The 56,817-nt window shown below is 59.9% G+C and carries 56 protein-coding genes (1 of these 56 only partly in view); 19 read left to right on the top strand and 37 right to left on the bottom strand.

Features of this window, described 5'->3' with window-relative positions; all coding sequences use genetic code 11:
* On the bottom strand, positions 1-18 hold the 5' end (the start) of the coding sequence (locus CVS29_RS16450; RefSeq protein WP_110107484.1) for an SPFH domain-containing protein. 1,419 nt of this gene lie to the left of the window's left edge; 18 of the gene's 1,437 nt are visible here — the first part of the coding sequence; the start codon lies at positions 16-18; its stop codon lies beyond the left edge, outside the window.
* Between the two features lie 299 nt (positions 19-317).
* Here CVS29_RS16450 and kynA point away from each other — a divergent pair, with 299 nt between their 5' ends.
* The 3 genes from kynA (at position 318) to CVS29_RS16435 (ending at position 3,379) form a co-directional block, all read left to right on the top strand.
* Complete coding sequence (gene kynA, locus CVS29_RS16445) at positions 318-1,187, top strand: tryptophan 2,3-dioxygenase (protein ID WP_110107482.1); 870 nt, start codon at positions 318-320, stop codon at positions 1,185-1,187.
* 84 nt (positions 1,188-1,271) lie between these two features.
* Complete coding sequence (locus CVS29_RS16440) at positions 1,272-2,510, top strand: kynureninase (protein ID WP_110107480.1); 1,239 nt, start codon at positions 1,272-1,274, stop codon at positions 2,508-2,510.
* A complete protein-coding gene (locus CVS29_RS16435; RefSeq protein ID WP_110107478.1) occupies positions 2,507-3,379 on the top strand; it encodes a PaaX family transcriptional regulator in 873 nt (290 codons plus the stop codon). Before CVS29_RS16440 ends, CVS29_RS16435 begins: the two co-directional genes overlap by 4 nt.
* Here the strand turns inward: CVS29_RS16435 and CVS29_RS16430 are convergent.
* From CVS29_RS16430 to CVS29_RS16390, 10 genes are all read right to left on the bottom strand, one after another.
* Complete coding sequence (locus CVS29_RS16430; protein WP_110107476.1) at positions 3,289-4,047, bottom strand: alpha/beta hydrolase family protein; 759 nt, start codon at positions 4,045-4,047, stop codon at positions 3,289-3,291. The two genes, CVS29_RS16435 and CVS29_RS16430, sit on opposite strands and share 91 nt — an antisense overlap.
* A 121-nt stretch (positions 4,048-4,168) precedes the next feature.
* Positions 4,169-4,678, bottom strand: coding sequence for a hypothetical protein (locus tag CVS29_RS16425; RefSeq protein WP_146213092.1), 510 nt, complete (start codon positions 4,676-4,678; stop codon positions 4,169-4,171).
* A gap of 324 nt (positions 4,679-5,002) precedes the next feature.
* Positions 5,003-5,587, bottom strand: coding sequence for a 16S rRNA (guanine(966)-N(2))-methyltransferase RsmD (gene rsmD, locus CVS29_RS16420; RefSeq protein ID WP_110107474.1), 585 nt, complete (start codon positions 5,585-5,587; stop codon positions 5,003-5,005).
* Between the two features lie 27 nt (positions 5,588-5,614).
* Entirely contained in the window at positions 5,615-7,855 is a 2,241-nt protein-coding gene (locus CVS29_RS16415; protein WP_110107472.1) for an ATP-dependent DNA helicase RecG, read from the bottom strand.
* Positions 7,842-8,780 (bottom strand): DAK2 domain-containing protein, encoded by a 939-nt coding sequence (locus CVS29_RS16410; protein ID WP_110107525.1) that lies wholly within the window; start codon positions 8,778-8,780, stop codon positions 7,842-7,844. Before CVS29_RS16410 ends, CVS29_RS16415 begins: the two co-directional genes overlap by 14 nt.
* Positions 8,781-8,820: 40 nt before the next feature.
* Positions 8,821-9,837, bottom strand: coding sequence for a thiamine-phosphate kinase (locus tag CVS29_RS16405; protein WP_110107470.1), 1,017 nt, complete (start codon positions 9,835-9,837; stop codon positions 8,821-8,823).
* Between the two features lie 63 nt (positions 9,838-9,900).
* Entirely contained in the window at positions 9,901-10,266 is a 366-nt protein-coding gene (locus CVS29_RS16400) for a PIN domain-containing protein (RefSeq protein ID WP_146213091.1), read from the bottom strand.
* Entirely contained in the window at positions 10,242-10,415 is a 174-nt protein-coding gene (locus CVS29_RS18540) for a hypothetical protein (RefSeq protein WP_170121015.1), read from the bottom strand. Before CVS29_RS18540 ends, CVS29_RS16400 begins: the two co-directional genes overlap by 25 nt.
* A complete protein-coding gene (locus CVS29_RS16395; RefSeq protein WP_110107467.1) occupies positions 10,412-11,200 on the bottom strand; it encodes an ImmA/IrrE family metallo-endopeptidase in 789 nt (262 codons plus the stop codon). The genes CVS29_RS18540 and CVS29_RS16395 overlap by 4 nt, the downstream gene beginning before the upstream one ends.
* A gap of 12 nt (positions 11,201-11,212) precedes the next feature.
* A complete protein-coding gene (locus CVS29_RS16390) occupies positions 11,213-11,551 on the bottom strand; it encodes a helix-turn-helix domain-containing protein (RefSeq protein WP_170121014.1) in 339 nt (112 codons plus the stop codon).
* A 164-nt stretch (positions 11,552-11,715) separates the two neighbouring features.
* Here CVS29_RS16390 and CVS29_RS16385 point away from each other — a divergent pair, with 164 nt between their 5' ends.
* The 3 genes from CVS29_RS16385 to CVS29_RS19290 all read left to right on the top strand — a co-directional run bounded on the left by CVS29_RS16385 (position 11,716) and on the right by CVS29_RS19290 (position 13,230).
* The gene (locus CVS29_RS16385) at positions 11,716-12,114 is read left to right on the top strand and encodes a VOC family protein (RefSeq protein ID WP_211315164.1); all 399 of its coding nucleotides are present in this window, start codon (positions 11,716-11,718) and stop codon (positions 12,112-12,114) included.
* 33 nt (positions 12,115-12,147) lie between these two features.
* On the top strand, positions 12,148-12,663 hold the full coding sequence (locus CVS29_RS16380; RefSeq protein ID WP_110107463.1) for a hypothetical protein: 516 nt from the start codon (positions 12,148-12,150) through the stop codon (positions 12,661-12,663).
* 108 nt (positions 12,664-12,771) lie between these two features.
* Complete coding sequence (locus tag CVS29_RS19290; protein WP_110107461.1) at positions 12,772-13,230, top strand: LD-carboxypeptidase; 459 nt, start codon at positions 12,772-12,774, stop codon at positions 13,228-13,230.
* Positions 13,231-13,753: 523 nt separating this feature from the next.
* Here the strand turns inward: CVS29_RS19290 and CVS29_RS16370 are convergent.
* The 4 genes from CVS29_RS16370 to CVS29_RS16355 are packed head-to-tail and all read right to left on the bottom strand — an operon-like array spanning position 13,754 to position 18,179.
* Entirely contained in the window at positions 13,754-14,911 is a 1,158-nt protein-coding gene (locus CVS29_RS16370; RefSeq protein WP_110107459.1) for a glycoside hydrolase family 27 protein, read from the bottom strand.
* A 35-nt stretch (positions 14,912-14,946) separates the two neighbouring features.
* Entirely contained in the window at positions 14,947-16,311 is a 1,365-nt protein-coding gene (locus CVS29_RS16365; RefSeq protein ID WP_110107457.1) for an ABC transporter substrate-binding protein, read from the bottom strand.
* Positions 16,312-16,320: 9 nt separating this feature from the next.
* Positions 16,321-17,235, bottom strand: coding sequence for a carbohydrate ABC transporter permease (locus CVS29_RS16360; protein ID WP_110107455.1), 915 nt, complete (start codon positions 17,233-17,235; stop codon positions 16,321-16,323).
* Complete coding sequence (locus tag CVS29_RS16355; RefSeq protein WP_245932298.1) at positions 17,235-18,179, bottom strand: carbohydrate ABC transporter permease; 945 nt, start codon at positions 18,177-18,179, stop codon at positions 17,235-17,237. Before CVS29_RS16355 ends, CVS29_RS16360 begins: the two co-directional genes overlap by 1 nt.
* 91 nt (positions 18,180-18,270) lie before the next feature.
* On the opposite strand from CVS29_RS16355, the gene CVS29_RS16350 reads away from it, so the two are divergent.
* Both CVS29_RS16350 and CVS29_RS16345 read left to right on the top strand, forming a co-directional pair.
* Complete coding sequence (locus CVS29_RS16350; protein ID WP_110107451.1) at positions 18,271-19,386, top strand: ROK family protein; 1,116 nt, start codon at positions 18,271-18,273, stop codon at positions 19,384-19,386.
* A 181-nt stretch (positions 19,387-19,567) separates the two neighbouring features.
* Complete coding sequence (locus CVS29_RS16345) at positions 19,568-20,332, top strand: C1 family peptidase (protein ID WP_110107449.1); 765 nt, start codon at positions 19,568-19,570, stop codon at positions 20,330-20,332.
* A gap of 122 nt (positions 20,333-20,454) precedes the next feature.
* Here the strand turns inward: CVS29_RS16345 and CVS29_RS16340 are convergent, their stop codons facing one another.
* The 6 genes from CVS29_RS16340 to CVS29_RS16315 all read right to left on the bottom strand — a co-directional run bounded on the left by CVS29_RS16340 (position 20,455) and on the right by CVS29_RS16315 (position 27,519).
* Entirely contained in the window at positions 20,455-21,129 is a 675-nt protein-coding gene (locus CVS29_RS16340; protein WP_110107447.1) for a GntR family transcriptional regulator, read from the bottom strand.
* 53 nt (positions 21,130-21,182) lie between these two features.
* A complete protein-coding gene (locus CVS29_RS16335) occupies positions 21,183-22,925 on the bottom strand; it encodes an ATP-binding protein (RefSeq protein WP_110107446.1) in 1,743 nt (580 codons plus the stop codon).
* Positions 22,922-24,550, bottom strand: coding sequence for a 5-oxoprolinase subunit B/C family protein (locus CVS29_RS16330; RefSeq protein WP_110107444.1), 1,629 nt, complete (start codon positions 24,548-24,550; stop codon positions 22,922-22,924). The genes CVS29_RS16335 and CVS29_RS16330 overlap by 4 nt, the downstream gene beginning before the upstream one ends.
* A complete protein-coding gene (locus tag CVS29_RS16325; protein ID WP_110107443.1) occupies positions 24,547-25,305 on the bottom strand; it encodes a LamB/YcsF family protein in 759 nt (252 codons plus the stop codon). The genes CVS29_RS16330 and CVS29_RS16325 overlap by 4 nt, the downstream gene beginning before the upstream one ends.
* A 121-nt stretch (positions 25,306-25,426) precedes the next feature.
* Complete coding sequence (locus tag CVS29_RS16320) at positions 25,427-26,242, bottom strand: putative hydro-lyase (protein ID WP_110107441.1); 816 nt, start codon at positions 26,240-26,242, stop codon at positions 25,427-25,429.
* Positions 26,243-26,301: 59 nt separating this feature from the next.
* Entirely contained in the window at positions 26,302-27,519 is a 1,218-nt protein-coding gene (locus tag CVS29_RS16315; RefSeq protein WP_245932297.1) for an NRAMP family divalent metal transporter, read from the bottom strand.
* 231 nt (positions 27,520-27,750) lie between these two features.
* On the opposite strand from CVS29_RS16315, the gene CVS29_RS16310 reads away from it, so the two are divergent.
* Entirely contained in the window at positions 27,751-28,539 is a 789-nt protein-coding gene (locus CVS29_RS16310; protein WP_110107439.1) for a GNAT family N-acetyltransferase, read from the top strand.
* 15 nt (positions 28,540-28,554) lie between these two features.
* Here CVS29_RS16310 and CVS29_RS16305 read toward each other — a convergent pair whose 3' ends face one another.
* Positions 28,555-29,055 carry a hypothetical protein gene (locus CVS29_RS16305; protein ID WP_110107438.1) on the bottom strand — a complete coding sequence of 167 codons (501 nt, stop codon included), beginning with the start codon at positions 29,053-29,055 and terminating at the stop codon, positions 28,555-28,557.
* A 455-nt stretch (positions 29,056-29,510) separates the two neighbouring features.
* Here CVS29_RS16305 and CVS29_RS18535 point away from each other — a divergent pair, with 455 nt between their 5' ends.
* Positions 29,511-29,663, top strand: coding sequence for a hypothetical protein (locus CVS29_RS18535; RefSeq protein ID WP_170121012.1), 153 nt, complete (start codon positions 29,511-29,513; stop codon positions 29,661-29,663).
* A 92-nt stretch (positions 29,664-29,755) separates the two neighbouring features.
* Here the strand turns inward: CVS29_RS18535 and hutU are convergent, their stop codons facing one another.
* Positions 29,756-31,435 carry a urocanate hydratase gene (gene hutU, locus CVS29_RS16300; protein ID WP_110107436.1) on the bottom strand — a complete coding sequence of 560 codons (1,680 nt, stop codon included), beginning with the start codon at positions 31,433-31,435 and terminating at the stop codon, positions 29,756-29,758.
* 399 nt (positions 31,436-31,834) lie between these two features.
* The gene (locus CVS29_RS16295; RefSeq protein WP_245932300.1) at positions 31,835-33,010 is read right to left on the bottom strand and encodes an acyl-CoA dehydrogenase family protein; all 1,176 of its coding nucleotides are present in this window, start codon (positions 33,008-33,010) and stop codon (positions 31,835-31,837) included.
* A 344-nt stretch (positions 33,011-33,354) separates the two neighbouring features.
* On the opposite strand from CVS29_RS16295, the gene CVS29_RS16290 reads away from it, so the two are divergent.
* Both CVS29_RS16290 and CVS29_RS16285 read left to right on the top strand, forming a co-directional pair.
* Entirely contained in the window at positions 33,355-34,803 is a 1,449-nt protein-coding gene (locus CVS29_RS16290) for a purine-cytosine permease family protein (protein ID WP_110107432.1), read from the top strand.
* A gap of 47 nt (positions 34,804-34,850) precedes the next feature.
* The gene (locus CVS29_RS16285) at positions 34,851-35,939 is read left to right on the top strand and encodes a histidinol-phosphate transaminase (RefSeq protein ID WP_110107430.1); all 1,089 of its coding nucleotides are present in this window, start codon (positions 34,851-34,853) and stop codon (positions 35,937-35,939) included.
* Between the two features lie 65 nt (positions 35,940-36,004).
* Here CVS29_RS16285 and CVS29_RS16280 read toward each other — a convergent pair whose 3' ends face one another.
* The 3 genes from CVS29_RS16280 to CVS29_RS16270 all read right to left on the bottom strand — a co-directional run bounded on the left by CVS29_RS16280 (position 36,005) and on the right by CVS29_RS16270 (position 39,254).
* A complete protein-coding gene (locus CVS29_RS16280) occupies positions 36,005-37,738 on the bottom strand; it encodes an ABC1 kinase family protein (RefSeq protein WP_110107428.1) in 1,734 nt (577 codons plus the stop codon).
* A gap of 5 nt (positions 37,739-37,743) precedes the next feature.
* Positions 37,744-38,283 carry a PadR family transcriptional regulator gene (locus CVS29_RS16275; protein WP_110107426.1) on the bottom strand — a complete coding sequence of 180 codons (540 nt, stop codon included), beginning with the start codon at positions 38,281-38,283 and terminating at the stop codon, positions 37,744-37,746.
* 131 nt (positions 38,284-38,414) lie between these two features.
* Positions 38,415-39,254, bottom strand: a complete 840-nt coding sequence (locus CVS29_RS16270; RefSeq protein WP_211315163.1) for an IclR family transcriptional regulator — start codon at positions 39,252-39,254, stop codon at positions 38,415-38,417.
* A 143-nt stretch (positions 39,255-39,397) separates the two neighbouring features.
* On the opposite strand from CVS29_RS16270, the gene CVS29_RS16265 reads away from it, so the two are divergent.
* Positions 39,398-40,579: a CaiB/BaiF CoA transferase family protein gene (locus tag CVS29_RS16265; protein ID WP_110107422.1), complete on the top strand. Its 1,182-nt coding sequence runs from the start codon at positions 39,398-39,400 to the stop codon at positions 40,577-40,579.
* Positions 40,580-40,673: 94 nt separating this feature from the next.
* The gene (locus CVS29_RS16260) at positions 40,674-41,156 is read left to right on the top strand and encodes a DUF3515 domain-containing protein (protein ID WP_110107420.1); all 483 of its coding nucleotides are present in this window, start codon (positions 40,674-40,676) and stop codon (positions 41,154-41,156) included.
* 277 nt (positions 41,157-41,433) lie between these two features.
* On the opposite strand, the gene CVS29_RS16255 is transcribed toward CVS29_RS16260, so the two are convergent.
* The 6 genes from CVS29_RS16255 to CVS29_RS16230 form a co-directional block, all read right to left on the bottom strand.
* On the bottom strand, positions 41,434-41,610 hold the full coding sequence (locus tag CVS29_RS16255; protein ID WP_110107419.1) for an LCP family glycopolymer transferase: 177 nt from the start codon (positions 41,608-41,610) through the stop codon (positions 41,434-41,436).
* 409 nt (positions 41,611-42,019) lie between these two features.
* Positions 42,020-43,168: a methyltransferase gene (locus tag CVS29_RS16250; RefSeq protein ID WP_110107417.1), complete on the bottom strand. Its 1,149-nt coding sequence runs from the start codon at positions 43,166-43,168 to the stop codon at positions 42,020-42,022.
* Between the two features lie 75 nt (positions 43,169-43,243).
* Positions 43,244-45,151: a hypothetical protein gene (locus CVS29_RS16245; protein ID WP_146213090.1), complete on the bottom strand. Its 1,908-nt coding sequence runs from the start codon at positions 45,149-45,151 to the stop codon at positions 43,244-43,246.
* 5 nt (positions 45,152-45,156) lie between these two features.
* Positions 45,157-46,158, bottom strand: a complete 1,002-nt coding sequence (locus tag CVS29_RS16240; protein ID WP_110107413.1) for a hypothetical protein — start codon at positions 46,156-46,158, stop codon at positions 45,157-45,159.
* On the bottom strand, positions 46,139-47,323 hold the full coding sequence (locus CVS29_RS16235; RefSeq protein WP_146213089.1) for a sensor histidine kinase: 1,185 nt from the start codon (positions 47,321-47,323) through the stop codon (positions 46,139-46,141). The genes CVS29_RS16240 and CVS29_RS16235 overlap by 20 nt, the downstream gene beginning before the upstream one ends.
* Before the next feature lie 85 nt (positions 47,324-47,408).
* Entirely contained in the window at positions 47,409-48,074 is a 666-nt protein-coding gene (locus tag CVS29_RS16230; protein ID WP_245932295.1) for a response regulator transcription factor, read from the bottom strand.
* Positions 48,075-48,432: 358 nt separating this feature from the next.
* On the opposite strand from CVS29_RS16230, the gene CVS29_RS16225 reads away from it, so the two are divergent.
* The 4 genes from CVS29_RS16225 (at position 48,433) to CVS29_RS16210 (ending at position 51,109) form a co-directional block, all read left to right on the top strand.
* A complete protein-coding gene (locus tag CVS29_RS16225) occupies positions 48,433-49,236 on the top strand; it encodes a hypothetical protein (protein WP_110107409.1) in 804 nt (267 codons plus the stop codon).
* Positions 49,237-49,242: 6 nt separating this feature from the next.
* A complete protein-coding gene (locus CVS29_RS16220; RefSeq protein WP_110107407.1) occupies positions 49,243-49,971 on the top strand; it encodes a class F sortase in 729 nt (242 codons plus the stop codon).
* Positions 49,972-50,044: 73 nt separating this feature from the next.
* A complete protein-coding gene (locus CVS29_RS16215; protein ID WP_110107405.1) occupies positions 50,045-50,452 on the top strand; it encodes a cupredoxin domain-containing protein in 408 nt (135 codons plus the stop codon).
* 108 nt (positions 50,453-50,560) lie between these two features.
* Positions 50,561-51,109 carry a hypothetical protein gene (locus tag CVS29_RS16210; protein ID WP_146213088.1) on the top strand — a complete coding sequence of 183 codons (549 nt, stop codon included), beginning with the start codon at positions 50,561-50,563 and terminating at the stop codon, positions 51,107-51,109.
* A gap of 34 nt (positions 51,110-51,143) precedes the next feature.
* Here the strand turns inward: CVS29_RS16210 and CVS29_RS16205 are convergent, their stop codons facing one another.
* Genes CVS29_RS16205 through murA form a run of 4 tightly spaced genes read right to left on the bottom strand, consistent with a single transcriptional unit; the run spans position 51,144 to position 55,473 of the window.
* Positions 51,144-52,280, bottom strand: a complete 1,137-nt coding sequence (locus tag CVS29_RS16205; RefSeq protein ID WP_245932294.1) for a D-alanine--D-alanine ligase family protein — start codon at positions 52,278-52,280, stop codon at positions 51,144-51,146.
* 3 nt (positions 52,281-52,283) lie between these two features.
* Positions 52,284-53,321 (bottom strand): NAD(P)H-dependent glycerol-3-phosphate dehydrogenase, encoded by a 1,038-nt coding sequence (locus CVS29_RS16200; protein ID WP_110107402.1) that lies wholly within the window; start codon positions 53,319-53,321, stop codon positions 52,284-52,286.
* Positions 53,318-54,118 (bottom strand): lysophospholipid acyltransferase family protein, encoded by an 801-nt coding sequence (locus CVS29_RS16195; protein ID WP_110107515.1) that lies wholly within the window; start codon positions 54,116-54,118, stop codon positions 53,318-53,320. The genes CVS29_RS16200 and CVS29_RS16195 overlap by 4 nt, the downstream gene beginning before the upstream one ends.
* A gap of 17 nt (positions 54,119-54,135) precedes the next feature.
* The gene (murA, locus tag CVS29_RS16190; protein ID WP_110107400.1) at positions 54,136-55,473 is read right to left on the bottom strand and encodes a UDP-N-acetylglucosamine 1-carboxyvinyltransferase; all 1,338 of its coding nucleotides are present in this window, start codon (positions 55,471-55,473) and stop codon (positions 54,136-54,138) included.
* Between the two features lie 414 nt (positions 55,474-55,887).
* Here murA and CVS29_RS18265 point away from each other — a divergent pair.
* Positions 55,888-56,817: hypothetical protein (locus CVS29_RS18265; RefSeq protein ID WP_146213087.1), on the top strand; the 930-nt coding region annotated here is incomplete at its 3' end.

The raw sequence follows: 56,817 nt of genomic DNA, 5'->3' as shown, positions 1-56,817 counted from the left end.
TGGGATCAGATATTGCATGAGCTGCATCCTTTCAAGAGAAGGAACGGTCGCAGCGGTACCCCTTGTCCCACTAGGGAGGATCTCACGGCCTCAAGATGAAGTTGTGGTCAAACAGTGGCGGGCAACATCTGGTGCCAAGAAAGTTTCCCACTCTCAAAAATACTCGCCATTCCTTGGCGCTGGCAGTGTGCCGCCCATCGTATTTATGCCAGTGCTGGCCGGGGCCTCACCATTCTTCTCAAAACACCTCACCACCCACATTCCGATTCACTATTTCAGCTTCTTGACGCTCGTCATCATAGTGATACAGTCTTTAGATGAGCTGCCCCCACGCACAGACCCCCGAAGGCGTCCGCGAGATAGAAGGCACTATCCGCACGGACTTCAACGCCACCATGTCTTACGGTAGCTACCTTGATCTGGATGCCCTGCTCTCGGCCCAGCACCCTGTGAGCTCCCCGGAACACCACGATGAGTTGCTGTTCATCATCCAGCACCAGACCAGCGAACTGTGGCTCAAGCTTGTCCTGCACGAACTCATTGAGTGCCGGCGTTTGATGGACAATAACGAGATCGGCAAAGCCCTGAAGTGTCTGGCCCGGGTCAAACATATCCAGAAGACACTCACCGAGCAGTGGTCGGTTCTGGCCACCCTCACTCCCCGTGAGTACGCACAATTCCGCGGTTCGCTGGGCTCATCCTCCGGCTTCCAGTCCTTCCAGTACCGGGCAGTGGAGTTCATCTTGGGCAATAAACACCGCGGCATGCTCAAGGTCTTTGAGTCTGATCCGGAGGCCCACAAACTCCTCTCCACCGTCCTGGCGGAACCCACCGTCTACGACGCCTTCCTGCACGCACTGGCTCGTAGCGGCTACGCCATCCCGGAGCACATTCTTCAACGAGACGTCAGCGAAGCATGGGTATTTCAGGAAGCGCTGGTGCCCGTATTCAAACAAATCTATGAGTCGGACACTACGCAGTGGAGTTTCTACCAAGCTTGTGAGGACTTGGTGGACCTTGAGGACAACTTCCAAGCCTGGCGATTCCGCCACATGAGCGTGGTCAAACGGACCATTGGCTTCAAGCCCGGCACCGGCGGGTCCTCCGGAGTGGATTTCCTCAAGCGCGCCCTGGACCTGACGTTTTTCCCCGAACTCTTCGCGGTTCGCACAGAAATCGGCAAATAGCGTCACAGTTTCCTCATCACACTTTCTCCACTTCTGACTTCCATTCCTCTTTGCACTGATTCCCCTCCTCCCCTAGGACACCCGATGATCAAGAGCACGGAACTTTCCCCTCCCACCAGCGCACAGCTAGATGCCAAGGACAGGCTGGCACCCTACCGCGATTACTTTGTTGAGCCCGAAGGTGGCTCTGTCATTGCCTACCTGGACGGAAATTCACTGGGCCGGCCGCTGCGTGTCACGGCCGCTAATCTTGCTGCTTTTGTCCAGGGAGAGTGGGGCACTTCTCTCATTAGATCCTGGGATGAGAAGTGGATGGATGAGCCCACCGCTGTGGGCGACCGGCTGGGCGAGGTTGTTCTGGGCGCAGCACCCGGACAGAGTTTTATAGGGGATTCAACATCCGTATTGCTCTATAAGCTGTTGCGCGCAGGGCTGGACGGGCAGCCGGGCCGAAATCAGATCGTCATTGATCGCGATAACTTCCCTACCGACCGATTTATAGTTGAAGGGATCGCCGCCGAACTTGACGCGGAGATTGTTTGGATCGATCCAGATCCCCTGACCGGTGTCACTGCCGAGGATGTTGGCGCCGTCATTGGGCCGCGCACTGCCGTGGTGCTGCTCAGCCATGTTGCCTACCGTTCGGGTTTCCTGGCCGATGCTCCAACTATCACCAGCATGGTCAAAGCCGCTGGCGGGTTGATGATGTGGGATATTAGCCATTCCATTGGCGCTGTCCCCTTGGAACTTGACGCATGGGGAGTGGACCTTGCCGTGGGTTGCACCTATAAGTACCTCAACGGCGGCCCCGGCGCACCCGCGCTGGCCTACGTCAACAGCTCGCTGCTCTCCTCGCTGCGGCAGCCTATCTGGGGCTGGATGGGTGCGGCAGATCCCTTCGGGATGTCAGCCAACTTTGAGCCTGCTGCCACTGTGCGACGGTTCATTACCGGCACTCCCCCCATCCTGGCCATGCAGCCGCTCAAGGACATGACCGAGCTCATTGCCGAGGTCGGCATGGATGCCATACGCGAGAAATCAATAGCACTGACCGAGCATGCACTGGCCTTGGCCGAGGAACTGTTGGTGCCACTCGGTGCCGAAATTGCCAGTCCTCGAGACCCTGACCGCCGCGGATCTCATGTGAGCGTGAACCATCCGCTCTTCGGCGAAGTCACAGCCCGCCTGTGGGAGCAGGGAGTGATTCCAGACTTCCGCCCACCGCACGGATTACGCATTGGCCTCTCCCCGCTCAGTACCAGTTTTGCCGAGGTTCAGGCCGGGATCCAAGCAATCAGGGAAGTCTTGGTATCACTGACGTGACGGCGGTCCTCGATGACATGGATTCAAGGCCGGGAAGCACCGCTTCCCTCTTGCGCACAGTCATCGGCTTGTACCTCAGGGACGCAGGGGGATGGATGTCAACCACGTCCATCCTTGAGTTGATGAACGCGCTGCAGATTCCAGCAACCCTGACCCGGACTGCCTTAACACGCCTGCGAAAAAAGGGCGTGGTAGTTGCCGCCGAACGGAGCGGGGTGGCTGGGTATGAGGTGGATTCACGCGCGGCACGCATGCTGGAGCGAGGCGACAGGCGCATCCATAACCCCCGCTCCATGGATGCGCAGGACCCGTGGTGCCTGCTCTCCTTTTCCCTCCCAGAGTCCGAACGCGAACGCCGGCATCAATTGCGCCGGCAATTGCATTGGATTGGGTGCGGGATGGTCTCCCCAGGCCTGTGGATAGCTCCGGAGTATCTTCGTCAGGAAATCCAAGAGATCCTCGAATCTTTGGATCTGGGCGAGCGGGCGGTGCTATTCACCACCTCGCGCCCGCAGGTAACCGGAAATCTACGCGAGGTAGTTGCCACATGGTGGGACTTGGACGCGGTTGCAACCCTGCACCGAGACTTTATCAAGTTCCACGAACACGTCGCTACAGAGGAGGTGGGCGCCGATGCTGAGGCGTTTGCCACCTATGTCACCATGATTGACCTGTGGCGCAAGATCCCTTATCTCGACCCGGGATTGCCAGAAGAGTGCCTCCCCTCCGATTGGCCGGGCGGGCAGGGCATTGGACTATTCCAACGGATCAGCAATTCTCATGCCTTGGCCAGCAAGTCCTTCGTCTGTTCCATCCACCGCACAGTGCCATCCCAATGTGCCGCAGCCGGGTCTATGGCAGCCCTATGATCCAGACCTGGAATCTTCTGGAAATCTATATCATCGCCAGCGGCCACAGCCGCTTGGACAAAGTCTTCCGAGTGACCTTCCGGGACCCACACATCAACATCCCCGTGTACCACGAGGATGGGCCGTTCAAGAGGCAGCTGGCTGATCGGTGAGGCCAAGCCGTACGCGTCCGGCATGTCAGCATAGTGAGCGCCCATGAAGCCGAGCGCGGCATTGTCATCCAACTCTTCGGCGTCGACGCGCCGCACGTCAGTCACTGGCGCCAGCGCCACCACGGCATCTACAAGGTGAGCGGCAAGAAGCGCCAGTTGACCGCCCGCCGAATGGCCTATGCTGACCACCGCACCCGCGGCGCACCACTGAGGGCGTTCATCCTTGGCGCACTGGATGCCAGCGTGGACGTCCTGGAGCGTTACTGGCCAGCCGCCACCATTGCCAACACTTCGATATTCGAGGTTCGCCACAGCCCAGCCGCGAGCCAGTAGATCGTAGGCCAGGGGACGCATGAGCGTGGTGTCCCATAATGAGCGCCAATAACCGCCGTGAATAAGGATGGCGTATCCCTTGGGCGTTTCAACCGGTGGCGCCCAAAGTTCCACGAATTGCGGGCCAGCGTCCCCGTACCTAACAATTTCCGGCTCAACATCAGCTGCAAGGGGATCTGTCATGCTCACCTCATATCTCTTAGCTGTTCCGGGCAGGAGCCCTTCTGTGCTCCATTGTCTCAGTGCTCCATTATCTCAGTGTTGCATTACAACTCTGGCTTCACCCGCTGCGGCCACATCAGTGTTACTTGGTGTTCTTCTCAACAAACAAGCACTCGGCCGGCTTGTGGTTGGTGGAGCTCTGGCTGGAGACGTTGACACCATCGATGCTGATGGAGCACGAAATTTCGCCGGTGGCACCGGAAGCATACTTGCCAAGGACTAGAACCTTGGTGAAAGCGGCACCGGCAGGCAGGGTTACTTCCTGATCGAATGGCAGCTTTTGGCTGGTCATCTCACCACCGCTTTCCTTCCCATCGTCGGTGACTACAAGAGCCTTGACCAGGGCATCGCTCTTGGCGCCCTCAACATGCATGGTTACTGTGCGTCCTTGTGCTCCAGCCTTCTCGCTGGCCGTGGCGGACGGGGTGGCCGCGGTGGAGGCGGGAGTTTGAACGTCAACGGCCGCCTCAGCGCCACCTTGGGTGGAGGAAGTGCTGTTTGAGGTCTCTGTGGTTGCTCCCGGGGTGCTCGTGGAGCAGCCGGCAAGAGAGAGCCCCAGCAGGAGAAGAGAAGCTCCAGCAAGTGTGCTCATGGAGTATTTTTTTGCTGTGTTGTGCGTAGTGGTCATGTCTTCATGATTGCCCACCTGCATCGGCTAACAAATTCACCAGAACACCAAATTGGGCGGTTTCTCTCATAATTGAGCGCATTCGCCGGTTCCTCCCACGCCCTAGCGCGAGCAGCGAATCTGGCTGCTGCCTGCCACCGCCGGGAGGGCACTTACGCTTGAACACGGGCAACACGCCGTCAGCAGGCCGCCCCGAGCGTCCGGGCCGGAGGACATTTTTCAGCACAAAAGAGCCGCATGTCAAAGCTCACACATTTCTAATGTTCCCTTCCAGCCGGCAGCAGGCTTTCAGTCTCCAGCAGCGGCGGGTTCGGCGAACCAAAGCCGTGTTTCGCCATACTTTTTCTCAGCGAAGCGCTCCAGGCCAGCTGGCCAGGCAGGTTCAGGTGTCCTCGCTGAACGCTCCACCACCACCACGGCGAAAGGACTCAGACGTGGTGCCAGCAACTCCAGTACCAGGGACAGCTCCGTCTCGGTCAGCGGATAGGGCGGGTCCATGAAGACAAGGCCCCACGGATCCGCACCGGCTTCAACGCCCCGGTCAAGGAACAATTCCACCTTGGCGCGTTGAACTTTGACAATCTTGGAGCCTATGACCTTATTAGCCAGTTCAGCATTGCGCTGACACACGGCTGCGGCCTTGTCATTGAACTCGATGAGTTCAACAGATGCGGCCCCACGGCTGGCACTTTCCACCCCGAGCGATCCAGACCCGGCGTACAGATCCAAGACCCGGGTGCCAGCGAGCATGTTCATGGATTCCAGCCGCGAAAACAAGGCTTCCTTGACCCGGTCCGTGGTGGGCCGTGTTCCTTCTCCTGGTACTGAGACCAGTGGGCTGCCACCGGCGGCTCCGGCAACGATCCGGCTCATGCCAGGGCCCGCACTGCGCCAGTATTTCTAACCACGTTCAAGGAAAGCCTCACTTTTTTGCGTCAAATACATTTCAATTTCCAGTTTCAGTGCAGGATGGAATTCCAGCTCCGGGTCCGCGGTGACAATGGCAGTGGCATCTTCTCTAGCCCGCCCAATCAAGTCCTCGTCCCGCACCACGCTCAGTATCCGCAGCCCGCTGACTCCCCCGGATTGTCTGGCTCCCAGAATGTCGCCTTCGCGGCGCATCTGCAAATCTTGCTGGGCCAGCACAAAACCATCAATCGTGGCGGCCACTGCCTCCAGCCGTTTGCGACTTGGATGATCATGCTCAAGCCCCGTCACTAACAGGGCCGTGCCGGCGTGCTCACCGCGCCCCACCCTCCCCCGGAGCTGGTGCAGTTGAGACATGCCAAAGCGGTCCGCATCCAAGATGACCATGAGCGTTGCATTGCGCACATCAACCCCCACCTCAATCACCGTGGTGGCCACCAAAACGTTGATCTCCCCCGCGGTGAAAGCCGCCATGGTGTCTTGTTTCTCACCACTGTCCAGGCGCCCATGCAACATTTCAATGCGCTGGCCGGCCAACGCGGGAACTGTCCGCAAATATTGTAAGACGCCCAGTACCCCAGCCATGGGGCGGGTGTCGGATGCGTTGTTCTCCAATGACTCCAGCAACGTCCCAGCCGAGTCTTCATCCCCGATCTTGGGGCACACCACATAGACTTGCCGGCCGGCGTCGATCTCTTCACGGGCACGCTGCCACACCCGGGCCTCCCAGCCCGGGTGCTCGGCCAAGGGTGCCACATGCGTGAGAATGGGTGTTCGCCCGGCCGGCAACTCGGTCAATTCGGAGACTTCAAGATCCCCAAACACTGTCATGGCAACGGTGCGCGGAATGGGCGTGGCCGTCATGACCAGCAGGTGCGGAGGTTTGAGCGCTTTGGCCCGCAGCGCGTCACGCTGCTCCACACCGAAACGGTGCTGCTCATCAACCACAATCAGGCCCAGATCAGCAAATTGCACCGTGTCAGATAAAAGCGCATGCGTGCCAATAACAATGCCTGCTTCACCGGTTGCAGCCGCCAGCAAGGCCTTCTTCTTGGCGGCGGCAGGCATGGATCCCGTCAGCAAGGTTACTTGTGTGGCGTTCGGCCCTCCCAGCAGGGTCCCCGCACCGAAGGGCCCCAAGAGCGCCGTAATGGAGTTCATATGTTGGGCGGCCAGTACTTCGGTGGGAGCCAAAAACGCCGCCTGCCCACCTGCGTCCACCACCTGCAGCATGGCACGCAACGCAATCAGTGTCTTGCCAGAGCCCACTTCTCCTTGTAACAACCGGTGCATGGGGTGTCCGGCCGCAATTTCCTGGGAGATCAATGACCCGATCTCCACCTGACCGCCGGTCAGGGTGTACGGAAGTTGCGCGTCGAAGGCGTCCAGCAAGCCGCCCTGGACGGCAGCGCGTCCGGTGGCGTCCTGACGCATGGCTTCAAGACGCCGCTGAGCCAGGGCTGTTTGCAAGGCCAAGGCCTCCTGAAAGCGAAAACGATGGCGGGCCAGGGGCCACATATCCATATCGGCCGGCCGGTGTATTTGTTCGTAGGCCTCCGCCAAGGGCAAAAGCTGCTCGCGGGCGGCAATGTGCTTGGGTACGGGGTCTGGAACTTTTTCAAGGTCAAGGGCCGGCAGTATCGCTTTGATGATGTCTTCGGTTTTCCAACTGGGAAACTTTGCCGTGGCGGGGTAGACGGGCACGGGTTTGGCGGAGTGCAGTTCCGCCTCATGCTCTGCCAATTCATCATCCGGTAAAAGAACATAACCGGGGTTGGTCAGGACCTGTTTTCCGCCATAGAACCCCACTTTTCCGGAGAACATGGCCAGCACACCGGGTTGCAGTTCTTTTTTGGCTTTGAAACCGTTGAAAAAGCTAATGACCAAGGAGGCCGGGCGTCCGGAGTTATCCGTGATGACAACATCGCTGATGGTGCCCTTGCGCGTCTGCATATACCGCGTGGTGAGGGCTACCACGCGGGCCAAGATGGTGACCTCCTCGCCGATCTGTAGGAGGTCCAGATCGGTCAAGTCCCCGCGGGCAAGGTACCGGCGCGGGAATTGGTGCAGCATCTGCCCGACTGTCAGAATCTCCAGATTCTTAGCTACCGACTTAGCCGAGGGCGTGCCGATCAGTCTGGAGAGTTCAAGGCCTAAATCCGTATAGCCTTGAGCCGGGTTGGGGAAAGCTGAGCTGAGGTCAGAGAAGCTCATGGGAGTCCTCGGCAGCCGTGGCGGATAACGCTGAAATACTCACATTGCTTGGATCACCCACAGCTCGGATGGCTTCCAGCGCCATGGGCGCCGAGGGCACGTGGACATGCAACCGCCACGGGTAGGCGCCCGTGGGATCAGCCTGTTCAGAAACAGCACTCATGATGACGGAATCACCCATGCCATCAAGTTCCAAGCGCAACCCGGCCGCGGCCAGCGGTGTCAAGGAGATGGTGCACATGACTTCAACACCCTCCTGCTCCGGCATGGAAAGGGCAATGTTGGGATCCTGTACTTTGTAGCCGGAGAGCCCGTCCAGTAAGTCTTCTTGCAAGGGTTCCCCCACAATCACCGAACGCAGGCAGTCAAGGATCAACAGCAACCCCACACCGCCGGCATCCACTACTCGAGCCTCGCTGAGCACAACCAGCTGGGATTCAGTGAGCACCACAGCTTCGCGGGCAGCACTAACAGCACTCTCAATGGTGTGCGCCAACGTTTGGTTGGATTCATCGCCGTTCATGGCTGATTCCACGGAGGCCGCACCCCGGGCAGCCGCTTCCAACACCGAAAGAATGGTACCCGGCATGGGCTCACTCAACGCGCTCCAAGCCCTCAATTGAGCGCGGTGCAAGGCGGAGGCCAGAAGCGGGCCGTTGAGGCGCTGCGCATCAAAAAGTGGTTCCGCCATGGCTGCCAGCGAGACGGCGAAGAGCGTTCCAGAATTGCCCCTGGCTTGTTCCATGGCGGCCCGTCCGGCGGCGGCCATGGTGGTGCCCACGTCAGATGGTTCCAGCTCCGCCAGTCCCTGAGCGGCTGCACGGACCGTCAGGTACAAGTTGGTGCCCGTGTCCGCATCCGCCACCGGGTAGATATTGATGGCGTTGAGCCTGTCACTGTGATTGGCCAATGTTTGTTCGGCCATGGCCAGCCAGCGGCGGACTACGGGTGCAGTTGCGGTGATCTTAGACTGCAAAATGATCCCATCCCAGGGCGCCTGCTTCGGCGCCTTCAAAATTCTGTCCGTCCACGGTCACAGCACTTTTTGCGGCGTCCACAGACACTACTGAGCCTATCCTAACGAAGCCTTCCGGGAGGATCTGACTGGCCGGGAATGTGGATACAAGGCTGTGGTCTTCCCCGCCGGTCAGCACCCACTGCAGCGGATTTTCCTTAAGTTCGACGGCGGTTTCCATCAGTTTTTCTGCCTGGGCCGCCAGCATGGAGGAATCAAAGTCGAGGCGGACCTTGCTAGCGGCCGCGATCCGTCCGGCGTCACGCAGCAGTCCGTCAGAGATGTCCATCATGGCGGTGGCCCCGGATTTGGCGGCCACGGGCCCTGCAGCCAGGGGCGGGACCGGACGCGCGAAGAGCGCAGCGGCTTGTGCCATGGCGGGTGTGTGCGCGGACGGGGGAATTGAACTCTCGCACAGGGCCCAGCCGGCGGCTGAGAAGCCCATGTTTCCACACACGGCCACCTGGTCACCTACCTGGGCGCCACTGCGCAGGACCGGATCCAGCCCATTAAGGGAGCCCGTCACAGCCACGGTGATCACCAGTTCACTGCCTCCGGATAAGTCCCCACCAGCTACCGAACACTGGGGTGCCCCGAGCGCAACTATGGCGGCGCTGAGGCCGTTGGCGAAGTCCTCAACCCAGCCCACCGGCGTCGTACTTGGCAGGGTGAGGCTGACCACCATGGCGGTGGCAATGGCGCCCATGGCGTTGATGTCGGAGAGGTTTTGGGCGGCGGCCTTCCAGCCGACGTCGAACCCGGAGGAGGTGCTGCCGTTGGGCCAGAGGAGGCGGAAGTCCTTGTCCTGGACCTGGGTGTCGATGGAGATGACGGTGCGTCCGTCCGGGGCGGCGATGATGGCGGCGTCATCCCCAGGGCCCAGCAAGGTGGTGGTGCCGGCGTGCAGGCGCGGGAAGATGCGGGCCAGAAGCTCGGATTCGGAGAGTTGCGCCACGGTGAGGTTCATGGATTAACCGTATCGGAAGGGTGTGACATTGGTGGACCCGGTGCGAGCTGGGAGGGCCCAGGGCTAACCAGATGGTGAAGTGAATTCGTGTACCAGCTCTCTTCGGGCAAACGGCAGCAGTCCGTCGTCCTGGGTGCATACGAACCCATAAAGTTGCTTCAACTCTGCTTTGGTCGTGATGAAGTTCCGTTGGACGCACTCCTGAAAGAACTCGACGGTGGTAAATGTGTCGATGCCTGCTTTTTCGGCAAGCTTGATGGCGTCCTGGTCGTCGATCATGGCTACAACATCTCTGCCCTGGGCAAGAAGCAGTCGAGCATGGGCAACCAGCACCATCTCACCACGATGCTTACCGGTCAGGCTCATGCCGGGTGGCGCATTGCGTTTCAGCCAGTCCCAGTGAGTTATGAAGTCACTGACGGTGCCCACATGAGAATTTTCCCGGTCATGTTCTTCAGACAGTTCAGGTAGAGGTTGGTGGTGTCCTTCCTGCCCATGAAGTTTAAGACCGGCCCGGCGTCAAGGACGATCAACTCGCTCTGATGATGTTCCGTACCCGCCGCGCCAGGGAGCATCACTTGTTTCTCCCGAATCTCCTTGGCCGCGGATTCACTTGTTTGGGCCGGATGCCGTTGGATTCGAACTCGTCCCGCAACGTTGCCACGTCCATGTTTCGAATGGTTGCGATGGCTTCAAGGCCCACAAGGTTGTTCTCGTAGGCTCTGACGGCTTCGGCAACTATGCGCATGGGTGGTTGCTGCGTTGCCGATTTCACCCGGGATGCCCGGTGCTCGTCGGACCACCCAAAGCGGGCGGCCAGTCCGGGCACGCTCAGGCTGCGCCAAGCTTCCTTTTGTCCGCTGGCAAGCCATCCACCCCTTTCCAATTGGATGAGCAGCAATGCAGGTGAGACAGCGAAGTATCTTACGGCTTTGGATATGTCAGCTTCTGTCAGCTGGCCCTTGGCTAATGCTTGACCTTCAAGGTAGGCCTCGAGGCCTTTGGCGGGGACCAGCAAGTGTTGGGCAAAGGCGTCGGCGCGAGTTTCTTGAGGAGTTCTTACCTGGCACTGAATCAATCCGCCGTCTGCGTAGTCTCCGAGTTCAATGTGCCCCAGTTCGTGCGCCAGCGTGGCCCGCTGCCGTTCAGGAGATTGGCTGCAGGCCGCTGAAATGATGCGCTGGCCTGTGTGGGGATCGTGCACAACCATTCCGTCCATCCCCGGTTCCATGGGAACGATGGCCACATCGATGCCCACATAGCTCTCAAGCAGGTCGTTGAGATCGCTAATTGGCGCGTCACCCAGTTGATACTTCTCGCGAAATCTGTCTGCCGCATGGGCAGCAACCGCTTCATTGTCCATGGTCGTGGCCCCTCAAGAGGACTCAATCGGTTGTAGGACGCCCCTCAGATAGGTGTCCATTTCAAGCAAATAGAAAAGGAAGTCCTTCGCGGTGCTGGGATCAGGCACTGCGGTGGAGTTTGTCCGGGCCGCCCACTGGATGCGGTCGCGAACTTCATGATGTTCAACCAGGCTTGATTCGGGGCAGCCAAGAGCCTCTGCAATAGCCGTCAGCTCGTAGGGCTTCACCGGACGCCGCCCGGATTCAATCCGGTTGATTGTGGACTGCGATATTTCAGTCAGACTTTCAAGTCCCCGCTGCGTCAATCCGGCCTTCTCACGATAGTGCCGGATTCGGTCACTCGTGCGCATTGCCTTGCACCTTATTCCCTCTGGTGTTGGTGAATGGAATCGATGGAAGCTCATCCTGAATCAAGATGCACCGCTGTGATTCAATTCTAGACCGCCCATCGCAGCCGGGCAACCTCAGGGATAGGCTCGGAGCAAGATCGTCCGATCCTACTGAGGAGGCCGACATGCCAACATTCGGTATGCCGTCGCACATTGATTTTTCCGTCAGCGATGCAGAAGCCAGCGCGGACTGGTACGTCAGGGTTCTCGGTTTGAAACGGCTGCGGCGGGTGGACTTGGGTAACCGGATCATGATTGTGCTGGTGCACCAGGCCACGGGGCTGATCATCGGGCTGAACCAGCACAGTGAGGTCCCCGTGGGCCGTTTCGACGACAGGAGCGTGGGCCTGGATCATGTGGGTTTCAGCGTCACCGAACGCTCCGACTTGGATGCCTGGCAGAAGCAGCTGGCTGCTCTGGACGTGGTTCACTCCCCCGCCGAGGACACGGCCAACGGTGCCGCACTGGTCTTCCGCGACCCGGATAACATCCAGCTCGAACTCTGGTGGTCCAAGCCGCACTGAGGCTCCCACTCAATAAAAGGGCAGGAAGAACCCATGAACCCCGGCTCAAGCGAACTCTTCGGCACCGAGCAGCCCTCGCAACAGCTGGTGCTGTCCCGCAAACTTCAGCTGCTGCTCGATGCCAGCATCGTGCAAAAAGGCAGCCTCGTAACCTTCAACGAGATTGCGGCGGCGTGCACTGCCCGTGGGGTGCACCTGTCCAGGGCCCGATGGTTTTATATGAAGGACGCAACCGGGCGCGTCGTTACAAACCCTCGGCTGCTGACGGCGCTGTCGGAACACTTCGCTGTCAGCCCCGACTACCTGCTCGGTATTGCGGGTGCCCAAACGCCTCCACTAATCACGGGGAACATGGATTTCATCAGGGCGCTCCGGGCGTCCCGTGTGCACAGATATGCAGCACGGGCGTTGGGTGGGCTGCTGCCCGGCACTTTGCAGCAGATTTCTCAGGTTCTGGCCCGTGACATGGCGCGCAGCCCACAGGGGGCTGCCGCTGGCAGGCTCGGTCCCAAACAGCACCTGCCGACGCCGTTCCTTGGCGACAGCTGAGCCTTGACCTCTCATCGTGTCTGCCGACTCGAGCCCGTGCAAGTTCTCTGTCGCTCCCGGTGTCGTCTCACCTTCCTCAAGCCGGTCGTCCCAGGCTGCTCTTAGCGCGTGCGAGTAGAGTTGTTGGAGATTCGATGCCTTCGGTTACTTAGGCCAGCAGACATCGTTGGAGTGACGGCGGGGTCGATTGGAATCAGTAAAAAACTTCAGGGACGCCTCGACTTTGCGGTCCAACAACTGCGTGATCGTGGGTTCGTAGTCCAAGTCGCTGATTGCCTGGACGGCGCCACTCACATCCGTGCCCCGGTGGAGCAACAGGCCCAAGATCTGATGCGGTTATTTTTGGACCCCATGGTCAAAGCCGTTGTTCCGCCATGGGGAGGGAGAGCGCCATCGACGTCATTCCCCATCTTGAATTCGATGCGCTCGCTCTCGCCGAACCATCCTTGTTCGTGGGGTAGTCCGATATTTCAACTCTGCTCACCCCCGTTACGCTCCGGACAGGTAAGGCAACTCTCCATGGGAACAACCTCATGGACACTCCCTATGGCGTCCCAGAATCACTGATGTCATGGATTGCGATTGCCTCGTTACCGGCAGGGACCACCTTTTGCCAGTCCTCACCGGGTAGTCACCGAGTCAACGACTGGAACGATTGGGAAAACACGCCAGAGGTATCCCACCCTGTGTGGAACGGCAACGGCCCTTGGGAACGACTCGACCCAGGCCGGACAGAGGTGAATGTTAGCGGCCGCATCCCGCCACAACTCCCGATCGTCAACGGTGCCCAAGACCACTGAACAAAACTGACAGAAAGCAAGTCGCTCGTGTTGGCTCGCGGCGGCCAGGCCGAGGCGATCTGCAACTTCTGGATCGTTCAGCGCGTTTGTTCCGGTAGACAAGATCTAGCCTGCGGCACGGGCAACGCCGGCGGGTGCCGAACGAAGGGTAAGTTCGTCTCCACCGTCTGGCGGATCAGTTAGATGGGAGCAACATTACTTATGCGCGAAAATGCCGCCTGGCCCGGGAGCCTGGGCCCCGCAGACAAAGCGGCATTTCCGGTCGTGCATTTTTCTTGGCCGCGTTTGGCTTAGTCCCGGTGGCTGACTGCCAGGCATCCGTGAGGGGGAATCTCCCACAGAGTTCCTTCTGTGAGAGGTGCAGGGCTGCCGCTGCGCAGCGGCAGCACTTGTGCACCGGCTGCGATGGGGCTGATGGTGACCTGGCCCAAGCGCAGTTCTCCGTCCTGATGGGTGAGGTGGATGGTGTTCTCGGTCTTGTTCACCACCAGCCAGGCCTCGCCGTCGCTGAGCGGGCGAGCCCACACGTCTACGTCCTGCACTGGCTGGGTCCGGCTTGCGGCCTTGCCAAGGGGATCCTGGTCGATTCCCAGCAGGTGCGGGTTCGTGAGTAGCTCCCGGACCCCATCGCTCATGGTGCGGGGGTCATGACCGGCCATCAGGGGCGCGGCGAGGTAGCACCACAGAGCAAAGTGGGTTTCCTCCTCTACCTTGTTCAGGCCAGGGTTACCAGCCTGAAGCATGTCCGGGTCATTCCAGTGGTGGGGGCCGGCGAACTCGGTGATCAGTGCCTGGGTGTCTGCGATTGACATGATGGAGGCCCAGTTCCGCTCGATGTCTACCGTGGTGCGCCACATGTGCCCATAATCCCCGGCCCAGGTCCACGGTTCGGTGCGACCGTATTCAGAGATCGAATAGATAATCTTCCGGCCCGTGCCTTCCAATGCCAGAGCCATCCGTTCAAACGCGTCAGGGTAGCGCAGTCCGGTGCCGTCCTCATCGGCTTCGCACCAGTCATACTTGAGAAAGTCCACGCCCCAGCCCGCGAAAGTCTGGGCGTCCAGCTCTTCCCGGTTGAAGGAGCCTAGGTCCCGGCCCGGGTAGCGGTCGTAGATCATGGCACAGGTCTTGCGTCCAGGTGAGGCGTAGAGGCCGAACTTGAATCCGCGGGCCTTCAATTCCTGCCCCAGGGCAGCCATGCCGGATGGGAACCGGGTCGGGTGAGAACGCAGACGTCCGTCGGCGCCACGGGTGTGGGCCTGCCAGCAATCGTCGATGACAAAGGTGTCAAAGCCTGCCGCCTGCATGCCACTGGCAACCAGCGCATCGGCAACCTCAATTAGCTTTTGTTCGCTGATGTCATGGCAGCGGAAACAATTCCAGCTGTTCCAGCCCATGGGCGGCACCGGGGCAATCAAGGGCTTACCGGAGTATTGGAGATCCGTCATTGCGACGTCAATGGTATTGATGGTGATGTCCTTGGCTATTTTCCGAACAGGGAGTTGATCTGCTGCTGTGCTTCCGCCAAAGCAGGCTGCGCCTGCTTTGTTCCGCGGATAATGGCATCGATTGCGTCACCGGCGATCTTATTGACTTCAGTAGCATGTTCCGTGATGGGGTAGAGGACCGTGCCATTCTTTTCATCGGCGGTTTCAATGAAGGCCGACGGATCGATGGGAGTGGTGCTCTTATTTTTGAATGCTTCCACCGCCGTGGCATCAGCTTCGGTGATGGCGGGGAACACGACGGCCTTGCTCGCCACGGCGTTCTGGCATTCTGGTGACCCCAAGTACAGCGCCAGCTTCTCGGCCTGCTCAGGATGCTTGGTGCCGGCGTAGACAGAGTCACCCAGGCCGTTCAGCAGTGACTTGCGTCCCTCAGGCCCCACGGGCAGCTTGGCAAACTTGATGTCCTTGTTTGCTTCCGTAAAAGCATTCATCTGCCAAGACCCGTTGGTGTTCATGGCTACCTGACCGGAAGAGAGAAGCTGCACCGGGCCGAGCTTTCCGAGCTTCTCCGGCGGCAGCATGTAACCCTTTTCAACCACTGAACGGAACCATGTCAACGTGTCAGCCAATTCAGGAGAGTCGTAGTGGTACTGCGTGCCAAACGGGTTTTTTTCGGTATAGGTGAACCCGTTGCTCGCCGCAAAGTTCCCCCACCAAGTCTGGCCGAACCCGTCTCCTGGTTCATAGGCCAACAGACCGTAGGTCTTAATGTTCTTCTTATCGAAATCAGCACTGAGCCCGTTGTTGCCATTCTTGTCCAAGGTCAACTCAGCGATTACTTGCTCAAACGTTCCACCGTCCTTGGGATTCCAGCTGAGATCATTCAGGCTGGCCGGGTCTATGTTGGCGTCCTTCAGCTTCTGGCTGTCGTAAGCCAAGGCGATGGTGTCAAAATCCTTCGGCAATGCATAACGTTTGCCGTCCTTGACCCAATTCTCGGCGAGGCCCGCACGGTATTGACCCATATCCACCTTGGCCGCATCGACGGCCGGCTGGAGGTCCAGAAGCTGGTTGTTGGCAGCAAGTTCGGGGTACCGAGACACGTGGTTGGTGAACACGTCGGGGGCTGTTCCTGAGGACAGTTCCGTGGTGAGGTTCGTCCAGTACTGGTCCCAGGCTGTCTGAGTGACTTTCACCGAGATGCCAGGGTTTTCCTTGACAAAGGCATCCACACAGCTTTGGTAGGCGGGCAGTTGTTTGTCGTCCCATAGTGCGTAGTTCAAGTTGACGGTTCCGTCTGCGGATCCGCTGTCTCCGGAGCTGCAGCCAACTGCCATGAAGGCAGTGGTGGCGCCCATGGCCGTCAAAACGAGCAGACTGCTCAGTTGCTTCTTTTTCATTGTATTTCCTTACTTGATTCCGTTGAATTGAATTGCGCCCACAAGTTTTTTTCCAAAAATCAGCAAGAGTGCCAGCACAGGTAAAACAGTCAGGACGCTTCCAGCCATGAGACCGGACCAGTCGATTGCGCCGTTGGGTGATTGTGCGAGGAACCTGCTCAAACCCACGGTGAGTACCGTGCTGGAGTCGCTCCTTCCGATCAGCAACGGCCAGAGGTAGTCGTTCCACTGCTGGACGGCGGTGATGATCCCTAAAGTCAAAATCGGTCCTTTGACCATGGGCGCCACGATCCTGCTGAATAGCGTCCAGTGGTTTGCCCCGTCAATGATTGCTGCTTCCTCAATTTCCCTAGGTACGGACAGAAAGAACTGGCGCATGAAGAACACAGCGAAGGGTGTCATCAGCAAAGTTGGGAGCACCAGCCCTGCCATGGTGCTGACAAGGCCTAGGTTCTTCATCAGGAGGAAGTTGGGGAGCATGGTGAAAATCGGCGGGATCATCAACGCTGTCAGGAAGATCCCAAAGATGAAGTTCCGCAACGGGAAACGGAGCCTGGCGAAGGCATAGGCAGCCATGGTGCAGCACACCACCTGGCCTAGAGTCGTTAGTGCCGTGTAAACCACGGAGTTGACAAAAAATTGCGCAAATGGCAATGTTGCCCCGCTGCCGCCCTCGGCGGCAGCGGATGATCCGAAGCCAAGAATTCTCAGGAAGTTATCAATTGTCACCGGTGCTGTGAGCCCCGAAAGCGGACCTTGGAACAGCTGGTCGTTCACGCTCAGGGAGCTCTTGAGGGTCCAGAGCAGTGGGGCGATCACCAGGACTGCCCAAATGATAAGGAATATCCAGCCAATGAGTTTGAGAAGGTTCAGTTTCCCGGGCTCAGCTTTGGCCACGTGCTTGATGTTCAGATTGGTAGTCATTAGCTGAGGTCCGATTCGTTGCCGCGGGAGAGTTTGAACTGCAAAAGGGTGAGGACAGCGAGAATCGCCAACACCACCACAGCCATCGCACTTGCGTACCCCAGGTCGAAGTTGGTAAACGCCTTTTGGAAAATATAGTAATAAAGGACGTTGGTGCTGTTCAGTGGCCCTCCTTCAGTTGCCACCGCGATGGTGTCAAAGATCTGCACCGAACCAACCATGCAAATGATGAGTACCAGTGTCAGGATGGGCCGAAGCAATGGAACTGTGATGGAACGGAACATTCGCCATTCTCCGGCCCCGTCCAGTGCGGCGGCCTCGTACAGGCCTCCTGGGATACTTTCCATTCCGGCAAGAAGCAGAATGGCTACATAGCCGGTGTACCGCCAGGTATTGACCATGGCCACCGTAGTGATTGCGCTTTCAGGGGCAGCAAAGAAGGGAAGCTGAGCCCAGCCCAGAGAATCGAAAATCCCGTTGACCAGACCCAGGGATGGGTCAAGCAACCACATCCACAACAAAGCAGCTGTAACACCGGGGACGAGCCAGGGCAGCAGCACAAAGGATCGCCAAAACGCGGCCTTGGCCACGCGATGCAACATGAAGGCCAAGGCGAGCGCAAAAAGCGTTTGGGTCACAATGTTGATCACAACGTAGAGAAACGTCACGCCAAGTGCATTCAAGAACAGCGGATCGCTGAACGCCTTGGTGTAGTTGTCGATTCCAATAAAGGATCCGCTCTGAAGCGTGGTGGTGTTCGTGAAGCTCAGTATGAGTCCACGCACAGTGGGGTAGAAGTAGAAGATCGCGAATCCTAGGCCGGCTGGCAGGAGGAAAAGCGCAGCAGCACGACCTTGGCCCGTTCGTTTCCGCCGTTTGGATGGCGAAATTTCGCCAGCACCACGTGGTGATGATCTGGCAAGGTGCATGGTTGTGTTCGTCAATGAACATCCTCAGGTGCTAGTTAAGTAAGTTACTTAATGATCTGCATTTACAGTAAGGTTGCATTACATCAATGTCAAGGATGGAATCTGAATGGAAGAGAAACGGCGACCGGTCGTCGCGGGACGGACCTTGCAACGCCAAATCAACGCCAAATCTGCACTAAACCGTATGCGCCATGATGCGGTCACCATCAGTGACATCATCAGCGAACTGCATCTCTCACGCCCCGCGGCGGGCGACATCGTCGCAGAACTGGTTGAGGACGGCTGGGCAGTGGAGTCGACCCCGGACAGCCCCTCGCTGATGGGGCGTCCAGCCAAGACTTACCAGTTCAATACCAATCAGGGATTCATCATGGGCGTGGACGTTGGCGCACACACCTTGCGGATCCAAATTTGCAATCTCAACGGGCAGCCACTGGCCGAACATGAAGCCTCACTTGCCCCGACTCAGAGCAGGGACGAAAGGCTCGAGACGACCTTTCGTGAAATCGACACGCTACTGCAAGGAATGGATATTCCACCGGCAGCGATTTGGTCAATCGGGGTCGCCAGCCCCGGGGTCCTGCGTGAAGGAACCGTCACATTCTACGGTGGTCCAGACATGCCTGGCTGGGTTGGCACCGACCTCGCCGCCGCCTTTGAACAAAAGTATGACACCGCGGTCCAGGTCGAGGGCGACAGCGCTTTGGGCGCCCTCGGTGAGGTCTGGCAGTCAAACAGCCCGGTCGATGAGGATCTCGTCTTCATCCTCGCCGGCTATCGCGTCGGCCTTGGCATAGTCATGGACGGACGTCTAGTGCGAGGATACCGGGGAGCCGCAGGTCTCATCGGCGAGATGCCGGAGCTTGGCTGGTCGCGGCTGGATAGCTATCCAGATATCAAGACCATGCTGGACACCGAGGGTGACATCCAGGAGCAAACCGACCTTGATAAATATTGCAGTGACCTGGCGCTCGGTATCCGGGCGATTGCGCTGACTCTCGATCCCAGGATCATTGTCATTGGCGGCGGCATTGGGCAGGGCGGCCCAGCAATCATTCGCCGCCTCACTGAAAATCTGGCAGGGAAGTTGGTCTCCGACCCCATTCTGCGAACTTCTGAGCTGGGAGATCGTGGCGTTCTCCACGGAGCCGTCAAGCTAGCACTTATCGACATCGACCAGACCGTCTTCGATGTGGACATCCCAGCCAGCAAAGCCCGATAGCCGCCGAAGCCGGGACCAATGCCTGCTGAGGTTCAACTCGATGAGTTCAGTTGGCATTGCCGCGAGCATGCCTCCGAGCAAGACCAACCTTGACGCGCCACGCACGGAGGAGGAACGTCGAAGTTAGCCACGCTGTTCCAGGCCTGTCTCGACCACAGCGGGGCGGAGGAGGCCTGTCATCATGCCCAGAACCAATGCCCGATACGGCTGGATCCCGGATCTCCCGGACCAGCGTGACTACCACTTTGCGGCGCCGCCGGCTGTTCAGGCCAGCCTGCCGCCGGCTGTGGATCTGCGTCCCAACTGCCCTCCCGTCTACGATCAGGGCCAGCTCGGATCCTGCACCGGAAACGGCGTCGCAGGGGTGCTGCAGTTTGACGCCATGAAGGAGGGCCAAGCTGACACCTCCACCCCGTCACGGTTGTTCATTTACTACAACGAAAGGGTCATGGAGGGCACCGTGGATTCAGATTCGGGCGCCCAGATCCGTGATGGCATCAAGACCGTGGCCAGCACCGGGGCGTGCGATGAAACTCTCTGGCCCTACGACATCACAAAGTTCGCTAAGAAGCCTTCGGCCAAGTGCTACGCCGCTGCCAAAGACGACCGTGCCATCAGCTACTCTCGCGTCAGCCAGTCATTGAGCAATATGAAGGGATGCCTAGCGGCCGGATTCCCCATCGTGTTCGGCTTCACCGTCTACGACAGTTTCGAAAGTGCCGAGGTAGCCAGTACGGGAGTGGTGCCCATGCCTGCAAGCAGCGAGAGCGTCCTGGGCGGGCACTGCGTGGTGGCGGTGGGCTACGACGACGCCAGCCAGCGCTTCACCATCCGCAATTCATGGGGTACCGGATGGGGCATGGCCGGGTACGCCACCATGCCCTACGCGTACCTGCTCAACCATTCGCTGGCCAGCGATTTCTGGTCCGTGAGGTCCACATCTTAAGAGCCACCGCAGTGAGAGCCAGCGCCGCTGTAGCCGGGAGAATACCGGCCATGGTTCCGGCGAGGTTGCGTCCAGCCTCGCCGGAAAGGCTATGCCTGTGCGCGGCGACCGCACCCAGCAGCTTAGTTTTCCTGCTCCAAATGCTCGAGCAGTTCAGCTTCTGCCCGGTCTAGGTAAATTCGCAGCGCGTGAGCAGCCTCCTCGCGCTTGTTGTCCTGCAATAGCGTCACGAGTGTGCCATTGAGTTCCACGTAGTGTGAATGGAAGTCCGGAGCATCGCTCATGGCATGGAACACCAAGCGCATTTGTGCCAACACGCGGGTCATTAATTCCTGCAGGCGTTCGCTACCGGTGGCCCGCACCAACTCCTCATGAAAGCGCTGGTTGGCATCGGCCATGGCCGCAATGTCACCGTCTGCGAGCGCAGCCCGGGCATCAACCACCACGTCCGCCAACGCCGCAACGTTTAATTGTTGGCCCCAGAGGACAGCTGCCGGTTCGATCATGCGCCGCACACCGTAGATTTCCTTCACGCCCGCGACGCCGGGGGACGCCACAAAGACGCCGCGGTTAGGGATGCGGGTGATGATCAGCTCATGATCAAGCACTGTAAAGGCCTCACGCAAGGTATTGCGGGATACGCCCAATGCTTCGGAGAGCGCTAGTTCAGAAAGCTTGGCCCCCGGAAGTAACTGGCCTTCCGCGATGCGGGCGCGGATCACGGAAGTTACCCAGGCGCCGGTGTGCGCGTGGGTAGACCCCTCTGCGAGGGGCTGGGCTGAAAATAACGCGTTCATTGGCATCGTCCCAATCTAATCCAACCCCGTCCCCAACCACGCACCACCAAGTGTTAAGCGATGGTTCCGAGAATATCGCCACGGGAAATGGCAACACCAGGTTGCTGGTCGCCACGGGTAAATGCCCCTGCCTTGTGCGCCACGATGTTCGATTCCATCTTCATCGCCTCCAGTACCGCCACGATGTCACCCTCAGCCACCACCGCACCGTCCTCGAGGACCCATTTGATCAAATTCCCATTCATCGGTGCGCTCAGCGCGGCTTCATCGGTGGCCGCAGCAATATTTTCAACCGCAGCATCCCGTGCTGTGCCACTTGCGCCATGACGGATGGACTCAACTAGTGAAGCTGGCAGGCCAACGTTCATGGCCTTGCCGTCAATCTCGATGGTGAGGCTTTCGCGTTCGGAGCCCGGTTGGGCGGCGGCGATTTCCGGGCTGGAGGCCAGCTCTTGCGCAAACTCGGATTCGATCCACGTGGTGTAGACCCCGTAGCGCTCGTCGTTGGCGAAGTCGCCATGGCGCACCACGGCACGGTGAAACGGCAACACGCTGGGGACACCGGTGATGACCATTTCATCCAGCGCCACCTTAGCCCGGCGCAGCGCCTGGGCGCGGGTGTCACCGGTGACGATCAGCTTGGCCATCAGCGAGTCATAGTGTGAGGGGACCACAGATCTGGTCCGCACCCCGGAGTCCACTCGGATACCCGAACCGGTGGGTGCCTCAAAAGCGGTGATACGGCCCGGGCCGGGCAGGAAGCCCCGGGCAGGATCTTCAGCGTTGATACGGAATTCGAAGGCGTGGCCCACCGGTGCAGGGTCTTCGGTGAAGGAGAGCGGCAGTCCCGCGGCAACACGAAATTGCTCGGCTACGAGGTCCACTCCGGTGGTTTCCTCGGTGACCGGGTGCTCAACCTGCAGCCTGGTATTGACCTCCAAGAAGGAAATCAGTCCATCCGGTGCCACCAAATATTCCACGGTGCCGGCGCCATGATATCCGGCCTCACGGCAGATGGCCTTGGCCGAGGAATGGATGGAGGCGCGCTGTTCCTCGCTCAGGAACGGGGCCGGCGCCTCCTCGACGAGCTTCTGGTTGCGTCGCTGCAGTGAGCAATCGCGGGTGCCCACCACCACCACGTTGCCGTGCGTGTCAGCCAGTACCTGGGCTTCTACATGGCGTGGCTTTTCAAGGAAGCGTTCCACAAAGCATTCCCCGCGACCAAACGCCAAGGTGGCCTCACGGACCGCCGATTCAAAGGCGTTGTCAATCTCCTCGAAGCTACGCACCACCTTGATGCCGCGGCCACCGCCGCCGAAGGCGGCCTTGATGGCCACCGGCATACCGAATTCTTCTGCGAAGGCGCGGACCTCAGCGCCCGATGCTACGGGGCCATCGGTGCCCGGGACCAGCGGAGCTCCGGCGCGTACCGCGATTTCACGGGCAGTGACCTTGTTACCCAACAACCGAATGGCCTCCGGGGTGGGCCCAATCCAGCTCAACCCGGCGTCGATGACGGCCTGGGCAAAGTCAGCATTTTCGGAGAGGAACCCGTATCCCGGGTGCACCGCATCGGCACCGCAGCGTGCAGCGATGTCAAGGATCTTGGGGATGTTCAGGTACGTCTGTGCACCCGTGGAACCGTTGAGTGCGTACGCTTCATCGGCCCGGCGCACGTGGAGCGCATCGGCGTCGGGATCCGCATATACGGCCACAGAAACCATTGAAGCGTCGGCACAGGCGCGGGCAATGCGGACGGCGATTTCCCCGCGGTTGGCGATCAATACTTTTTTCATGCGTGGATTCCTTCATCGGGGCGGGCCTGAATGGGGGCGTGCAGATCGGTCAAAACAAAACGGATAGCGGCACCAGGGGGCAACTGAGCGGCCGCGGGCAGGTCCTCGGCAATGACTCCGGCAATGACCGGATACCCGCCGGTCACCGGATGATCTGCCAAGAAAAGAACCGGCAGGCCCGAGGGCGGGACCTGCAGAGCACCAGCCGCGACGCCCTCCGAGGCCAGTTCGCCGGTGCGGGTGCGCTCCAGTGCTGTGGCGTTAGCCCCAAGCGCCAGACGAATGCCGACGCGGTTGGATTCGGCCGAGACGCTCCAGATTTGTCCTGTCAGCCGGGCAAGCCCCGAAGCATCAAACCAGTCATCGCGGGGGCCAGGACTGATCCTTAAAGTGTAGATACCCTGCGCGTCGGGCACGGGGAGCGTTGAGGATTCCGGGTTGCCAACAATGTGGGCACCGTGGATGGCTCCAACGGGCAGCTTGGTGCCGCGAGCCAGCGGATCCGGACCAATGCCAGACATGGAATCGGTGGAGCGTGAGCCAAGCACCCGAGGCACATCGATGCCACCGCGAACGGCAAGATAGCTGCGTAAGCCGTTGCCTGCAGGGGTGAGCCTGAGGGTTTCACCATCGAGCAAAGCAAAAGGAGTATCCATGGAAAGTTCGCGTGCACCGTGGAAGTCATCTCCATCCACCGGATCCACCGTGATGGTTGCGCTAGCACCAGAAACAGCCAGGACCACATCGCCCTGAGCACGCAGGCTCAGCGAACCCATGAGATTTTCGATGACGGCGCACTGGGGCGCGTTGCCCACCAGTCGGTTGGCCTGGGCTGCTGAGCGAGTATCGGCTGATCCCGCAGCGGAGACACCCAGATCCCCCAGCCCAGGACGGCCCAGATCCTGGATAAGGGATTGCGGACCCGGGTCCAAGATTTCAAGCAGGTTAGTCCCGGCCGGTAGTGCCGGTGCATGGGTGTTGGCTGGCACCGGGGACACCTGCAGAGCCTCACGGCTCGGGACGAAGCGCACCCGGTCCTGAGGGCGGATCAATGCTGGTTTTTCACGGTCAAGATCCCATAGCACTGCGTCGGTGTGGCCGATCAGTTGCCAGCCGCCGGGTGATTGGCGTGGGTAGACGGCCGAGGAATTCCCGGCCAGTGCCACGGCCCCGGAGGGGACCACCTTGCGCGGAGTGGAACGGCGTGGCACGTTGAGCAGCTGATTTTCACCCATGAGATAGGTGAAGCCCGGCGCGAACCCGCTGAAGGCCGCCCGCCATATCTGTTGCGTATGCGCGTTGATGACGGCTTCGATGCTCAATCCGGTCAGCCCGGCGACCTCGGCAAGATCTTCGCCGTCGTAGTGCACGGGTATTTCAACGAGCGAACCGGTGTTGAATCCCGCGGCGCCAAGTTCCAAGGCCAACACCGCGGTAGCGATTTTTTCTGCGCTCGCCGTGGAATCTGCCTTGATAAAGAGAGTGCTTGCCGCGGCTAAGACGTCGATCTGACCCGGCAGCGGGTTAGCGCTCAGCAATGCGGCCAGGGCCAGTACCGAATCGAGGTCCGAAAGCTCAACGAGCACCGCCTTGGAACCTGCGAAGCGCGTGGCCAGGATGCTCATACGAAGCTCTTGATGCTGACGCCCGCGTTTTCTAGGCCTGCGCGCACCGCCGTGGCCATGTCCACGGCCCCTGCGGTGTCCCCATGCATGCAGATGCTCTCAACGTTCATCGGAATCACCGAACCATCGATGGCCACGATTTTCGCCTCGGTGACCAGACGGACCATGTTTTCGGTGACCTGTCCGGCGTCGTGCAGTACCGCATTTGCTTCCCGGCGTGAGACCAGGGTGCCGTCGGGGTTGTAGTTCCTGTCGGCGAATGCCTCGGCGACAGGCCGCAGTCCAGCCGCCGCAGCCTTGGTGAGAGCAACCGAGCCGGGCAGCAAGAGCACAGGCAGGTCTGAACCGAAGGCGCGGATAGCATCAACCACGGCCTGGGCGTGGGCTTCGTGATGGACGATGGTGTTGTAAAGCGCGCCGTGGGGCTTGACATATTTAATGCCCGCTCCGGCGGCCCGCGCCAGCGCCTCGAGGGCACCGAGCTGATAGAGCACGTCGTCGGCGAGCTCGGTGGGGGAACAATCAAGGAAGCGGCGGCCGAAGCCGGCCAGGTCCCGGTATCCCACGTGCGCTCCAATGGTGACACCCGCGGCAACCGCGTCGCGGCAGGTCTGAGCAATGACGCTGGGATCTCCCGCATGGAATCCGCAAGCAACATTTGCTGAGGAAACAGGTACGAATATTGCCGCGTCATTCCCCATGGTCCAATTGCCGAAGGATTCTCCGACGTCAGCGTTCAAGTCGATGTATGGCATTTGTGACCCCGGTCTCGCGAATTGGTTAGTTCTAAGGATGCACCATGAATCCAGATTGTTCAACAATCTGTGATTGCGTGATTTCTGGCTTTGTAGGGCTTCGTTCGGTGCCTAGGAACGGCTAGGGCACCAGGTAGCGGCTGTCCCTGGCATCGGTGATGAGCATGTGCCCTGGGGCGTGCCCGATGGCCAATGCCGGACGTGATTCCATGACCGCGGCCTGAGGCGTGACTCCGCAGGCCCAGAACACCGGGATATGCCCGGCCGGGACGTGGACCGCATCGCCAAAATCGGGCTTGGAAAGATCCATAATGCCCAACTCTTCGGGATTGCCAATGTGCACCGGCGCCCCGTGCACGGCCGGGTAGCGCGAGGTGATGCGTACGGCGTCGGACACTTGGGAGGCGGGGATGGGGCGCATGGAGACCACCATGGGCCCGGACATGGAACCAGCACAGGCGCTGCGGATGTTGGACTTGAACATGGGCACGTTCACGCCCGCATCGATGTGGGCGATGGAGATTCCGGCCTCCATCAAGGCTGTCTCAAACGTGAACGAGCAGCCCACTATGAACGTCACCAAATCATCGCGCCAGTACTCGCTCAGATCAGTGGGTTCGGCAATCTTGACGCCATTCTCATAAACGCAGTACTGCGAGACGTCCGTACGGATGTCTCCACCTGCCAGCAGCTCCCCGCTGGTCTCCCCCGCGTCCAACACGCCCAGGATAGGGCAGGATTTGGGGTTGCGTTGGGCAAAAAGCAGCACGTCGAAGGCCTGGTCCTTGGGCACAATGATCAGATTTGCCTGCGCGTAGCCCCGCGAGAACCCTGCCGTGGGTCCAACCAGGCCGTTGCGGAAGAGTTCCCGTGCCTGCGCCGGTGACAACTCGGCCCGATTTTCCGGTAGCGAAGCGTTGCGGTCAATTGCGGTCATGGCGTGACGGTTCCTTTCAAAAGTTCCCAAAGAGGGCTGCCCGGATGGGACCCTAATGCTTAGACCCAGAGCTTGGCTAGGCCGGCCAGCGAGTTCCAACCCAAGAACAAGGTGAGTAACCAGGTAGCCACACCAATGATCAGCAACCACTTCGGATACGCGTAACCCTGCAGGAGGTCCCTACGGCGCCAACCGGCCCAGAGCAGGATTGCGAAGCCGAACGGCAGAATCAGGCCGTTGAAGGCGCCCGCGAAGATCAGCAGCGTCTGCGGGGCCTGGCCCAAGAAGAGGTAGATGACCGCGCAGACGGCAATGAAGGCGACAGTGATGAGGTTACGGGTGCGCTCAGGTGTGCTGGACTTGGTGATGAACGAAACCGAGGTGTAGGCGGCACCAATCACCGAGGTCAGGGCGGCGGCCCAGAGAATCACACCGAAGGAGCGGATACCAATATCGCCAGCCGCGTGGCCAAAGGCCTCTGCCGCCTTGTTGTCGCTGGTCAGCACCGCGCTACCGGCAACTACGCCAAGGATGGCCATGAAAAGCAGCACGCGCATGATGCCCGTGACAATGATGCTCAAGATTGAGGTCCGTGTGATGTCCTTGACGTTCTCCACACCGGCGGCGCCTGAGTCCACCATGCGGTGCGCACCGGCGTAGGTGATGTAACCACCCACGGTGCCACCGATCAACGTGGTGATGATGAGGAAGTTAATATTCTCCGGAGCCACAGCGTTCTTCAGCGCTTCACCTACGGGAGGCGCCGCAACTATGGCCACATAAAGCATTAGCAAAATCATGATGGCACCGAGCATCACCACGATCTTGTCCAAAGCCATACCCGCACGCTTGGAGAGGAAAATGAGGATGGCGACGGCTGCGGAAATGATCCCACCAATCTTGGGATCCAGCCCCAGCATGGCGTTCATGCCCAGCCCGGTTCCGGCGATATTACCGATGTTGAAAACCATCCCACCGATGAAGACGAGGGCTGCAAGCACCCAGCCGGCACCCGGCAGGACCTTATTGCCAATTTCTTGGGCGCGCAGTCCCGAGACGCCAATGATACGCCAGACGTTTAGCTGAACGGCGATGTCCACCAGGATGGACACCACAATGGCGAAGGCGAAGGAGGCGCCGATCTGGACCGTGAATTCAGTGGTCTGAGTAATGAATCCAGGACCGATTGCGCTGGTGGCCATGAGGAACATGGCACCGAGCATTGCCGTGCGTCGTGCAGAAGTGCTGAGCTTCGGTTTTGCAGTGGTAGTAGCCATGATTCCATCCGTTAAGTTGCGGGTGACTGCCGTCACAATAAGGAGTGATGAGAAGTACACTACAGGTTGTTGAACAATCTGAGCAACAGGTTGTTGAACAATCTTGTACTTCTTGACTGCTTCACCGCTGCTAATCCCCGGGCTCGGCCACACGCTCACCACTTTGCGATCGTCTCACTCACATGCTCAGGACACCCTCCCCCACGCCGCTTCCGTGAGAAGCTGAAGCCAATGACAATCACAGAGCAGTACCTTCGGGCCTATGATCAGCAGCTGCGCACCGATGCGGAAACCCCCAGCGCCATCGACGTCACCCTTGAGGGCCCGCTGCGGCTTGTCACGTTCGACGGCGGCCGTGGCTTCATCACTTATCAGGACTTGGGTGGGGCGGACGCAGGAGAAATCGCAGTCCTCGTCGCCACCGCGATAGCCCACTTCCAAGCGGACGCGCGCATCACCGAGGTTGAGTGGAAAACTCGCGGCCATGACCACGCCCCCGGCTTGCATGAAGCGCTGCTAGCCAATGGCTTCACCCCTGATGAGGCTGAATCCATCATGGTGGGCCCGCTGGAGGGGTTGGCCCGTGCTGTGCCCCTGCCCGACGGCGTGAGCCTGCGGAAAGTGTTCTCCGACGCCGATGTGCGTGCCATGTCCGTTATGGCCGATGAAGCCTTTGGGGGCCCTGCCAGCCCGCGTCAGGCCGACTCCCTGATGGCCCGGCTGGCCCGCAATGACGGCATGGAGCTGTGGGTGGCAGAAAGCCAAGGCCAAATGGTCAGCGCTGGCCGGCTGGAACCTGTGCCCAACTCAGATTTTGCCGGGATCTGGGGCGGGGCAACGCTCAAAGAATTCAGAGGACGTGGGATTTACCGGGCCCTGACCGCAGCCCGCGCCCACTCGGCCTTGGCCGCAGGGAAGTTGCTGGCGCATAGCGATTCCACGGAGGATTCGCGCCCCATCCTGGAACGCTCCGGGCTGCTCAAAGTCTCCACCACCACTCCGTACAGATGGAAGCGCTGATCCGCACCCTTCCCGTCACGGTTCCTCGCCGGCCATTTCCTTGATCCATGCCGGCGTCACCTGGTTTAGCCGAAGGTCCAGGCTAACTTTCAGCCAGGCGGCTTCCACGGCAACCTCGTGAGGTGGTTCCACGATGGACGGGGCTGCCGCGGTCGGTGCAGCTGTAGCCCGTGCAGCTATAGCGCGTGCAGCGTCGGCCAGGGGCCGCTCCACGGCAGCTTCAAGGACCCTCAGCTCCCCGGCCCCGAGCCATTTCTGGGCAGCCAAGACTCTTAGCAGGCGCAGACCGGCCTTTTGTTTTTCCGGAATCGGGCTGAAGGAGGCATCCAGTGCCCACTGGGCCTGCCCCCACCAGCGCGAAAGCCGGGCCGTCGTGTAGCCGCTGCGGATGGTTATCCCCGCTGGCACAATCCCCACGGCCACCATAGTCGAGGCGATCACGGGCGCCACTGCCGCCAGCCATTCCCACCACCCCGGCCAACCCATGCCATCACCAGTCAGTTCCAAAAGGCTCATGCCTCATGTTACGGCCGTCGGTACCCAGCAGCCCCGGCCGGCCACTAAAGCCTTCCCCGCCATGCGCAGCGCGAACCACCACGAACCCGCCCCCCCATCTGGGATGTGGGCTGAGAAAATTGTTCCAGGACACCTGAAGCTGCAATTAACACGGGGGTGGCCGTACCCATGGCGTAAATGAGGCCTGGACAGCGCAGCCTCACGAATGTGAGAACACATTGTGAGAGCATGCCCACATGACTGTAACGACTGATGCAACTGTTCATTCTTGGCCACCTCGATGATGTGGGCATCAGTGGGGCCGTGTAGGTCTCCCGAGGCTGGCAACACATCGGGGCCATAATTGTCGATGCAGTCCTGCAGCGGCGACTCCTTGCGGAGGGTATTGCGGAAGGTCAAGCACGTAGGGCCGTAAACGCTGGATTATTTCGACATCTTGACAGGGCTGTCTACTGGTGTTTTCCGTCGACATCCGCATCAAGCGTTGGGTTATTGATGCTGGAATTCTTGATTTGTTGTACTCACATATTTCAAACGTTATCCATGAGGCTGGGCGCACCCGGGGCTGGCGGCCGGGCGATCTTGACGCCGCCATGTGGAACGTCTAAGTCTCCAACGCAAAATGGCCCACCGGTGCCGCTGAATCTGGATACTTACTCATCCTGATCCAGCAGCCCCGGCCGGCCACCACCCTTTTGTCTTACTGCTCCTGCATTGGGATACGCACCCCACGCTCAGCGGCCACCTCTACGGCACGCTCGTAGCCGGCGTCGGCGTGGCGGATAACGCCCATACCGGGATCATTGGTCAGCAGCCGGGCAAGCTTTTCCCCCGCAAGCGCGGTCCCGTCAGCCACGGAGACCTGGCCGGCGTGGATGGAACGGCCAATGCCTACGCCACCGCCGTGATGGATGGAAACCCAAGTGGCACCGGAGGCGGTGTTGAGCATGGCGTTCAACAACGGCCAGTCGGCAATAGCGTCGGACCCGTCCTTCATGGACTCAGTCTCGCGGTACGGAGAAGCAACGGAACCGGAATCCAAGTGGTCGCGGCCAATAACAATCGGTGCGGACACCTTACCGGAGGCAACGAGTTCGTTGAACAGCACACCAGCCTTGGCACGTTCGCCATAGCCCAGCCAGCAAATACGTGCCGGCAGGCCCTCAAATTCAACGTGTTCCGCAGCGGCGTTGAGCCAGCGGTGCAGGTGCGCATTCTCCGGGAACAGTTCCTTCAGCGCCTCATCGGTCACACGAATATCTTCGGGATCTCCGGAGAGCGCCACCCAGCGGAACGGGCCCATACCTTCGCAGAACAGCGGGCGGATGTAGGCCGGGACAAAGCCGGGGAACTCGAACGCCCGGTTGTAGCCACCCTTGCGAGCCTCGTCACGGATGGAGTTGCCGTAATCAAACACTTCAGCTCCGGCATCCTGGAATTCCACCATGGCCTGGACGTGGCGGGCCATGGCGTTCTGGGACTTCTTGGTGAAGCCCTCTTCGTCATTGGCTGCCTCGGTGTGCCATTCTTCCACCGTGTATTCGGTGGGCAGGTAGGAGAGCGGATCGTGGGCGCTGGTCTGGTCCGTGACAATGTCAACCGTGAATTCGCCAGCCTGGTGGCGGCGCAGAATTTCCGGGAAGATTTCTGCCGCGTTGCCAACAATGCCCACGCTCAGGGCGCGCTTCTCGGCTTTGGCGGCCAGAACCTTCTCGAGGGCCACGTCGAGATCTGTTTCAACCTCGTCCAAGTAGCGCTTGCCGGCACGGCGGCGTAGTCGCTCTTCAGAAACGTCAACGATCAGGCAGGCGCCACCGTTCAAGGTGACTGCCAGTGGCTGGGCGCCGCCCATGCCTCCGCAGCCGCCGGTCAGGGTCAGCGTGCCGGCGAGGGTGCCGCCGAAGCGCTTCTCGCCAATGGCGGCGAAGGTTTCAAAGGTGCCCTGCAGAATGCCCTGGGTACCAATATAGATCCATGAGCCGGCGGTCATCTGGCCGTACATCATCAGGCCTTCAGCCTCGAGCTTGCGGAATTCGGGCCATGTGGCCCAGTCCCCCACCAGGTTCGAGTTGGCCAGCAATACGCGCGGCGCCCAGACGTTGGTGCGGAACACCCCAACCGGCTTGCCCGACTGCACCAGAAGGGTCTCGTCGTCGTCGAGGGTCTTCAGCGTGGCAACAATCGCGTCATAGGCTTCCCAAGAACGGGCCGCTCGGCCTGTGCCGCCGTACACAACCAGGTCCTCAGGCCGCTCAGCAACCTCCGGATCCAGGTTGTTCATGAGCATGCGAAGGGGCGCCTCGGTCTGCCATGATTTGGCGCTCAGCTCGGTGCCGCGGTCAGCGCGGATGGTGCGGGAGGGGTCATGCATCGTTGCCATGAGAGATTCCTTAGCTATTAGTACATTGGTGGCCGGGAAGCTCCGGCGAAAGTTTCTATGTTTCTATACAACCTCTGCTCGCCCCACATTCATAGGTCCCAGTCGCGCTAGGCGTCTGTGATCCAAGACAACGAGACTTCTGGGAAGCACGACGCCGGCAGCTCACCCGCCGCGTCCGCCTCGCCGCTGCGCGGGGAGAGCAAAGGGGTAGCTGGGACCACCAGAACGTGTGTCTGATGGCCACAACTACCCCTTGGAAGTGGCATAACTGCAAAGAGGCTTCCGCTAGTTACACGGGCAGCCTCTGACGTAGCGCCACCGGAGAGCTGCGCGTATTTTTACGCGAGCTACACGCATCGGTTTAACGTACCTCTGGCCCTTGCGGCGCAGACGCACTCACTAGACGAACGCAGCAATGCCGGTGATCGCGCGGCCGGCAACCAAGGTGTTGATCTCGTAGGTGCCCTCATACGTGTAGATGGCCTCGGCGTCGCAGAAGATCTTGGCCATCTCATAGTCCACGGACACACCGTTGCCGCCCAGAACTCCGCGGCCCAAGGCCACGGTTTCGCGCATGCACTTGGTCACGAACGCCTTCGCCATGGCTGAATGCTCGTTGCGGGTGGTGCCCTCATCCTCCATTTGCGCCAACCGGACCATCATGCCCATGGAAGCCTGCGCATTGGAGAGCATGGTAACTAGTTGCTCCTGGATGAGCTGGAAGCTGGCAATCGGCTTGCCAAACTGCGTGCGCTCCACCGCGTACCGGCGCGCCACATCAAACGCTGCCATCTGGATGCCCACGGCCTGCCAACCCACGGTTGCCCGCGTGGTCTTGAGTACCTTGTTCGTGTCACGGAAGCTGTTGGCGCCGGCCAGCTTATTAAAGTCAGGCACCACCACGTCCTTCAGGACAATATCGGCATTCTGGACCGCACGCAGGGCAATGCGATTCTCTATCAGGGTTGCGCTGAAACCTTCCCGAGAGGTCTCAACAAGGAAGCCCTTGACCTGCTCGTCAGCAACGTCCTTGGCCCAAATAATGACGTAGTCGGAGAAGGTGGAGTTGCCAATCCAGCGCTTTTCACCATTCAGTACCCAGGAGTCCCCCTCCCGCACGGCAGTTGTGGTGGTGCCCCCGGCAACGTCGGAGCCGGCGTTGGGCTCGGTGATGGCAAAGACTCCGGTCTTCCTCAGTGCATAAATATCTGGCAGCCAAGCGGCCTGCTGCTCCTCGGAGGCGAGCAGTTCAATGGAACCGGTGAAGAGTCCGTCATGTCCGCTGAAGAAGGTACCGAAGGAAGCATCCACGCGGTGAATCGCGGCCGTAATCATGCCGGCCAGAAGGTGTGAATAACCTTGGCGGCGCACGGGGCTGATCATGTCCAGCTCGGCGACCTTGGGGATCAAGTGAACGGGGAATTCGCTGCGGCTCCACTGGTCACGGGCGATGGGGCGAACGTTGGCTTCCATCCAGTCCCGGATTTCATTTAGGCGGGCCAGTTCATCGGCAGGCAGCAGGCTTTCGAAGCCGAAGAAGTCGCCGTCAGGATAGGGAAGGATGGCAGCCTCCACTCCGGCGTCTGCGGCAGCGGTAGACGCAGGAGACGCGGAAGTTGCAGCAGCTGTTGAAGCAGCATTGGATGTTGCAGTCAAGGGAATTCTCCTTCAATGGTTGGTTATTGGCCGGTCAGCCTTGCGGGGCTGATAGAGCGCACCTCCGCGCCGCCGGCACATCGCGGCGTAACTTGAACATAGCCCGAGAAGTACCCCAAAAATGCCCCAGATCACAGAAATAGGTCCTTAGTCTCGGAACACAGACGGCTTCAGTGAAGCACGTCACTGACCCGTGGTCTTTCGTGCTCAGATGGATTAAAGAAAATTCGGGGGACCCAAACCTATTCCAACGGAGGAATGACATGTCAAGGATTCAAACCGTACGAAAGAGTGGGCCGGCCATCGAACGCCGATCCATTGACTTCGTACCAGCCCGGGAGCGCCACGGCAAACCCTTTGGCCAGTTCACCCTCTGGTTTGGGGCGAACATGCAGATCACGGCGATCGTCACCGGCGCCCTCGCCGTCATCTTCGGGTCTACCGCATTTTGGGGCATCATCGGCTTGCTGATCGGAAACGTGCTCGGTGGCACCGTCATGGCATTGCACGCCGCTCAGGGCCCCAAGTTGGGCATGCCACAGATGATTTCCAGCCGCGCCCAGTTCGGTGTCTTCGGCGCCGTCATTCCGCTGATCCTGGTCATCGTCATGTACCTAGGCTTCGCAGCCACCGGCGCGGTCCTGGCCGGCCAGGCAGTGAATCAGATCATTCCCACCGGTAACCCCGCAGTGGGCGTCATCATCTTTGGTGCCTTGACGGTTCTGGTAGCCACGCTGGGCTACAAGTACATCCACATGCTGGGCCGCATCTCCACGATCGTGGGCATCATTGGCTTTAGCTACCTGGCCATCCAGCTTTTCTTGAAGCACGACGTCGGCTCCGTCATGGGCGTGAGTGGCTTCACCGTCACCACGTTCCTGCTCTCAATTTCCCTCAGTGCCGGCTGGCAGCTGACCTACGGGCCCTACGTTGCGGACTACTCCCGCTACTTGCCCGCTAACACCCCCGCCGGCAAGACGTTCTTTGCCTGCATGTCCGGTGCCGTCTTGGGCGCCCAGTGGTCCATGACTCTTGGGGCCATGTTCGCAGCAATCGCCATGCCTGCAGGCAAGGGCTTCCTTGATAACCAAGTGGCCTTCGTTGGTGACCTTGCAGGTGGCGGAGCCATCGCTGTCCTGATGTACATCGTGATTGTGGTGGGCAAGCTAACGGTCAACACGCTCAACGCTTACGGCGGCTATATGACCATCCTGACTTCGGTCAGCGCCTTCACCCGTCAACTGCGCTTCGCTCCTTGGGTCCGCTTTGCCTACGTCATCGGCTTCATCTCCGTCTCCGTGATCATTGCCCTGGTGGCATCGGATGACTTCATCTCTAACTTCAAAAACTTCGTGCTGCTGTTGCTGATGGTGTTCATCCCTTGGAGTTCCATCAACCTCGTTGACTTCTACTTCTCCTCGAAGGAAAAGGTTGATGTCCCTGCCCTCTACGACCCCAAGGGCCGCTACGGCGCGTGGAACGTCCCCGCACTGCTGACCTACCTGCTGGGCGTCCTGGTGCAGATCCCGTTCCTGGCCCAGACCCTGTATACCGGTCCCATCACGCCGCTACTGGGCGGCGCGGACATTTCCTGGATTGTGGGCTTGATTGTCACGGCAGCGGTCTACTACCCAGTGGCCAAGCGCTTCAACCACCCGCCGGCAGAGATGATCTACCCCGCCGACGACTCCGACGTCACAGCCAGCGTCTAAACCAGCGCCATCTGGCACCACCCGGGCCACACCGCAAGGAGCGTTCAGTGTCACATGCAACATCCCTTCCATCTCTGCCTGTTCCACGGGATGTGGTGGCCTCGCTGCCGGTTTATTCCAAGGCCGGCGGCGCGCTCGCTCCCTTGTGGCGCGCCTCCTCCAATGAATCGTTCTTGACTCCCTCCCCGGCGGTGCTGGCCGCGATTGGTTCCGCGGCCCAGCACTGCCAGCAGTACCCCACCATTGACGGTGATCCCCTGATCAAGGCACTGAGCCAGCAACTCGGCATTGCCCAAGACCTCTTGGTGACCGGCGGCGGTTCGCTCGCCGTGCTTCAGCAATTGCTGACCGCTTTTGCCGGGCCGGGCAAAGACGTGGTTTTTGCCTGGCGGAGCTACGAGGCATACCCCATTTTGGTTCGCCTCACCGGAGCCCTAGATGTTCAGGTCCCGCTGACCGCCAACCATCGGCACGATCTACCTGCCATGGCCCATGCAGTCACCGATTCCACCGCCGCCATAATCTTGTGCAGCCCCAACAATCCCACCGGAACAGTGCTGGGCAGCCAGGAACTGGAAGAGTTCTTGGCGAGCATCCCCGCCCATGTGCTGGTCGTCCTTGACCAGGCCTATCTGGAATTCACGGACGACGCCGAAACCTCCTTCCAGCACAGCCTCACTTTGAGAGTCAAGTACCCAAATCTTGTCCTGTTGCGCACCTTTTCGAAGGCGTACGGTCTGGCCGGACTGCGTGCCGGCTTCCTGGTTGCTCATCCGGACATTTCCCGTCACGTCCGTGCCGTTTCACCGCCCTTTGGCTTGAATGCCGTCGCCGAGTCAGCCTCCGTTGCCGCACTGGCTGATACGGAAGCCCTAGCGGCAAATATCGCAACGGTTCGTGCGGGCCGCAGCAACCTTCAGGCGCAGCTGGCCGCTCGCGGCATCGATGTTCCTGCCAGTGGCGGGAACTTCCTTTGGCTGCCAGTGGGCGATGCATCGGCCGCACTAGAAGGGGCGTGCCTGGCCGAAAGCGTCAGTGTGCGCTGTTTTCCTGGCGAGGGTGTGCGCGTCAGCGTTGGCTCCCGCCAAGCCGAAGCCGCGGTACTGAGCGGCGTTGACAGGTGGCAGCGAAGCTAGTTGAGTTTAGTCACTGGCAGTACGCTCTGGCGGTACATACCCCGCCGCTCGTTGAGCGTAGGCATTTATCGCCGGCGGCCCACCCACATGCCGTGCAGCAATGCCAGCACTGACGCTCCCATCAGTACACTGCCCAGCACTATGTCCTCAGACCGCACCAGCGCACCGGCTATGAGCAGTGCTCCAAAAACCACTAACGAACCCAGCCGGCGCGTTAAATCAAGCAATCTGGCATTCTGGCGTTCCAACCGGGGGTTCGTCACCGGCAGCGAGCCTTCTTCAATTCGTGAGAGAAACCCGTCCACGCGCCGGGGCAAGCGCAGCGTCAGGCTCACCGCCTCAACGGCTTGAGCCGCGGCGTCCTTGATGAAATTACCGCCCTCCTCCCGCAACAGTTGAGCGGCAAAGGGTTCCACGGAATCCCATAGATTGTACTTAGCATCCAAGGAGCTACACACCCCTGAGGTCAGTGACATGGCCCGGATGATGAGCAGGAAATTCTCCGGCAGCTGGAATGGCAGTGAGCGCACCACATCACCGAACTCCTCTGAGAAATCAACAAAATCCCGGGGGTCAACTTCCCGAAGTTCGGCAAATCCCATCCCACCAAACCGTGCGAACAGCTGCGTCAGCGCCCGTTCCAGCTCACCAGTGTCCGCCGAAGGCACCAGCACACCCACGTCATTGATTGCCGCAACGAGGCCCTTGCCGTCGCGAGCAGCGGCCGCAATCAACAACTTGCGCAGACCGCTTCGGGTCTTGGGCGTGACCTCCCCCATCATGCCAAAATCAATGAAGGTCAATTCCCAGCGTGGCTCCGTTTCAGAGGCCGTGCCTGCGCCCGCTCCGGATTCAACGGCGGGGGTGATAAAGATATTGCCGGGGTGCGGGTCAGCATGGAAGAACCCGCTCGTGAACAACTGCTCGAACATGACACTGGCAAATACCGAGGCCACCTGCGCCGGATCTATACCCGCCGCACGCAGAGCCAACGCATCCGTTATTTTGATCGCCGTTACGTCCTCGAGTGTGAGCACTCGGCGTGTACAGCGTTCCCACACCACCGCGGGTACTCCCACGCGAGGATCCTGGGCAAAGTCGGCAGCGAAGCGTTCTGCACTAGCCGCCTCGTGCAGATAATCGATCTCCTCAAGGCTGGCCTGCGCAAATTCCTCCATCAGTGCTGGCATGTCAACGCGGCTGGAGACAATCCGGATCCTACTGAGCCAGCGCCCTACCCGGCGCAGTGCCGCAAGGTCCACAGCAACAATCTCACCAATGCCGGGGCGCTGAACTTTCAGCACCACGTTCTGGAGTCCGGTGCGCTGGGCATCGTCGGAACGGAGCTGGGCACGGTGCGCCTGTCCCAGGGATGCCGCGGCTACCGGTACCTCGTCAACGTAGACAAAGATGTCCTCCAGCGGCGCACCCAGCTCAGCCTCGGCCAGCCTGCGGATCTGCGCAAACGCAACAGCCGGGACTTCGTCTTGGAGCCCTTCTAGCTCGGCAGTGAGCTCAGGAGGCAGCACATCTAGTCTGGAGGACATAAACTGACCTACCTTGATCATCAAGCCACCCAGGTTCAGCGCGAGCGTGCGGAAGCGCTGGGCAAAGCGCTTCATGCGCGCCGGGCGCGTGCGCGCAGAGATGCTGCCCAGCCCAATGCGGGGCAGGAACAGTTCAAACCACCACGTCACCAACAGGTGCCAGGCGGCAAAGCGCAGGATGCGCCGGTAGCGAGCGCGGGCAGCCCCCGCACTCACTACCGTTTCTGCCGGGTCTCGATGCTCCGACGCCACCCTTCTCAGCCTTGGGCGAGGATAGTGTAGAGCCGCCGCCGCGCCTCATCGAGGACTTCGACAGCCTCTTGAACTTGCTTTTTGTTCCCTGTCCGCCCTACCTGAGCGGCAGCCTGGGCAAGCTCCATACCAGCCTTGGGTAGCGCAGCAAATCCGCCAGATCCAGGGGCCGTTGAGTCCCACGGCGCTGCTGCATCACTGCCTTGGACCTCTTCCCGCCCAGCCTCAGTGAGCGAGTAGATCTTGCGCCCATTGGATTCCTCGGCCGCGATGGTGCCCTCATCAGCCAAGAGCTGCAAGGTGGGGTAAACGGAGCCAGCGCTGGGCTTCCAGTTACCACCGCTGCGTTCCTCAATTTCCCGGATGATCTGGTAGCCGTGCATGGGTTCCTCGGCGAGCAGTGCCAGTACGGCCGCCCGTACCTCGCCGCGGCCAGCCCGGGTTCCGGGGCGCTTTTCAAACCGTGAACGCAATTCTTCAACTGCTTGCCAGACACCATCAATATTGGCGCCGCCGAACCCACCGACTGGGAATGAGTTATGCATTTTGCTCTCCTCAAATAATTTTTGAACGATACACGAACGATAGTTAACGATATACCCGCAAGACTGTCGAAAACAATGGCTTCGAAGGAGAATTTATAGTTGCGTGGTCCGCCAGCTGCGCGCCGAGCGCATTAAATATTGGGGCGTAGCCGCCGGGAGATTTCCCTTGCACACCGGTTCACCTCGGGCAGCCACTGCGTTTTTAGATCTTCTAGCTGGACCGCGCGCTCCTGAATCACTCCCTCAAGGGCATTTTTGGCCGCCGCTGCCGGGCTCAACGCGGGACGGTTGGACACGGTCAAAGTCACGCTGGCTAGGGCATGGCCGCTGCGGTCAAGAACAGGAACAGCCAAGCTGGAGAAACCGTTCGTTACCTCGTCCTCTTCCCAGGAAAATCCTCTTTCCCGAACCAAGGCCAATAGCTCCTTGAGCGCCTGAACCGAATGCACACCGTTTTCATAGCGTTGGGGGAAGGCTTCAGGCCCCGGATAGAGGGCGTCCAACTGCTCCGCTGGCATGGTGGCCAACATGGCGCGCCCACTTGCGGTCAGGTGGGCGGGAAGCCTGACACCCGGATTGGTCACAAGCGTGGCTTGCCGCTTTGCCCGCTCCTCAATGACGTAGATAACTTCACGCCCATGCATCACTGCAAGGTGCGCCGTGCGTCTACTGCGCTCAACCAGTTGGGCCATGGGGAAGCGGGCCAGGCGCTGCAACGGAACTTGGCGGGAGTAGCCCGTACCCAATTCATGCGCGGTCACACCCAGCGCATACTTGCGCTCTTCGGGCAGGTGCACCACAAAGCCGTCATCTATCAGCGCTGACAGCAGATGGTAGGTGGTTGAGCGGGGCAGCTCCACGTCCCGGGCAATTGACGCGGCCCCCACGGGTCCGGCTTGCGATGCGATATAGCGCAACATAGCCAACACGTTCCTGGCTGCGGGCACTTGGGGTAAATTCACAGAACTCATACGACCATTGTATTCCGCGTAAGTCTGTGATTACAGACGTACAGCGGGCCAGTTAATTGTTTTGCGTCCCCTTTCAATGCTGTGATGGAAGTAACTTGCGCCCTAGACCCGGGCCCAGCAACCTTCTAAGGACCATATCTGCGATGATCACTTCCGCCAGCCCCGAGCCCCTCCCCGCCGCACTGAACCGTCCCGGATCCCTTCAAGGCCTGCGAGTGCTGGATCTTTCCCGGGTCCTGGCGGGACCGTTCTGCGCCATGATCTTGGCCGATCTGGGCGCTGAAGTCATCAAGGTGGAGAGCCCGGACGGCGACGACTCCCGCCATTTTGGTCCCTGGTACAACGGCGAATCGGCTTACTACCGCCTGTTCAACCGCAGCAAGTACGGCATCACCATGGACCTGAAGGTTGCACAGGAACGTGAGCGCCTGCTCGCCTTGGTGAGGCGCTCCGACATCGTCATTGAAAACTTCCGGCCCGGCGTCATGGACAGGTTGGGGCTCTCCGCGGCAAGTCTGATGGTGGAAAACCCCAGACTCGTCATTGTCAGCATCTCCGGTTTTGGGCAAGATGGGCCACTCAAAAATGCGCCGGCCTATGACCTGATCGCCCAAGCCATGAGCGGGCTCATGTCCATCACCGGCCTGCGCGGCGGGGATCCAACCCGAGTTGGTATCAGCATTGGTGACATAGTTCCGGGCCTCTACGGGGCTATTGCGGCCCTTGCTGCCATCAATGAACGGCACAACACCGGCCGGGGCCAGCACATCGACGTGGCCATGCTGGACAGCCTGGTTTCCGTCCTGGAATCGGTGGGCATGCGGGCCTTACACGGCGAAGAACCGGTGGCCTGCGGCAACGACCACGCCATGTCCACCCCGTTTAGCACCTACCAAACCGGCCGCGGCTCCATCGCCATCGCCATCGCGGGAGATCGTCTGTTCCCCCGGCTGACAGAGGCGCTGAATCGTTCCGAGTGGCTCGAGGATGAACGTTTCAACGAACAAACCCGCCGCAACGAATTCCCTGTTGAATTCCGGGCGGCACTGGAAGAAGCACTGCAGCCCTTCACGGACGACGAGGCACTGGAACTGCTCGCGGCCCACCATGTTCCGGTCTCCAAGGTGCACACCGTCAATGAGGCCCTCAGCAGCGAACATGCTGCACACCGCGGCAATGTGGCCATAGAGTCGGACGGTTTCAAGACACTGGCTTCACCGCTGCGGCTGACCGGTTCAGTTGCGCCCTCCCCCGCCCCGACGCTTGGCCAGCACAACGGTTTGCTCGGCAACTGGATCGAAGGACCCGAGCGCACTGGCCTCTAGGGAAGCTACAAGCTCTAGAAAAGCTATAAGGCCCGCAGCGCGGCGCCACAGCCTCCGGGTTCGTGGCGCTGCGCCAAGCCGTTAGGCTTGGATCATGCGTTTTTTTGCGTCTTCTGCCCTGCGTACCGCCACCATTGCCGCTTCTGCCTTGCTCGTACTCACGGCGTGCACCCCAGCGGTGACCATCGATTTAGCGCCCGATGCCAACAATCCGGCCTGTGCGCCCATGATGGTGGCTCTGCCTGATTCACTTGCCGACGCGAAGCGCCGCACCACCTCCAGCCAATCGACAGCGGCATGGGGTGAACCTGCCGCGGTGCTTCTGCGGTGCGGCGTACAGGTACCCGGCCCCACCACTGACAGGTGCGTCACCGTCAATGGTGTGGACTGGGTCATCAAGGAGGGTGAGGACACGTGGACGTTCACCACCTATGGCCGAAACCCCGCGACAGAAGTGATCCTGGGAGATAACAAGGTCCCCTCGGACACCGTGCTGACCCAGATCTCGGCGGCAGCAGCAAAGATTCCGGCTACCGGCGGATGTGTGGGCCTTGGCGACTCAGCCACCCAGCAGTAACCGGAGAGTAACAGCACTCCGGTGCTGGCCGGATAAGGGCGGAAATTTGGCTTGAGTCCTTAGCGCAACCCGGAGTTATCCAGGTGTAGGACCAAAGCGTCCGAGGCGAGGGCATCAGCGATAGTCAAAATGGCGCCGTCCGTCCTTGATGGCAATGGACTGGCCATCAACGCTTGGTCCGGTCCCCACAGTGGCAAGCGTAGAGGAAAGCACGTTGGCACCTCGAAACTCTCTGAGCCCCAGCGTCATGGCGGCCAAGGTCTTGGCGCCCAATCCCTCATCGGTGCAGACAGTTCAACACGCTTTCAAGCATTTCAACCACCAGCGGCACGTCACCAAACGCCATGGCCGCATTGATCTTGGCCTCACCGAACCCGGCAATATTATCCTCAGGGTCACGCATGATTGAGATCATGACAATGTTCTTGCGGTCTCCTTGAATGTGCACCCACATCTTGGTGTCGGAGGCGCTGATCAGACGCTGACCCTTCTTCGGCCATCTCCACGGAATCCGCGCGGCTCTCGCTGCTCAGCAATAAGATGTTCAACGCCTTCGACGCCGGCCCCTCCTGGGCCTTGACAGGCGGGTGGCCTCATATGAGAAGGCATCGCTGATCTACTTTGACTGGCTGTTGGAGCTGTTGGCTAGATGCACCACGAATGCTCCGCTAAGAATGGCTGTCACGAGGAACAGCCCCAAGAAAAACCAGGGGTACATTGCGTCGAGCTTTCCGGCTTTTACCGGTAGGCAGGGGAATCTTAGCGTCATCATTCATGCACGCAATTTTGCCACGCCCACACACAAACACCGGACCGGACCCGCACACAGCGAGTCTTTCCGGACCCCGCAAATGGTCAGCGTCTCAGGAAGCCAAGGCTTTGGCAGCTAGTTTCCACAAGGACGTGACTTCCTGTGACCGGGCGGCAAAGAAGGGGTCAGCGGTATCCATGGATCGCGGGTGCCGTGCCGGCGTGTCAAGCTTCTCCAGCACTTGCAGGCCGCCAGCATCAATCCATCCCAGCAGCTCCTCCCGGGAACGCAGACCCAGGTGTTCGGCCAGGTCCGAGATGATGAGCCACCCTTCACCTTCGGGCTCCAGATGCTTGGCCAAACCGGCCAAGAATGCCTTGAGCATACGACTCTTGGGATCGTAGACAGCGTGGTCCAGCACGGAGTTGGCTGTGCCGGGGAGCCAAGGCGGGTTGCACACCACCAAGGGTGCTTTCCCTTCCGGGAACATGCTCATTTGGACGGCCTCGAAGGAATCTGAGAAGCCAAGATCAGCCACGTTCTCTTGCGCGCAGGCGATTGCTGGAGCTTCAGTGTCAGTACCCACTACTTTTTTCACCCCGCGTTTGGCGAGGATGGCAGCCAACACGCCGGTGCCTGTGCCAATGTCGAAGGCCAGTTCCTTTGAGGGCAGGCCAGCAGAGTTTACAAGAGCTAAATACTCACTTCGGATGGGGGCAAAAGTGCCGTAATGAGGACGGATCACAGCATCGAGTTCCTGCACAAACAATCCGTTGCGCCGCCATTCCAAAGCACCGATGGAACCCAGCACATCCTGCAACGGAGCCACAGCGGTCTCCTCCACGGGACCTGCTGCCAAGAGCCACGCCTGGCTGACATCCGGGGCGCGGCGCAATGCCACGGCGGGGCCGGAAGCCAGCGGCACCAGCACGCGCCCAAGCATCTTGGCCCTTTGTGTCCGTCCCTGGCGGTAGCGGTAGAACGCTTGGGCCACTGATTCGCCGTCGAGCCTTGAAAAAACAGGCAGCCGGCGGGCCATGGCCGAAAGAAGCTGGCGGGCATTGTGGTAATCGCCCAGCCAAAGCAAAGCTGTCCCCTGTGCAGCGAGCCGGTAGGCCTCATCCGCGGTGAGAGAATCATCCACAGCCAGCACTTTTTTGGGCATGGCTGCCCCACTGGCGCTCACCCACAGTGCGCTCTGTTCGGCGCCGTTGTGGGTCCACCGAATAATGTTCGGCTGCTGTACGGGCTCAGTACTCATGGGGAAGGCTCCTAGAATGTTGCCTGCGCCAAGATGTGCGTGGTGTGCTGAGGCAGGATGCGACCAGCGTCCAGTTTATCCCTTGAAGGACGCCAACATTTTTTGGATAGCCCTAAATTCACCACCCTTGGCATACTCCTGGGCGGCCGCAATGGTCTCAAAGCCGTCGCTGTGGGCAAACATGACATACCGCTGTGTCTGGTTTTGTGCGCGTGATCTCACACCGGTTTCAACCACCACTTGACCCTCCAGCCGGCCAACAGCCAGCTCCTTCAATGCCGCACCATCCGTGCTGCGCGTGGACAAGGACATGGACAATTGCACCTTGTGATCCGCCAAGTCCCGGGTGCGCAGTTGCGGCTGAGACGAAAGATCCATCGCCACCGCCCGCACCTCAGCCCCTGGGATGCGCGTGGGTGCGGCGTCAGATCCGCCCCCTAGATGGCTCACGGGACGGAGGTCAACGGGGCCACTGACATGGACGCCGTCCTCCACGTTCATGGCGGCCTTACGGTTGCCCTGATGGTCGTACACCACCAAGGCGTTGCTGGCACCAAATTGCGGGTTGACCGAGCCATCCATGACGGTCCACCCGACGGGGTGCTCAAAACTGATTCTTGCATCATTGAGTGTGCCCGAATATGTGCTCCATTCCATGGCGCCGGCAATGGCTACGCTGGTGCCCTGGCCAGGTTGGAGCTCATCCCATTCTAGGATTGCGGCTCCCGCCACCACATCTGGCACGGCATTGACTGCACCGAGCAAAACATCCATGCGCTGGCTAATCTCCAGGGACGTTGCCACGCAATTCATGAAATCCTTCACGAAGGGCGCAGCCCAAGATTCCTTAAGAGCAAGCTCCTCCTTGTTTGCCTCGAGTAAGGGCGCCACGCAAGCGGCCGTGCGGCTGGCATCAATGGTGGCCGGCTCAATAGCGCCATCCAAGGTGGTCTGCACCACCGTGGCCACGTATTGCAGGAGGAACATGGCCGGGTAGGGGCGCAGTTCCCATTCCTGATGTTCGACGCCGGCTGCCGCGGTTTCGTACTCCGTCACCACCCCTGGCAGAGCGCCGGCCAGATCTTTGTGCCGTTCCAGCAACGGCTGGAGAACTTGGCGGAAATAAGGTTGGAGCAGCTTTTCATCGAGGACCGGGGCTCCCAGAAGCTTTTCATGGGAGGCAACGCGCAGCGGCACAGCTGATTTCGCCGCCACCGCGACCACCAGCATGCCGTTGTTCTCCCGCAAACAGGCCCACGAGCCTGTTGTGGCTGAGGTTGTGGCTGAGGCTGCAGTGAACCTCATGCCAGCTACCGAGACAGGTTTATCCGCGCATGGTGGTTTGTTGGCGGTTTCCGTGGCCGCTAAAGAGCGTGACACCTCGCCCAGCAGCGAGGAAACGTCCGCGTAGACAGCCCAAAAGGTTCCACCGGCCGGAACCTGGGCGGAGATTCGGCCAGTGTTTGTCTCTCCTATCAGCGACACCCTGAGTAAGTCCGGCACTTCTTCTCCGCTGCGCAGGTGGGCCAATGCCAAGGAAGCTGGTGAGGGATCAAGCCCCGACCTTTCCGGAACGCGGGACAGGGCCATGGTGATAGTCATTGACGTGCCTGCTGCCAGCTCTTCACCCACTGTGACGGTCAGCTGGTCACTGGCCGCAGGAAGCAGTTCCACGCCAGCGGTGCTGGCTTTTGCAGGCGGTTGTGTTGGAGGCGGTTGTGTTGCAGGCGGTGGCACCGCCGCTTTGATGGCGGCACTCACAGTGGTTCCTGGTGCTACGGCTCCACCGGGCAGGCTCACCGTAGCGCGGTCCACTTCCAGCAGCACTCCATCCGCGGTGGCGGTTCCCTCCGCTGCAAGCCGTTCACCGGCCGGTGGCGCCAGTGTGCAGCCCGTGAGTACCAGGGCCAGTAGCAAAACCAGCGCACGGCCCATGGCGCTTGAAGGCACGCGGGCAGGACCGAATTCCGGGGTCTTTATCAAAGGTTCTACCTGTCCGGTTCAGAGTGGGGGACGCTGATTTCAGCATAAGTTTCAAACTGGTCTGCTGATTCGTCGAAAGCGAGGAACGTGACAGTGGGGACTTCCCCTACAGGCAAGGCGCGCACTCGCACCGTTCCCGCCTGCGCTTGGGCCAAAACTTCCAATAGCTTCCGGGACACGTCAGCAGCGATGGCGCCAGGCAGAGGCGCTTTCCTGTCATCAAGCAGATCAACCTTGACGCCGCGTTTGCGGGCAGCAAGGGCAGCATCCGGGACTCCCCCGGTCACCAGCGTCCTGCCGCGCATCTGATCGCGCAACCCGGCTTCCAGAAACGTCAATTCCCTGCGCTGTTCATCCGTCAGCTTCGAGCAGGCAATCGCTTCCAGTGCCGGACGCGTAGCCTCCTGCAATTCCACCAGCCGTTGCGCCCGGTAAATATTGTGGGCCTCTTCCCATGCCAGCCTGAGGGCAGCCTTCTGACTCTGCTCCGAGTAGACCGCAATGTTGTTCCTACTGCGTCCCAAGACCATCAGGACGGCAGTGGCAATCACCATCCACATAATGGGGGTCAACACTAACGCCAACCCGTCAACAAGAGATAACCCATGGCCCAGTGAGGCTCTCATGTCAAGAGCGGCGAAGGCTCCCATGCCAAGCCATGCCAGGGACGTTCGCCCTCGGAATGTTAAGGCCACCAGGAGCATCTGAATCGCGCCGTTTTGCCATGCCGCATAGCCTGGATGAATCCCAAGCGGCAGAACACTTGTCACCAGCAATTCCATGACCACAACCCCGGCAACAACAAGCCACGCTGATTTCAACGGTATGGCCCCACTGTCCATATCCACGCACAAAAGCACCACCAGACCCAGACAGATCACCATGGCCAAAAGGTACTGCCATAAAGAACTGACCTTAGCCGTGTTGGCTAGCCCCATAATCACATGAGCGATGGGCATGCACGTGGCGAAGACCAGAACCAGCCACTTAGTTCTGAGCTGATCCATGATGCCCTCCGTCCGTGCTCCATTCCAGCCGCACCAGCGTCCCTGTACTAGGACTTGAAGTCACTGCGGCCTTGCCCTGGACACCCAGCATTCGTTCCACGATGGAAACCTTGATGCCCATGCGCTCCATGGCAATATCCGCTACATCGAAACCTGGCCCATTATCCGCGATCTCAACGGCTACCTGGGGCTTTCCAATGACCTGTGACGCTGGAAAAAATACCGTCACAGCAGGCAATGAACCGGGAGCGTGCGCAATGCTGTTCTTAACCGCCTCTGTGGTGGCTTCAACTATGGCCCGGCCAGCAACCAGGGAAAGACTTGCCGGTGCCTGCGAACCAGGGGGCGGGACATCAAAGGAGCCTCCGTGCAGGGATACAGCCACCCTCATCCGGCCCAGCCACTCCGCAATGGTGAGTTCGGCAGCCACAGAGGTCGCCTCCCCCACTGCATCCATCTGGGCTAGAGCCAGCCGGGCGGTCTTCCGCGACGCCGCCACAACCTCTGGGGTCACGGCTTGGGAGGCCACAATCAACGTGCTCAGCACAATGTCATGGGTGAGGGCATCCAGGCGCATGCGTTCTACAGTGATAGCTTCGGAACGGGCCGCAGCAGCGAACTTCTCCAATGCCGTGACTGCCGCTGATTCTGATTCTTGAACGGCCTGACGCAGTGCCCAAATGGGGGCGACAATGACTGCAGTCATGGCTGCTGTCAGCAAAGCATCCTGCCACGAATCTGCCCAGGCCCGGGAAGAACCGGCCGGCATGGCGGGAATGAGCAACACCAGGAGCGTAAAACAAAATCCGTACAAGCTGGCCATACGGGTGTTTTTGGCCACAGCAGCCAGTCCCACCCCGGCACCGGCAATGCCCCACGACCAAGGCCGTGCATCCGGGCCAAGCGAATTACCAATCAGGCCCAGATGCCACAACAAGAACCCCACCAGGAGCAACCAGGCCACAGTACCTGCGAAGATTCGGCGCAACCCTTGCCGTTGGGTAGGCACCATGACGGCAACCACCAGCACCGGGATCAGGACAACAATAACTGTGTACCAAACGTGGGCAGGACCGCCCGTATCCTGCAGCAGATCAGGCAGCGCCAACGCCACTAACAGTAGTGAAAACACCCCAATGGAGCGGGCCAACACTAATTCCGTCATCTGCACTGTGTTGGGTAGCAGAGCGCTGTTTGGTTGCGGTACAGGCAAGAGCTCCCCTTAGGGTCAATAAACGCTTAGTTGTGTACTAGCTCAATCCCGTGGGAATGATTCCGTCTTCCAAAGCGCGGTGATAGAGCTCCAATTTGGTGGGCGCATACCGGCCGGCCGCCGCATATTTTTCTCGAATACGCTTGATGTTGGTGCCCACGGTATTCACCGAGACATTCATGCGCCGAGCAATCTGGACCCCGGTAAACCCGGTGGCATAAAACTTAAGAGTTTCCCGTTCGCGATCACTGAGCTCGGCCGCCATAAAAAGTGAATCCGAGGAAATGGCGATGGCCAGTTCCTGGCTCGCAATGGTCTCTCCTGCTGCAACCCTGCGAACCATGTCCAGAGCGTCCTTGACGTCATCACCCTTGCGCGCGATCCCGGCGGCCCCGGCCGCCAAAGCAGATTTGATGGCGTCGGTGTTCTCGGCCACGCTAAAAACCAGAACCGGATAGCCCGCATCCACCAAGAGGCGCACATTTTCTCCTGGCTCCGACGCGTCCGCAAGGGACAAATCAAGGACCACAACATCTAACATGCTTACTGGCGATTGCAGCAGTTGCGGAACAGTTTCAGCAGCGAGAACTACCTTGATGCCCTGGAGCGCAAATTTGGCATCCATGGCGGCAGCCGCCGAAAAGCCAATCCGCACCACTTCACTGTCATCAACAATACCCACCCGAATTATTGGACCGACCATCGCAAAGCACTCCTCCTACCAGACGGCTATAGGGACAGCATAGGGGCGGGGTGTGAGTTTAGTCGTTATTGGCCAAGACAGCGGGGTTAAGTTACGCCATTTGGTTTTTTATCCGCTTTGTCTGGCTCTAAGCCCCGTCGCATTTTCCATTCATCATGTGGCGCTCCAACTCGCGGCGTGTAGGGGGTATGGGCCCGTGTTTGGGCGGAATTCACGAGCCTGCGATGGCGGCCCGGCAGATCAGCGGGAAGACAATTTCTCTGAACCTGGGAATTGTTCCAATCCGCTGGCGGCCTGGCTCCGAACGTACTGTGAGGCCTCAAAGCTGAAGTCTCAGAAAAATAAGGAGAAATCTCTTATGTATAAGAAATCTGCTTTCCTCATTGTCCCCGCCTTGGCGTTGGCTGCACTGTCCTTCTCTGGGGCAGGAGCCATGGCTGATGACAACGGCACCACGAGTTACCAGGCAAACCTTGGAGCTCTCAACGGCAGCAATGCCACTGGCAGTGTCATGATCACCTTGACCGGAGATCAGGCAACAGTCACCGAAAACGTCAGCGGGCTCGCGGCAACATTCGATGGCGCCCCCTACCCGCATGTCCAGCACATCCACATTGATGCCATGGGTACGTGTCCTGGCCCGGACGCCGATACCAACAAGGACGGAGTGATCAGCACAACCGAGGGTGGTCCCTCGTACGGAAAGATTGGCACCACCTTATCCACCAGTGGTGACACCAGTGACAAGGCTGCCTTGGACTTGAAGGTGGGAGGCATGGGCGCTTCCTACACCTACGAGCGCACCTTCACCATGAATGCCGCAACCATTGCAGCTATGAAGGCTGGCACCGGCGTTGTGGTGGTCCATGGTTTGGATCCGGCAACACTTCCGGCCGCTGCCCAGGATGCAAAGAGCGATTTGGTTCCCAGCCTTCCGCTGGCTGCCACCTCCCCGGCACTGTGTGGCACCCTTGCCGTCTCCCAGATGGCTGCCATGCCGGGCGGTGCTCCTGATACGGGCCTGACCCAGCCGGTAACACAGTCCACCAGCGCCACTTCCGATGTTGCGCTCTATGCCGGTGGTGGAGCTCTCGTGATGGCCGCGGGTGCTTTCCTGGCCCTGCGCACTAAGAAGACCGCTTCGAAGCAGATCGCGGACTGATACCCCATGAATAAGAACTCCAGTCGCCGCGGGCGCCTCACCGCTTCCGCGGCGGCCGGCGTCCTCCTCACATCACTTGTCCTAGGAACCACGGCGTGCGCCCCGGAGTCTTTGCCGGCCACTGCCCCGGATCCGGTGGCAACCTCCGCGCAAACAGCTGCACCGCAAATACCCGCAACAACCAGCCCGACGCCGGCCCCCTCGGCCGAGGCGAGCACTTCCGCCCCGGCAGCAAAACCTGTCAAGCCCGCTTCGGAGGGTCCAGTTCTGGCAGAATCTGCACCCGTCAGCTTGCAAGTACCGCAAGTGGGCATCAACACCTCGCTTGTACCTTTAGGCCAGGCAGCTGATGGCACCATGGAGATTCCAGGCGGTCAGCCCGGCGATCCCGGCGGATGGTACAAGTACTCCCCAACGCCTGGGGAGCTGGGCCCCGCGGTCATTCTTGGCCATGTCAACAACCTGGCATCACCACAGGGCCTGTTCTTCCGGCTGCATGAGATGAAGCCTGGTGAGCAGTTCTCGGTGACACGCGCCGATGGAACCGTGGCCGTTTTTGAAGTCGACAAGCTCGAGGTGGTCAAGAAGGCCACCTTCCCGACCCTTGCCGTTTACGGCAATACGAACAGGGCCGAGATCCGCCTCATCACCTGCGGTGGCCTTGATACCTCCTCCGGTGAATACACCGAAAACACTGTTGTTTTTGGACACCTCGTCTCCAGCCACAACTCCTAGCCACTCCCAGGTGCCGGGCCTTGCCGGGCAGGGCCCGGCACCGCGGAATAACATTGCATTGGATTGGACGCTTATGAACACGCAACTAGCTCTCAAAGGGGCCGCCGCACTGATAGTGCTGCTTGGCCTGTCAGGGTGTGGCATGGCTGCGGCTCCGGAAAATTCACCGGCGGCTATGGCGCCCATGTCAACCGAGATGCCCATGGACGGCATGAGCGAAGCTGGCAACGGCATGGCCTCGATGATCCACATCGAAGCAGGCGCGTACCGTGATGCAACCCCCGTTGCGGCCGGATCCACCGTGACCGTGATGAATATGGATACTGCCAATTACACTCTTACCTCCGAGGACGGCAGCAGCTTTAGCGTGGCCGTGGCAGCCGGGGCAATGGCCACCTTCAAGGCACCGAGCAAGCCCGGGAGTTACCCGTTCCACAGCGAATCCAACACTTCCATGCGCGGTGTCCTGACCGTTCGCTAGAACGTACCGATGCCTGACGCCACCAACATATCCGCCATCAACAGTTCCTCCACCACTAGTAAGGAAATAGCAATGAACAAGGCATATCCCGCGGTGATGGGACTGCTCATGGCTTCAATTCTTCTCGGCGGCTGTGCGGCAGAAGTTACCGCTCCGATGAATCCAGTCAATGGTGCCTCACAGGGCGGTGCCCCTTCTTCGCCGTCGGCTATGGCAGGCACGGTAGAAGCGCCGTCGGCGGCCACCTCTATGGTCTGCTCCGCCGAAGCCAAGGATAGCGTCACTAAGATCCTGGGGCTTTCCTCCACCCCTGCAACGACTATCTCGTGGGACGGGCAGACGTACACCTGCAACTACTCCCTGGCGGCTGGCCCGTTTAGCATGACCGTGAAGGTTATGCCCGGGGACGCGCAGGCACTTGCAGAGGCCAAAAAACTAGCCACATCCTTAGCCGCCCCACCCGTTGTAGGCCTCTCCAACCTGGGTTTGTCCGGTTATCAGTCCGCCGGCGGTGATGTGGTCTTTGCCAAGGACAACATGGTCCTTCACGTGGACGGAACCGCCATGTCAGCAACCGTGGGCCAGAACAACATCTCCCGGACGGACTTTGCCTTCCAAATGGCCACCACCATCTTGGCGTGCTGGACCGAACACTAATCCGGGCTCTTTATAAGGTGCGGCCCAGCGGGTGTTAGCGCAGGCCAACTTTCCGGTTCAGGGCCAACTGAATCAGTTCATCAATCAGGTCCGGATAGCTCAGGCCCGAGGCCGCCCACATTTGCGGGTACATTGAACTCGGAGTGAAGCCGGGCATCGTGTTGATCTCATTAATGATTAATTCCCCGGCTTCGGTGTAGAAGAAGTCAACACGGGACAGTCCCTCAGCGCCTACGGCGTCAAACGCCAGGGCAGCTTGTTCTTGCACCCGGGCAATATCGGCCTCCGGCATCTTTGCCGGGCAGCTGAGGTTCACCGCCCCGCCTTGAACGTATTTAGCCTCGAAGTCATAAAAGGCGTGGTGCGCCCCGTCAAGCATGGCGATTTCGCCGGGAAGGGAGACGCGCGGAGCGTCACTGCCGCGTCCTTCAAGGACGGCAATCTCAATTTCGCGGCCAACAATTCCGGCCTCAATCACGAGTTTAAGATCGTGCTCGCGAGCCTCGGCAATGGCAGCGTCCAGTCCCTCCAGTGAATCCACCTTGGAAATACCCATGGAGGAGCCCGCCCGTGCCGGCTTCACGAACACGGGGAATCCCAAAGCTGCCACGCGGTCCTTGACGGCGGCGGGGTCCACAGTCCACTCCCGGTCACTCACGGCCACATACGGGCCCACAGCCAGTCCGGCGGCCTCAAAAACCACCTTCATGAAGTGCTTGTCCATGCCAATAGCTGACGCCAACACACCAGCACCCACATAGCGGGTGTCAGAGAGCTCAAGTAAACCCTGAATGGTGCCATCCTCGCCCCACGGCCCGTGCAGCAGCGGGAACACCACATCCACGGCACCCAGCTCCTGCGGAACAGTCCCCGCTTCCGAGACCACCAGCTGGTGCCCGCCATCTAGGTGAGCCAGGGAAACGCTCTGCTTGCCCGCCACAACTTCCGGCAGCACAGCCAAGGCAAGGGACCAGCCTGCGATCTCCTCGCCAGCCAAAACCCACTGGCCGTTTTTCGCAATACCGATGGGGACGGCGTCGTACTTGGTCCGGTCAATGGCACCCAGCACACCAGCGGCCGTCACACAGCTCACGGCATGCTCGCTGGAGCGCCCGCCAAAGAGAATGGCGACGCGTGTGGGCGCAGTTGTAGCGGGGGAATCAGTAGTCACGCGTTAGTCGCCTTCGGATTTCAATTGGCGGGCCAACAACAGCGGCCCCAGATCATCGACAGTCAGTTTACCTTCAAGGACGCCCACAACGGCGTTGGTAATGGGCATATCGACCCCCATCTTGGCGGCAAGATCGGAGACCGCACGCCCGGACTTGATGCCCTCGGCGGTTTGCGTCATGCGGTTGTTGACCTCATCGAGCGTCAGCCCCTCGCCGAGCATGCGCCCAGCGGTGTGGTTGCGGCTCAGTGAGGACGAACAGGTGGCCACAAGATCGCCCAGCCCGGCCAGCCCGGCCATGGTTTCGGCCCGCCCTCCCAATGCCAGCGCCAGCCGGGTGGTCTCGGCGAGCCCGCGGGTGATGACCGAGGCCTTCGTGTTATCGCCCACCTTCTGCCCTTCACAGATGCCAACACACAGCGCAATCACGTTCTTCACGATCCCGCCAATCTCCACGCCCACCACGTCATTGACGGTGTACGGGCGGAAATAGCTTGGCTTGCACACGTTGGCCACCCACTTGGCCGTGTTCTCATCCGCACAGGCAACCACGGAGGCGGTGGGTTCTTGGCGCGCAATTTCCATGGCCAGGTTGGGGCCTGAAATAACCACCACGCGGTCCGCGGAGATGGAAAATTCCTGCTCGATCACCTGGGACATGCGCTGGTCCGTGCCCAGTTCCAGCCCCTTCATTAAACTCACGACGACGGCGTCCTGGGCCAGGTGCCCGGCCCACCCGCGCAACTGCTCGCGCAACGTCTGGGCAGGAACTGCCAGGACCACGAGTTCGGCGTCCTTGAGCACTTCTTGCACATCAGTGGAGGCGGAGATATTCGCGGGCAGCTCCGTGGTGGAGAGATAGCGTGGATTGCGGTGCAGATCATTGATCTGATCCACTACCTCCTGCCGGCGTCCCCACAACACAATCTTGCGATCTGTCCCGGCAGAGGCATCTCCTAGGATCTTGGCAAAGGTGGTGCCCCAGCTACCGGCACCCAACACTGCTATCTTGACAGGCGCAATACCATCCACGTAGCTCACTGAAGATCCCCTGCTTCTGTTGTTCCGGCGTCGTCAGTGTTGCTCTTCTTCTGGGACTGGGCACCGCGTTCCACGAACCTGCCGTGAGACTTTTGCTGGTGGGCCACAGGATCCCAGCGTTCGGCCGGCGCCTTCTCGCCACGGAGGGTTTCCAGCAGCTCGGTAATGGCCCCCATGATCTTCTCAGTCATGGCGTCAAGAGTGGCCTTGTCCCCGCTGCTACCCATGAATTCACTCAGGTCAACGGGATCCCCCACCAGCACATGGGTAGTTTTGCGGGGGAAAATTTTAAAGCCCTTGGCGTAGCGCGGGAAAACTTCCTGAGCCCCCCAATGGGCAACCGGGATGACCTTGGCGCCAGTATTCAGTGCGAGCCGGGCGGCACCGGTGCGCCCCTTCATGGGCCATAGATCTGGATCCCGCGTGAGCGTCCCTTCGGGATAGACCACCACGGCACCGTCCTGTCCGAGGACTTCCTTGGCCACATCCAGCGATTTGCCGGCACCTGCTCCGCTACGTTCCACCGGGATCTGGTGGGCACCGCGCAGCGCAGCGCCAAGCACGGGAGTCTTGAACAGCCCGTCCTTGGCCAAAAAGTGCGGCATGATCTTTTGGTTGTAGAGCATGTGGCCCACCACAATCGGATCAATTTCCGTGCAGTGATTGGGCACCACAATGAAACCCTCGCCGTGGGGCAGCTTCTTTGTGCCGTGCCATTCCTTGGCCGTGAGAACGTTCATGAGGGGCCGGGCAATCCCTGCCAAAAGGGCAAAGAACGCCCGGGTGCGCCGGGACATGGTGCGCTTGGCCACTTCTAAATCAGCGCCTTATTTGAATCGCGGATGTCGAAGTCGGCACCGAGGCCGTCAAGTTTTTCAGTGAAGTGCTCGTAGCCGCGGCTGATCACGTCAATGCCCGTCACCGTGGAGGTGCCTTGGGCGGCCAGGGCTGCGATCATGTGGCTGAAGCCGCCACGTAAATCGGGGACGTTGATGGTAGCGCCCACCAGTGGTGTGGCACCTGAGATGACGGCCGAGTGGATGAAGTTGCGCTGGCCGAAGCGGCACGGGATGCTGCCAAGGCACTCGCGATGGAGCTGGATGTTGGCGCCCATGCGGGTCAGTGCCTCTGTGAAACCGAAGCGGTTTTCATAGACAGTCTCGTGGACAATAGAGACGCCCTCGGCTTGGGTCAGGGCAACCACCAGGGGCTGCTGCCAGTCCGTCATGAAGCCGGGGTGCACGTCCGTTTCCAAGATGAGTGGCTTCAAGGCGCCGCCGGGATGGTAGAACCGGATGCCGTCGTCGTGAATGTCCATGCCGCCGCCAATCTTGCGGAAGGTGTTCACGAACGTCATCATGTCGCGTTGGCTGGCGCCTTCAACATAAATATCGCCTCCGGTCACCAAGGCCGCTGAGGCCCAGGACGCGGACTCGTTGCGGTCGGGCAGGGCGGTGTGATCATAACCTGTCAGTTCCTGCACACCCTCGATGCGGATGGTGCGGTCAGTCTGCACGGAGATGATGGCACCCATCTTCTGCAAGATGGCGATCAGGTCAATGATCTCCGGCTCGGTGGCGGCACCGGTCAGTTCGGTAATGCCCTCGGCGCGTGTTGCCGAGAGCAGTACCTGCTCGGTGGCCCCAACGCTGGGGTACGGCAGGGAAATCTTGGTGCCCTTTAGGCCCAGCGGCGCGGTAATGGAGATGCCGCCGCTGGTCTTTTCCACCACGGCACCGAACTTGCGCAGCACTTCCAGATGGTAGTCGATGGGGCGGTCACCAATCTTGCACCCGCCAAGATCTGGAATGAAGGCGTGCCCGATCGAATGAATCAAGGGTCCGCACAGCAGGATCGGGATGCGGGAGTCACCGGCATGGGTGTTGATCTCAGCAGTATTGGCCTTCTTGGCATTGGCGGGGTCTAGGGTGAGATCGCCTGTTAAGGGGTCCTTGACCACTGTGACACCGTGCAGTTGCAGCAGTGATGTCACCACTTCAACATCCTTGATCTCAGGGACGTTGCGCAAAATCGAGGGCGTATTGCCTAATAATGCGGCAACCATCGCCTTGGGGACCAGGTTTTTGGCGCCGCGCACCTGTACACGTCCCTTGAGCGGGACACCGCCACGGACTGTCAGAATTCTGCTCATGGTCACCTAGTTCCTTTGTTCCACACTTTGCTCCCGGTTTCACACCGGGGTTGTCCCGGCCCACCGGGCTGCCCGGTTCACACCGGGGTCCCCGGTATAGTCCGGGGCCTGCGTCAAGCATAGTTTCTCCGGCGCAGGATGCGTAAAACGTGGCGGCTCGGGCCTCTAAGCTCGCCCCGAAAAGGCGGGGAGTCCGTTGTTAGGATTTGAGGCCCGTCAACAGGCCTCGAATCTTAACAACGGACTCCGCTGGTTCCGTTCCTGTCTATTTTTGCCCTTCTAGCGCGCTGGACTGAGCCACTTTGCCCACAATCTTGTGCGGATATTCCTGCACAGCCAGGGTTAACCACTTTGTGGCTCACACTTTGCAGCACCACGAGCTCTGGGCTGGCGAATGGCAGGCAAGCTGGGTTGATGGATACGTTTCAGGTGCCACAGTTCCTTAGGCCGGACAACAAATACATTGACGAGTATTCTGCCCAGAGGCTGTCAGTACAGGCAAAGTCCGGAGCACTCGTGCGTGTTCGGCGTGGCCTCTACCTGCCTGCTGATCTATGGAACAGCTACAAACCATGGGAGAAGTATCGGGTCACTATTCAAGCCGTACACGAACTGGCACAAAATCCTCCGGTATTTGCCAGAGAATCGGCTGCCCAGATCATGGGGCTCCCTCTTCTACGCATCCCTCAAGAGGTACAGAGTGTTCTGCCTCCCACCGCCAAGGGAGGTCAGAGCAGTCACGGAGTTCGCCGTGTTCTTGCTGTAGAAGGAGACTCTCCGCCTTGGAGGATGTTTGGGCTGCTTGTAACACCACCACCTCAGGTAGCTAGAGACCTTGCTATCCGCTTGCCACTCACCCACGCATTACCCGTCATGGACAAGGTGTTGAGCCACCACATATTGCCAGGCTCCCCACCACACACGCAGCTCAACTTCACTGAAAACCATGTGATTGCCAGCACTGCCCTGCTGAAAAGCGCGGTACAACGAACACGGGTGGAACGGGTGGTCAGGCTCGCCAACGGTAGCTCAGAGTCTGCCGGCGAATCGTGGAGCCGCGCCATCATGATCCTCAACGGCTTCCCGAGCCCCTTCCTACAACAAGCATTTTGGGATGACCGAGGTTTCATTGGACTGCCGGATTTTGACTGGGAGGAATTCAAGGTACTGGGCGAATTTGATGGGTACGAGAAGTACTCCGGGCAAAAATACCTCAAGGGAAAAACACCGTCGGAGGTGGTTGTGGCGGAGAAGATACGCGAGGACCGGCTCCGTGCGCGAGGTTATAGGGTGGTGCGTTGGGTTTGGGATGACTTGCGTGATGCACGCCGGCTGGTGGCACTG

The organism is Arthrobacter psychrochitiniphilus (assembly GCF_003185915.1).
GTDB lineage: Bacteria > Actinomycetota > Actinomycetes > Actinomycetales > Micrococcaceae > Specibacter > Specibacter psychrochitiniphilus.
This window is presented reverse-complemented; position numbering and strand designations above follow the sequence as displayed.

What these genes read in the sequence shown, in the direction of transcription:
- kynA (WP_110107482.1), top strand. Translation starts at nt 318, where the DNA reads ATGAGCTGCCCCCACGCACAGACCCCCGAAGGCGTCCGCGAGATAGAA.
- CVS29_RS16440 (WP_110107480.1), top strand. Translation starts at nt 1,272, where the DNA reads ATGATCAAGAGCACGGAACTTTCCCCTCCCACCAGCGCACAGCTAGAT.
- CVS29_RS16430 (WP_110107476.1), bottom strand. Translation starts at nt 4,047, where the DNA reads ATGACAGATCCCCTTGCAGCTGATGTTGAGCCGGAAATTGTTAGGTAC.
- CVS29_RS16425 (WP_146213092.1), bottom strand. Translation starts at nt 4,678, where the DNA reads ATGAGCACACTTGCTGGAGCTTCTCTTCTCCTGCTGGGGCTCTCTCTT.
- rsmD (WP_110107474.1), bottom strand. Translation starts at nt 5,587, where the DNA reads ATGAGCCGGATCGTTGCCGGAGCCGCCGGTGGCAGCCCACTGGTCTCA.
- CVS29_RS16415 (WP_110107472.1), bottom strand. Translation starts at nt 7,855, where the DNA reads ATGAGCTTCTCTGACCTCAGCTCAGCTTTCCCCAACCCGGCTCAAGGC.
- CVS29_RS16410 (WP_110107525.1), bottom strand. Translation starts at nt 8,780, where the DNA reads ATGGCCGAACAAACATTGGCCAATCACAGTGACAGGCTCAACGCCATC.
- CVS29_RS16405 (WP_110107470.1), bottom strand. Translation starts at nt 9,837, where the DNA reads ATGAACCTCACCGTGGCGCAACTCTCCGAATCCGAGCTTCTGGCCCGC.
- CVS29_RS16395 (WP_110107467.1), bottom strand. Translation starts at nt 11,200, where the DNA reads ATGGACAATGAAGCGGTTGCTGCCCATGCGGCAGACAGATTTCGCGAG.
- CVS29_RS16390 (WP_170121014.1), bottom strand. Translation starts at nt 11,551, where the DNA reads ATGCGCACGAGTGACCGAATCCGGCACTATCGTGAGAAGGCCGGATTG.
- CVS29_RS16385 (WP_211315164.1), top strand. Translation starts at nt 11,716, where the DNA reads ATGCCAACATTCGGTATGCCGTCGCACATTGATTTTTCCGTCAGCGAT.
- CVS29_RS16380 (WP_110107463.1), top strand. Translation starts at nt 12,148, where the DNA reads ATGAACCCCGGCTCAAGCGAACTCTTCGGCACCGAGCAGCCCTCGCAA.
- CVS29_RS16370 (WP_110107459.1), bottom strand. Translation starts at nt 14,911, where the DNA reads ATGACGGATCTCCAATACTCCGGTAAGCCCTTGATTGCCCCGGTGCCG.
- CVS29_RS16365 (WP_110107457.1), bottom strand. Translation starts at nt 16,311, where the DNA reads ATGAAAAAGAAGCAACTGAGCAGTCTGCTCGTTTTGACGGCCATGGGC.
- CVS29_RS16360 (WP_110107455.1), bottom strand. Translation starts at nt 17,235, where the DNA reads ATGACTACCAATCTGAACATCAAGCACGTGGCCAAAGCTGAGCCCGGG.
- CVS29_RS16350 (WP_110107451.1), top strand. Translation starts at nt 18,271, where the DNA reads ATGGAAGAGAAACGGCGACCGGTCGTCGCGGGACGGACCTTGCAACGC.
- CVS29_RS16345 (WP_110107449.1), top strand. Translation starts at nt 19,568, where the DNA reads ATGCCCAGAACCAATGCCCGATACGGCTGGATCCCGGATCTCCCGGAC.
- CVS29_RS16340 (WP_110107447.1), bottom strand. Translation starts at nt 21,129, where the DNA reads ATGAACGCGTTATTTTCAGCCCAGCCCCTCGCAGAGGGGTCTACCCAC.
- CVS29_RS16335 (WP_110107446.1), bottom strand. Translation starts at nt 22,925, where the DNA reads ATGAAAAAAGTATTGATCGCCAACCGCGGGGAAATCGCCGTCCGCATT.
- CVS29_RS16330 (WP_110107444.1), bottom strand. Translation starts at nt 24,550, where the DNA reads ATGAGCATCCTGGCCACGCGCTTCGCAGGTTCCAAGGCGGTGCTCGTT.
- CVS29_RS16325 (WP_110107443.1), bottom strand. Translation starts at nt 25,305, where the DNA reads ATGCCATACATCGACTTGAACGCTGACGTCGGAGAATCCTTCGGCAAT.
- CVS29_RS16320 (WP_110107441.1), bottom strand. Translation starts at nt 26,242, where the DNA reads ATGACCGCAATTGACCGCAACGCTTCGCTACCGGAAAATCGGGCCGAG.
- CVS29_RS16315 (WP_245932297.1), bottom strand. Translation starts at nt 27,519, where the DNA reads ATGGCTACTACCACTGCAAAACCGAAGCTCAGCACTTCTGCACGACGC.
- CVS29_RS16310 (WP_110107439.1), top strand. Translation starts at nt 27,751, where the DNA reads ATGACAATCACAGAGCAGTACCTTCGGGCCTATGATCAGCAGCTGCGC.
- CVS29_RS16305 (WP_110107438.1), bottom strand. Translation starts at nt 29,055, where the DNA reads ATGAGCCTTTTGGAACTGACTGGTGATGGCATGGGTTGGCCGGGGTGG.
- hutU (WP_110107436.1), bottom strand. Translation starts at nt 31,435, where the DNA reads ATGGCAACGATGCATGACCCCTCCCGCACCATCCGCGCTGACCGCGGC.
- CVS29_RS16290 (WP_110107432.1), top strand. Translation starts at nt 33,355, where the DNA reads ATGTCAAGGATTCAAACCGTACGAAAGAGTGGGCCGGCCATCGAACGC.
- CVS29_RS16275 (WP_110107426.1), bottom strand. Translation starts at nt 38,283, where the DNA reads ATGCATAACTCATTCCCAGTCGGTGGGTTCGGCGGCGCCAATATTGAT.
- CVS29_RS16270 (WP_211315163.1), bottom strand. Translation starts at nt 39,254, where the DNA reads ATGAGTTCTGTGAATTTACCCCAAGTGCCCGCAGCCAGGAACGTGTTG.
- CVS29_RS16265 (WP_110107422.1), top strand. Translation starts at nt 39,398, where the DNA reads ATGATCACTTCCGCCAGCCCCGAGCCCCTCCCCGCCGCACTGAACCGT.
- CVS29_RS16260 (WP_110107420.1), top strand. Translation starts at nt 40,674, where the DNA reads ATGCGTTTTTTTGCGTCTTCTGCCCTGCGTACCGCCACCATTGCCGCT.
- CVS29_RS16255 (WP_110107419.1), bottom strand. Translation starts at nt 41,610, where the DNA reads ATGTGGGTGCACATTCAAGGAGACCGCAAGAACATTGTCATGATCTCA.
- CVS29_RS16250 (WP_110107417.1), bottom strand. Translation starts at nt 43,168, where the DNA reads ATGAGTACTGAGCCCGTACAGCAGCCGAACATTATTCGGTGGACCCAC.
- CVS29_RS16240 (WP_110107413.1), bottom strand. Translation starts at nt 46,158, where the DNA reads ATGGATCAGCTCAGAACTAAGTGGCTGGTTCTGGTCTTCGCCACGTGC.
- CVS29_RS16235 (WP_146213089.1), bottom strand. Translation starts at nt 47,323, where the DNA reads ATGACGGAATTAGTGTTGGCCCGCTCCATTGGGGTGTTTTCACTACTG.
- CVS29_RS16230 (WP_245932295.1), bottom strand. Translation starts at nt 48,074, where the DNA reads ATGGTCGGTCCAATAATTCGGGTGGGTATTGTTGATGACAGTGAAGTG.
- CVS29_RS16225 (WP_110107409.1), top strand. Translation starts at nt 48,433, where the DNA reads ATGTATAAGAAATCTGCTTTCCTCATTGTCCCCGCCTTGGCGTTGGCT.
- CVS29_RS16220 (WP_110107407.1), top strand. Translation starts at nt 49,243, where the DNA reads ATGAATAAGAACTCCAGTCGCCGCGGGCGCCTCACCGCTTCCGCGGCG.
- CVS29_RS16215 (WP_110107405.1), top strand. Translation starts at nt 50,045, where the DNA reads ATGAACACGCAACTAGCTCTCAAAGGGGCCGCCGCACTGATAGTGCTG.
- CVS29_RS16210 (WP_146213088.1), top strand. Translation starts at nt 50,561, where the DNA reads ATGGCTTCAATTCTTCTCGGCGGCTGTGCGGCAGAAGTTACCGCTCCG.
- CVS29_RS16195 (WP_110107515.1), bottom strand. Translation starts at nt 54,118, where the DNA reads ATGTCCCGGCGCACCCGGGCGTTCTTTGCCCTTTTGGCAGGGATTGCC.
- murA (WP_110107400.1), bottom strand. Translation starts at nt 55,473, where the DNA reads ATGAGCAGAATTCTGACAGTCCGTGGCGGTGTCCCGCTCAAGGGACGT.